The 57,671-nt window shown below is 42.4% G+C and carries 52 protein-coding genes, 1 tRNA gene and 1 other RNA gene (1 of these 54 cut by a window edge); 19 read left to right on the plus strand and 35 right to left on the minus strand.

Annotated features, from left to right (window positions below):
• Positions 1-46 precede the first annotated feature (46 nt).
• Positions 47-1,669, plus strand: a complete 1,623-nt coding sequence (locus ACEN8J_RS21180; protein ID WP_495593939.1) for a S8 family peptidase — start codon at positions 47-49, stop codon at positions 1,667-1,669.
• Between the two features lie 496 nt (positions 1,670-2,165).
• On the opposite strand, the gene ACEN8J_RS21185 is transcribed toward ACEN8J_RS21180, so the two are convergent.
• The 3 genes from ACEN8J_RS21185 to ACEN8J_RS21195 all read right to left on the minus strand — a co-directional run bounded on the left by ACEN8J_RS21185 (position 2,166) and on the right by ACEN8J_RS21195 (position 4,404).
• Positions 2,166-3,029 carry an SIR2 family protein gene (locus tag ACEN8J_RS21185; RefSeq protein WP_139625340.1) on the minus strand — a complete coding sequence of 288 codons (864 nt, stop codon included), beginning with the start codon at positions 3,027-3,029 and terminating at the stop codon, positions 2,166-2,168.
• The gene (locus tag ACEN8J_RS21190) at positions 3,022-4,068 is read right to left on the minus strand and encodes a ParA family protein (protein ID WP_495593940.1); all 1,047 of its coding nucleotides are present in this window, start codon (positions 4,066-4,068) and stop codon (positions 3,022-3,024) included. Before ACEN8J_RS21190 ends, ACEN8J_RS21185 begins: the two co-directional genes overlap by 8 nt.
• A gap of 153 nt (positions 4,069-4,221) precedes the next feature.
• Positions 4,222-4,404: a hypothetical protein gene (locus ACEN8J_RS21195; RefSeq protein WP_495594561.1), complete on the minus strand. Its 183-nt coding sequence runs from the start codon at positions 4,402-4,404 to the stop codon at positions 4,222-4,224.
• A 160-nt stretch (positions 4,405-4,564) separates the two neighbouring features.
• Between ACEN8J_RS21195 and ACEN8J_RS21200 the strand changes: the two genes are divergently transcribed.
• Positions 4,565-5,746 carry a DNA-methyltransferase gene (locus tag ACEN8J_RS21200; RefSeq protein WP_495593941.1) on the plus strand — a complete coding sequence of 394 codons (1,182 nt, stop codon included), beginning with the start codon at positions 4,565-4,567 and terminating at the stop codon, positions 5,744-5,746.
• A 337-nt stretch (positions 5,747-6,083) separates the two neighbouring features.
• On the opposite strand, the gene ACEN8J_RS21205 is transcribed toward ACEN8J_RS21200, so the two are convergent.
• The 4 genes from ACEN8J_RS21205 to ACEN8J_RS21220 all read right to left on the minus strand — a co-directional run bounded on the left by ACEN8J_RS21205 (position 6,084) and on the right by ACEN8J_RS21220 (position 14,785).
• Positions 6,084-6,806, minus strand: a complete 723-nt coding sequence (locus ACEN8J_RS21205) for a hypothetical protein (protein ID WP_495593942.1) — start codon at positions 6,804-6,806, stop codon at positions 6,084-6,086.
• 321 nt (positions 6,807-7,127) lie between these two features.
• Complete coding sequence (locus ACEN8J_RS21210; protein WP_495593943.1) at positions 7,128-10,418, minus strand: S-layer homology domain-containing protein; 3,291 nt, start codon at positions 10,416-10,418, stop codon at positions 7,128-7,130.
• A gap of 711 nt (positions 10,419-11,129) precedes the next feature.
• Complete coding sequence (locus tag ACEN8J_RS21215) at positions 11,130-11,804, minus strand: hypothetical protein (protein WP_495593944.1); 675 nt, start codon at positions 11,802-11,804, stop codon at positions 11,130-11,132.
• The gene (locus tag ACEN8J_RS21220) at positions 11,804-14,785 is read right to left on the minus strand and encodes an HNH endonuclease domain-containing protein (protein WP_495593945.1); all 2,982 of its coding nucleotides are present in this window, start codon (positions 14,783-14,785) and stop codon (positions 11,804-11,806) included. The genes ACEN8J_RS21215 and ACEN8J_RS21220 overlap by 1 nt, the downstream gene beginning before the upstream one ends.
• 524 nt (positions 14,786-15,309) lie before the next feature.
• On the opposite strand from ACEN8J_RS21220, the gene ACEN8J_RS21225 reads away from it, so the two are divergent.
• Complete coding sequence (locus ACEN8J_RS21225; protein ID WP_495593946.1) at positions 15,310-15,759, plus strand: hypothetical protein; 450 nt, start codon at positions 15,310-15,312, stop codon at positions 15,757-15,759.
• Between the two features lie 101 nt (positions 15,760-15,860).
• On the opposite strand, the gene ACEN8J_RS21230 is transcribed toward ACEN8J_RS21225, so the two are convergent.
• The gene (locus ACEN8J_RS21230; RefSeq protein ID WP_495593948.1) at positions 15,861-16,985 is read right to left on the minus strand and encodes a WG repeat-containing protein; all 1,125 of its coding nucleotides are present in this window, start codon (positions 16,983-16,985) and stop codon (positions 15,861-15,863) included.
• A 318-nt stretch (positions 16,986-17,303) separates the two neighbouring features.
• On the opposite strand from ACEN8J_RS21230, the gene ACEN8J_RS21235 reads away from it, so the two are divergent.
• On the plus strand, positions 17,304-17,963 hold the full coding sequence (locus ACEN8J_RS21235; protein WP_274483523.1) for a hypothetical protein: 660 nt from the start codon (positions 17,304-17,306) through the stop codon (positions 17,961-17,963).
• Positions 17,964-18,085: 122 nt separating this feature from the next.
• On the opposite strand, the gene ACEN8J_RS21240 is transcribed toward ACEN8J_RS21235, so the two are convergent.
• Positions 18,086-19,012, minus strand: coding sequence for a copper amine oxidase N-terminal domain-containing protein (locus ACEN8J_RS21240; RefSeq protein ID WP_495593950.1), 927 nt, complete (start codon positions 19,010-19,012; stop codon positions 18,086-18,088).
• 559 nt (positions 19,013-19,571) lie between these two features.
• On the opposite strand from ACEN8J_RS21240, the gene ACEN8J_RS21245 reads away from it, so the two are divergent.
• The gene (locus ACEN8J_RS21245) at positions 19,572-19,739 is read left to right on the plus strand and encodes a hypothetical protein (protein ID WP_274483521.1); all 168 of its coding nucleotides are present in this window, start codon (positions 19,572-19,574) and stop codon (positions 19,737-19,739) included.
• Positions 19,740-19,973: 234 nt separating this feature from the next.
• Positions 19,974-20,285, plus strand: coding sequence for a hypothetical protein (locus tag ACEN8J_RS21250; RefSeq protein ID WP_495593951.1), 312 nt, complete (start codon positions 19,974-19,976; stop codon positions 20,283-20,285).
• A gap of 10 nt (positions 20,286-20,295) precedes the next feature.
• Here ACEN8J_RS21250 and ACEN8J_RS21255 read toward each other — a convergent pair whose 3' ends face one another.
• Both ACEN8J_RS21255 and ACEN8J_RS21260 read right to left on the minus strand, forming a co-directional pair.
• A complete protein-coding gene (locus ACEN8J_RS21255; protein ID WP_274483519.1) occupies positions 20,296-20,463 on the minus strand; it encodes a hypothetical protein in 168 nt (55 codons plus the stop codon).
• A 13-nt stretch (positions 20,464-20,476) separates the two neighbouring features.
• Positions 20,477-20,860, minus strand: coding sequence for a hypothetical protein (locus ACEN8J_RS21260; RefSeq protein ID WP_274483518.1), 384 nt, complete (start codon positions 20,858-20,860; stop codon positions 20,477-20,479).
• A 281-nt stretch (positions 20,861-21,141) separates the two neighbouring features.
• On the opposite strand from ACEN8J_RS21260, the gene ACEN8J_RS21265 reads away from it, so the two are divergent.
• Positions 21,142-21,537 carry a hypothetical protein gene (locus ACEN8J_RS21265; RefSeq protein ID WP_274483516.1) on the plus strand — a complete coding sequence of 132 codons (396 nt, stop codon included), beginning with the start codon at positions 21,142-21,144 and terminating at the stop codon, positions 21,535-21,537.
• Entirely contained in the window at positions 21,510-22,025 is a 516-nt protein-coding gene (locus ACEN8J_RS21270) for a hypothetical protein (protein ID WP_495593952.1), read from the plus strand. Before ACEN8J_RS21265 ends, ACEN8J_RS21270 begins: the two co-directional genes overlap by 28 nt.
• Positions 22,026-22,350: 325 nt before the next feature.
• On the opposite strand, the gene ACEN8J_RS21275 is transcribed toward ACEN8J_RS21270, so the two are convergent.
• The gene (locus ACEN8J_RS21275) at positions 22,351-22,776 is read right to left on the minus strand and encodes a hypothetical protein (protein ID WP_495593953.1); all 426 of its coding nucleotides are present in this window, start codon (positions 22,774-22,776) and stop codon (positions 22,351-22,353) included.
• Between the two features lie 83 nt (positions 22,777-22,859).
• A complete protein-coding gene (locus ACEN8J_RS21280; RefSeq protein ID WP_342445327.1) occupies positions 22,860-23,105 on the minus strand; it encodes a hypothetical protein in 246 nt (81 codons plus the stop codon).
• A 232-nt stretch (positions 23,106-23,337) separates the two neighbouring features.
• On the opposite strand from ACEN8J_RS21280, the gene ACEN8J_RS21285 reads away from it, so the two are divergent.
• Positions 23,338-24,378: a hypothetical protein gene (locus ACEN8J_RS21285; RefSeq protein ID WP_495593954.1), complete on the plus strand. Its 1,041-nt coding sequence runs from the start codon at positions 23,338-23,340 to the stop codon at positions 24,376-24,378.
• A 33-nt stretch (positions 24,379-24,411) separates the two neighbouring features.
• On the opposite strand, the gene ACEN8J_RS21290 is transcribed toward ACEN8J_RS21285, so the two are convergent.
• Positions 24,412-24,774 (minus strand): helix-turn-helix domain-containing protein, encoded by a 363-nt coding sequence (locus ACEN8J_RS21290; protein ID WP_025675877.1) that lies wholly within the window; start codon positions 24,772-24,774, stop codon positions 24,412-24,414.
• Positions 24,775-24,996: 222 nt separating this feature from the next.
• On the opposite strand from ACEN8J_RS21290, the gene ACEN8J_RS21295 reads away from it, so the two are divergent.
• From ACEN8J_RS21295 to ACEN8J_RS21330, 8 genes are all read left to right on the plus strand, one after another.
• Entirely contained in the window at positions 24,997-25,143 is a 147-nt protein-coding gene (locus ACEN8J_RS21295) for a hypothetical protein (protein WP_165084506.1), read from the plus strand.
• 166 nt (positions 25,144-25,309) lie between these two features.
• The gene (locus ACEN8J_RS21300; RefSeq protein WP_495593955.1) at positions 25,310-26,932 is read left to right on the plus strand and encodes a hypothetical protein; all 1,623 of its coding nucleotides are present in this window, start codon (positions 25,310-25,312) and stop codon (positions 26,930-26,932) included.
• Between the two features lie 150 nt (positions 26,933-27,082).
• A complete protein-coding gene (locus ACEN8J_RS21305; protein WP_495593956.1) occupies positions 27,083-27,547 on the plus strand; it encodes a hypothetical protein in 465 nt (154 codons plus the stop codon).
• Positions 27,548-27,961: 414 nt separating this feature from the next.
• Positions 27,962-28,516, plus strand: coding sequence for a bifunctional DNA primase/polymerase (locus tag ACEN8J_RS21310; RefSeq protein WP_495593957.1), 555 nt, complete (start codon positions 27,962-27,964; stop codon positions 28,514-28,516).
• Entirely contained in the window at positions 28,498-30,405 is a 1,908-nt protein-coding gene (locus ACEN8J_RS21315; protein WP_495593958.1) for a DNA primase family protein, read from the plus strand. Before ACEN8J_RS21310 ends, ACEN8J_RS21315 begins: the two co-directional genes overlap by 19 nt.
• A gap of 435 nt (positions 30,406-30,840) precedes the next feature.
• Positions 30,841-31,290, plus strand: a complete 450-nt coding sequence (locus tag ACEN8J_RS21320) for a JAB domain-containing protein (RefSeq protein WP_459759745.1) — start codon at positions 30,841-30,843, stop codon at positions 31,288-31,290.
• Positions 31,291-31,389: 99 nt separating this feature from the next.
• The gene (locus tag ACEN8J_RS21325; protein WP_495593959.1) at positions 31,390-31,557 is read left to right on the plus strand and encodes a hypothetical protein; all 168 of its coding nucleotides are present in this window, start codon (positions 31,390-31,392) and stop codon (positions 31,555-31,557) included.
• A 185-nt stretch (positions 31,558-31,742) separates the two neighbouring features.
• Positions 31,743-33,302 (plus strand): recombinase family protein, encoded by a 1,560-nt coding sequence (locus ACEN8J_RS21330; RefSeq protein WP_495593961.1) that lies wholly within the window; start codon positions 31,743-31,745, stop codon positions 33,300-33,302.
• Here the strand turns inward: ACEN8J_RS21330 and ssrA are convergent.
• From ssrA to ACEN8J_RS21380, 10 genes are all read right to left on the minus strand, one after another.
• Positions 33,263-33,627: a transfer-messenger RNA gene (gene ssrA / locus ACEN8J_RS21335) on the minus strand. The two genes, ACEN8J_RS21330 and ssrA, sit on opposite strands and share 40 nt — an antisense overlap.
• 250 nt (positions 33,628-33,877) lie before the next feature.
• Complete coding sequence (gene smpB / locus ACEN8J_RS21340; RefSeq protein WP_013308270.1) at positions 33,878-34,357, minus strand: SsrA-binding protein SmpB; 480 nt, start codon at positions 34,355-34,357, stop codon at positions 33,878-33,880.
• Positions 34,358-34,640: 283 nt separating this feature from the next.
• Positions 34,641-37,256 (minus strand): ribonuclease R, encoded by a 2,616-nt coding sequence (gene rnr, locus ACEN8J_RS21345; RefSeq protein WP_318628136.1) that lies wholly within the window; start codon positions 37,254-37,256, stop codon positions 34,641-34,643.
• Between the two features lie 196 nt (positions 37,257-37,452).
• On the minus strand, positions 37,453-37,686 hold the full coding sequence (gene secG, locus ACEN8J_RS21350; protein ID WP_013308268.1) for a preprotein translocase subunit SecG: 234 nt from the start codon (positions 37,684-37,686) through the stop codon (positions 37,453-37,455).
• Positions 37,687-38,027: 341 nt separating this feature from the next.
• Complete coding sequence (gene eno / locus ACEN8J_RS21355; RefSeq protein ID WP_013308266.1) at positions 38,028-39,314, minus strand: phosphopyruvate hydratase; 1,287 nt, start codon at positions 39,312-39,314, stop codon at positions 38,028-38,030.
• 63 nt (positions 39,315-39,377) lie between these two features.
• Positions 39,378-40,922, minus strand: coding sequence for a 2,3-bisphosphoglycerate-independent phosphoglycerate mutase (gpmI, locus tag ACEN8J_RS21360; protein ID WP_013308265.1), 1,545 nt, complete (start codon positions 40,920-40,922; stop codon positions 39,378-39,380).
• Between the two features lies 1 nt (position 40,923).
• Positions 40,924-41,676, minus strand: coding sequence for a triose-phosphate isomerase (gene tpiA / locus ACEN8J_RS21365; protein WP_023986490.1), 753 nt, complete (start codon positions 41,674-41,676; stop codon positions 40,924-40,926).
• Positions 41,677-41,735: 59 nt separating this feature from the next.
• Entirely contained in the window at positions 41,736-42,917 is a 1,182-nt protein-coding gene (locus ACEN8J_RS21370; protein WP_029518988.1) for a phosphoglycerate kinase, read from the minus strand.
• Between the two features lie 123 nt (positions 42,918-43,040).
• Positions 43,041-44,051: a type I glyceraldehyde-3-phosphate dehydrogenase gene (gene gap / locus ACEN8J_RS21375; RefSeq protein WP_023986488.1), complete on the minus strand. Its 1,011-nt coding sequence runs from the start codon at positions 44,049-44,051 to the stop codon at positions 43,041-43,043.
• A gap of 94 nt (positions 44,052-44,145) precedes the next feature.
• Positions 44,146-45,183, minus strand: a complete 1,038-nt coding sequence (locus ACEN8J_RS21380) for a sugar-binding transcriptional regulator (RefSeq protein ID WP_029518990.1) — start codon at positions 45,181-45,183, stop codon at positions 44,146-44,148.
• A gap of 255 nt (positions 45,184-45,438) precedes the next feature.
• Between ACEN8J_RS21380 and ACEN8J_RS21385 the strand changes: the two genes are divergently transcribed.
• Both ACEN8J_RS21385 and clpP read left to right on the plus strand, forming a co-directional pair.
• Positions 45,439-45,513: transfer RNA gene (locus tag ACEN8J_RS21385), tRNA-Arg, on the plus strand.
• Positions 45,514-45,723: 210 nt separating this feature from the next.
• On the plus strand, positions 45,724-46,320 hold the full coding sequence (gene clpP, locus ACEN8J_RS21390) for an ATP-dependent Clp endopeptidase proteolytic subunit ClpP (RefSeq protein ID WP_013368815.1): 597 nt from the start codon (positions 45,724-45,726) through the stop codon (positions 46,318-46,320).
• Between the two features lie 127 nt (positions 46,321-46,447).
• On the opposite strand, the gene ACEN8J_RS21395 is transcribed toward clpP, so the two are convergent.
• The 11 genes from ACEN8J_RS21395 to hisIE form a co-directional block, all read right to left on the minus strand.
• On the minus strand, positions 46,448-47,554 hold the full coding sequence (locus ACEN8J_RS21395; protein WP_069012119.1) for a PdaC/SigV domain-containing protein: 1,107 nt from the start codon (positions 47,552-47,554) through the stop codon (positions 46,448-46,450).
• 242 nt (positions 47,555-47,796) lie between these two features.
• Entirely contained in the window at positions 47,797-48,558 is a 762-nt protein-coding gene (locus tag ACEN8J_RS21400; protein ID WP_069012121.1) for an SIMPL domain-containing protein, read from the minus strand.
• Between the two features lie 271 nt (positions 48,559-48,829).
• Complete coding sequence (locus ACEN8J_RS21405; protein ID WP_013308257.1) at positions 48,830-49,099, minus strand: HPr family phosphocarrier protein; 270 nt, start codon at positions 49,097-49,099, stop codon at positions 48,830-48,832.
• Between the two features lie 136 nt (positions 49,100-49,235).
• Positions 49,236-50,180, minus strand: a complete 945-nt coding sequence (whiA, locus tag ACEN8J_RS21410; protein ID WP_318628135.1) for a DNA-binding protein WhiA — start codon at positions 50,178-50,180, stop codon at positions 49,236-49,238.
• 5 nt (positions 50,181-50,185) lie between these two features.
• Entirely contained in the window at positions 50,186-51,172 is a 987-nt protein-coding gene (locus tag ACEN8J_RS21415) for a gluconeogenesis factor YvcK family protein (RefSeq protein ID WP_023986485.1), read from the minus strand.
• Positions 51,173-51,184: 12 nt separating this feature from the next.
• Positions 51,185-52,084 carry an RNase adapter RapZ gene (rapZ, locus tag ACEN8J_RS21420; RefSeq protein ID WP_013308254.1) on the minus strand — a complete coding sequence of 300 codons (900 nt, stop codon included), beginning with the start codon at positions 52,082-52,084 and terminating at the stop codon, positions 51,185-51,187.
• A 65-nt stretch (positions 52,085-52,149) separates the two neighbouring features.
• Positions 52,150-53,100, minus strand: coding sequence for an ROK family glucokinase (locus ACEN8J_RS21425; RefSeq protein ID WP_029518997.1), 951 nt, complete (start codon positions 53,098-53,100; stop codon positions 52,150-52,152).
• A 292-nt stretch (positions 53,101-53,392) separates the two neighbouring features.
• A complete protein-coding gene (trxB, locus tag ACEN8J_RS21430) occupies positions 53,393-54,346 on the minus strand; it encodes a thioredoxin-disulfide reductase (RefSeq protein WP_029518998.1) in 954 nt (317 codons plus the stop codon).
• A gap of 39 nt (positions 54,347-54,385) precedes the next feature.
• Entirely contained in the window at positions 54,386-56,155 is a 1,770-nt protein-coding gene (locus ACEN8J_RS21435; RefSeq protein ID WP_029518999.1) for a tetratricopeptide repeat protein, read from the minus strand.
• A gap of 235 nt (positions 56,156-56,390) precedes the next feature.
• The gene (gene hisJ / locus ACEN8J_RS21440; protein ID WP_069012124.1) at positions 56,391-57,215 is read right to left on the minus strand and encodes a histidinol-phosphatase HisJ; all 825 of its coding nucleotides are present in this window, start codon (positions 57,213-57,215) and stop codon (positions 56,391-56,393) included.
• Between the two features lie 36 nt (positions 57,216-57,251).
• Positions 57,252-57,671, minus strand: the 3' portion of a protein-coding gene (hisIE, locus tag ACEN8J_RS21445) for a bifunctional phosphoribosyl-AMP cyclohydrolase/phosphoribosyl-ATP diphosphatase HisIE (protein WP_029519003.1). The gene runs 321 nt beyond the window's last position; only the last 420 of its 741 coding nucleotides appear in the window; the start codon falls outside the window, past its right edge; the stop codon is at positions 57,252-57,254.

Here is a 57,671-nt window from a genome sequence, read left to right on the forward strand (position 1 = left end):
TGCGTGATTTTTTTACAAATCTATATCTACTAAGGAGAGAGTATCTGTGGAAAAAGTTATCGGAAACAATAACGATAAAAAAAGTTATATGATTGTTCCAAGAACGGGCATCTTCCTGCAAGACATGAACATTAGACCGATGTCTACACAAGAATTGGACACGCTGCTAACCAGTAGTAATATAGAGATTATCGATCGTATTGAACGCAGTAATAAAACTCTACAGTTGTTAGGGATGCCAAGTGGAGAAGGAATAGCAACAGATGTACTTGTTGTTCGTATGTCCCCACAGGAGGCCGAGCAGTTTCAGAAAAATCCTCAGGTGATTATCTCAGAAAATCAAACTTTAAGGCATTTGAGTTCTATGGACCTGGAATACCTCAAAATATTTTCGACAAGTACAAACTTTACAACGAAAATTTTCAAGTTATTAATCAATGGTAAAGACAGCAATGCACCATTGAAAGGCGTGAATGTTTATATCACAGGTGATGGTCTCAAACCCGCTGTTGGGGTAACAAATGAAGAAGGTATAGTGGAGTTACATGTTCAGATGGTTGCCCCTAATTCACCATTTCAACTGAAAATCATGCCCCCTCACAGCTACTGGAGCTTTATAAAAAATAACCCTGAGCTAGAAGAAGGAATCACCAATACCATTTACTTAACTTCGATTTTCGAAAATAACGGGAGCGACATCAAGCATTTCTCCTTAGGATGGGGGCAAAACCTCATGGGCCTTTCTAAGATGCCTCCCGATATCGACGGCAAACAGGTAAAGATAGCAATTATCGATAGCGGATGCGATAATTCCCATCCGTCGCTTCGTCATATTCTCAAAGGTGTCGATTTCTCAAGCAGAAACGCCGATAGCTCATCTTGGAGTAATGACCCTTATAACCATGGTACTCATTGTGCGGGAGTAATTGCTGCCAAAAGCAGTGAACATTCAATGTTTCGTGGATTCGCACCCGAAGCGGAGGTTCATATTCTTAAGATTTTCCCTGGAGATAAGGAAGTGGGTTTAAGCGCGTTACATCATGCACTCGAATATTGTATAGTCAATGACATTGACATCATTAACATGAGCATTGGTGTAGAGGGATACGATCCGATCATTGAGCAAACTATTATGGCAGCAGTTGATGATGGCATTACTTGTGTTGTTGCGGCAGGCAACTCATTTAAAGAAAACAAAACAGTACTGTATCCCGGTTCGTCTGCTCAAGTCTTAACCGTTTCAGCAATCGGTGATCTACAATCAGTTGAGTCGAATTCGCTGGATTCGTTGACTGTTACAGATAAACTCGATGGTAACTTATTCTCACCAATATTTACATGCCTTGGGCCAGAGGTTGACGTTTGTGCGCCCGGTGTAAGCATTATTTCAACTGCGCCAGGCAGTGTTTTTAAACTTGATTCAGGTACCTCTATGGCAGCTCCTCACGTTACAGGAATGGCAGCGCTCTTATTAGCGCATCACCCAATTTTCCAATCCGAATTTAAAACGCGAAACCGACAGAGGGTTGAAGCACTCATGGCGTTGCTTCGCCAGCAATGCAAGCCTCTAACTCTTGATTCAGATCGATGCGGTGCAGGTGTCCCAATTTTGGGTTCAGTTGTAACTATACCAGATCATTTGCCAATTCCAAATCCAGTGTCGGTTTAATTTTGAATGTAAATTACGTCACTGAGATAGAATTAGCAAAAAATGAGCCGATTAGTTTATTAATCGGCTTCTTCTGCTTTTTATTAATTGATCTAAACTCGATTTCAGCGATTAACAGTCGGTTCCTCTCGGGAACCACAATGCCTATTTTCCCGTGTTTCCCTTCACGTTTATCCATATCAGTGAATGGAGACCCGTCGAGGCATGTAGTGTCGAAAAGGTAACAACGAATGTTTAAAACAATTACATTACAACAGTGATTCGTAACCAAGGACGATTATATGGGCTTCTGTAAAAAAGTGATAGTACTATAAAAAGAGTCAACAAGAGCAACTGACCGTACTGTTGTAATGTTTGAACTAGAATCATATCCATTAAAATTGTGGTTTTGGATGGACATGGGTTCATAAATACGAACCGTGGCTGTTCAAAACCACAATTCACCGCCTATTGAGAGAAAATTAATTTATTCCGTCAGTTTATGATATCATAATATTTATTCGTAAATACCTCTCTCAATCCTTAACTGTGCAACTGCTTCCTGAAGTTCCTCAATATTTTCTTCAAAGTTATCATAACTCGGTCCATATTCTAGACACCGAACATTATATGTTTTTTCCCAATGCTTAATTATGTGTTCCGAAGTACCCTCTTTTAAAACTATATAATGAGGAGATGCGCTACTTGATGTGTTAGATAATGACTGTAATACTAGATTAATATCTGGATCGTTTAAACTATACCCCAGGAATAAAACTGTATTAGTAAGAAAAAGTGCTCTTAGAAGAGAGTAAAACTCAGGGTAGTTTTCTTGAGCTTCAAAGTACTGCTGCGATGTAAATATCATTTCATCCGTATCATCTATGCTTCCATGAGCTTTTATAATTACATTTTCTGGGGATTTAATATTTGAAATTATAGATTTCGCCTTCATATAATCATACTTTACGTACAAATCTTCATTGCACAAATTATCATAAATTTTATCGAAATTAGTTGTGACTACTATTTTCGAATTTATCTTTTTAATCGATTTGTGCACTGGAGAGGGATTAAACCTACCTCTTGAAAAGGTATCCTTCAAGTATTTACTATATGCCCCCGAATCACTTAAGTCATAAATCGCTTGTAATGCTAATAGATAATTCTCTTGAGTCAACATCTTATCAATAAATGCTATATCCTCTTTTTGTGGATTTCTCATTAGCGCTTTGATATTATTTAAGAATTCTCCCCAAGTCTCTGGTGATTTACCATCATCATTCTTGGCAGTTGCAGATACTCCGGAACCTAAAAATAATATGGCTCTTCTGTAAGCTAACTCTTCAATTAAGTTATTTGGCCAAATTATCTTACTCATTTGTATCACCAATATTTTTCAAAAAATTGGAGCAAATTCCATCGATATACTCTGTATATTCGGCTACACTACTTGTTTGATTCCCTCTCAATCCACTCTTATAATTCAAACTAAATATAGGTGTATTAGAGGTCTGAGATAAAGGAACTATACTATAAACATATGGTATATCACCTAACTTGATTTCGTCTTCCTCTATCCCCTCAGGTATGTACCCCCCCAAATATCTTAGTATTTTACCATGCATCTCTTTTATAACGTTTTCATAAGCTATAACTGGCCTCACACCTTCTTTAAACTTTCTTTTTGAATATTGTTGTATGGAGTAGCCTAAAAATCTACAACTTCTACTAATATCAATATTTACAGAATGCTTAGCACTAAATTTACCTAAATCAAACGCAGGATCACTCTTTTGAAAATTACTTAACGCATCCTTATATAATTCCATCCATTGCTTCATCCATGTAGAGATATTTTCTATTCCCATTAAGCTAAATATATCCGATCCCATTGGGGTAAAAAAGTAATCTGTATTAAGTAGGACACTTCTATTTAGTGCACCAAGCGAAGGCCCAACATCAATAAAAACATAGTCATAATCAAATTGTGCAACCCATTCTTTAAATTGGTTTAACCAATTCAACTTTCTTAATTCACCCTTGTCTTGCCCAATTGTTCCATTCCAGCTCTTACTCATTCGATCATCGATCATCGCGAGTCTAGGATGTCCCGGTATCATATCAAAACTATAATTGTTATCCTCAGCTTTTATGGGTATACTGTGGAACTCTAATTTAGCTTCACCTTCATCCATTTCCTCAAAAAAATTATATATTGTTTTTTGTACTGGTTGCTCGCCATAGAAATTATCCCATTGTTCTATAGGTACTACAAGCTGAGTCGAATTTGACTGAGGATCTAAATCTAACAAAAGAATCTTTTTATTCCGATTAGCACTTAGGTAACTAGCTAGATTTACAACAGTAGTTGTTTTCCCTACTCCACCTTTGTTATTAAAGAAAGTAACAACCTTCATATATTTTCCTCCTCCGCTCTTCCCCTTAATATTATCAGTCATACTAGTGCACGTCTATCAGCCCCTTTACTGATTCTTGGTTAGGGAACAAAGGTAACACGGTCATGCTCAATTTCAATAACGTAGACATACATCGACTCTGTGTTCAAACTTTCATATGTATTTCAATAGCTCAAAAAAGAAGGTATCTTTGATTGGCTTAACCTCATTACCTTTCCTCTCATTATATAGTTGAAACTTTCCATTTCCCTTTGGTTGCTCCATTTGTTCATTGTTTTCCTTTATCAATTTCATAATTCTCCGATTTGTACAATGCTTGGTCCATTTTTTTCCAATTAACTACACGACTTAATTGGTTCTTATGGTGCCACGTCTCTTTGTGATTGTGACCAATATGTTTATAATCACCATTTGGATCAGATGGTATCCTAGCATGAAGCACTTTTCAATGACTTCAAATATCAAAACTGGTATCATAGAAAGATGGAGGGTTATAATGAATAACAACTTATATTTTGCTTTAAATATTCAGAATGATAAAGACTTGAAAACCTTCGCCAAAGCAGCTGGAATTAAATTGGCGAGGCTGAAATACTATGCTGAGGAAATGATTTATCCACATAAAAGTGATTTAGATAAAATTCTCCATTTTACCGGTTTTTCCGAACTGGAATTTCAACTTAAAACAGGTTTTCTTAATACCAAGCTAAAACAACTCCTTGCTTCGAAATCAGCAGATATTGCTAAACTTCTAAATGTGGGTAATCAATGTAAATCAACAGAAGAACATTTCAAACCCGTTTTCACAACCCAATTGGGGGAGCTTTACCAAACTGACAGCATCAAATTAATGAAATCACTTCCCAAAGAATCGATGGATTTGATTTTTGCTGACCCACCTTTTAATTTGGATAAAAGCTACGAATCAGGGATTAACGATAAGCTTTCAAAACAAGAATACTTAGATTGGACTGAAGAATGGGTACTAGGATGTGTTGATCTGCTTAAGGAAGGGGGATCACTCTTCATATGGAATCTCCCAGTTTGGAATACGTACATTTCTGAAATTCTAAACAAGTATCTCACCCTCAGACATTGGATTGCTGTTGATATAAAGTATCGTTTGCCAATTAAAAATAAATTGTATCCATCACATTACTCTTTGCTCTACTATATCAAAGGAGATAAGCCAAGCACCTATAACGGAGAACGGCGCCCACTTGAAGTTTGCCGTCATTGCGGCGGAGAAATTCGTGATTATGGTGGTTACAAAGACAAGCTTAATCCACTTGGAATAAATCTAACCGATGTGTGGCATGATATCCCCCCAGTTCGACATAGCAAATACAAAACCCGCTCCAGTAATGAGTTACCTTTGAAATTACTTGAACGTATAATTTCCATGGCTTCAAATGAAGGGGACACAGTTTTCGATCCGTTTGGTGGAAGTGGTACGACCTATATAACAAGTGAAATCCTTCGCCGCAAATGGATAGGCTGCGAGATTGGTCCCACCGATACAATTCAAGAAAGGTTCAATGGCATTGACTTTCACCAAGAGGTCATTTCTCGCATTCAAAAAGAAAAGAATGTTCCCTTCTCTGAGGAAACAAGAAGAAAACGAATACAAAATAAGCACTGGTTACCAGACACTTTAGGAGAGAAACAAAAATCATAGATAACTTTCGCGGCAAGTTTGCGGTAGAAGATCCATCTCCCAGAATCCCAAAGAGGTCCGAGCCCGCAAAACGTTTGGCCATTAGGAACTGAATACCGCCGTCTCTGACCGTAAAAAAGCTATAAATAATGAAACCTTTAATAATGCAAGTAAAGTTGATTTTTTCAAAGATAAGTAAAGCTAAAATGGATGTAAAACAAAAGCGGTTGAAACAGAAGTAAATTCTGTTTCAACCACCGCTCTTATTTAGATTAGTTTAATTTGTCTCATTTATAATAAAAACTGATCTAGTCTCTTGGTTTATCACTCACGGAAAATTCAACTATTGATTCATTTTCTAGGTTAATGATTTGAAAAATTCTACTGCACCTGAATAGAGCGTCTGACTATTATGATAAAAGGAGAACAATGTATTTATCTTGCTCATAAGACCAATCGCAGCACTAATATACTCTCCCCCACCTTTAGTCTCACTCATTGTCTTGTGATTCAAAAGTATTTGTCCCATATTAGCTTCAATTGCTCTCCTAATATCCTTAGAACCATTAATCTTAAAATCAACAACCACCTTTTTTATATAGTGTATGTTATCTAGTATTTGAATTTTCAATTCACTTGGAAAATCTATCTTGTCAGCTTGTTGAAATAGTTCTTCAATTTCAATAATGAACTCGTCTAACTCTTCCTTATTAACATTTGGCTGAGGGGCGGATATTTGAAGAGCAAAAGCGCATGCCTCAATGCCTACCAAGGCATTACTAAATTCATCTTGCTTGATTTTATGAACACTGCTTTGTAAACTCAAATCCTGAAAAATTTTCATAATTATATCAAAGTGCTTTAGAAATGGATTTCTCTCTTTTCCACCAAATTCTTCAGCCTCAAGCCTTGCTTTATAAATTAACGACCTGAATTCTGCATCCTTTATATATACTTCAAAATCCGGCTTGTTTTGTAATTGAAAAATATTCTTCCATAGTCTCCCTATATTATCATTGTTGCCAGGATATTTTTCTATACTTCGCAAAATTTCAGTAAGCGCTGTACATAAGTTTGACATGAATAATCAGCTCCATAATCGTAATATTTAAAAACTAGTACTCTAACAACTTTAAGTAATTATTTTTTGTTTTCACTTTGCAGTTCTCTCTTAAATAAAGTCCACATTCTGTTTCTATAGAATCAGCAGAAAACCCAACAATGCTCCCTGTATAGTCAAGTTCACCGCACAGATAAAGCTGAACGGTTATTTTTGAATCCATACAATTTTGCAATTGTAGATCAGTAGATATCTCTATTTCCTTCATTTTAGGCCTCAACATATTCACTCCATTCAAGAAAAGAAAAGTAACCTTTTTGTCTTGTCATGTTTTATTTCAATTTAATTAAGTGGAAAGTGTTCATAAAATTTAGAGATCGAGTGTCTTTCCATAATACTCCCACTGCTTGGAAAGGGCTGATAAACCTTTCCTAGGCGTAGGCCCAGAGCGTACTGCTTAAGAATGCTTAAAAATTCGCCTTCCGTTGTAAAATTTTCAATTTGCTCATTATATTTATCACTCAGTAATTCGGAAAGTGTGACAGGGCCATCAGTATAAGGGGTGAAAATTTCTATTCCCCACTGCTTTACGAGATTTGTAGAGTAACCATTAATAAAGAATGGGGCAGCATTAAATGTTCTCCCCTTAATAAATTGATACTCACTATTTTTAAACACCTTATATGCATCTTTATTTCCCGTAATATTGGTTAGATTCAAGGAAGCTAATTCGTATGACATAACACTTGCTAAGAAACCGCCTAATGAATGCCCAGTAATATAGATATTAGCTTTTGGGTTCTCTTCAATAACACTCGCTACAAAATCCTCTGCATTATACGTCTGTATATTATCATTATTTTCAAATATAGCTAAATCGGCGGCAAAGTCTTTTATTTGCTCCCACGTTTCAGATTCAGTTCCCCTAAAAGCTATAATAATGTTGTTGCCTTTTTTCAATGCTACAGCTCCAAAACTAAAGTTGTACCACTTACTATCATAGGCTTTAACAATCTTCCATCCTTCCAACTCAGTATCAGGAGAAGCTCCACTACCCTTAAATCTATCTATTATAGATTCTTCTAGTGGCCCACCAAACTCCCTACCTTGTATGAATTCTAAATTCACATAGCTCAAATCGCTAACCATGACATTATGGCGTTCCGTAACATTATAAATTAGAGGCTGAGGATCAACTGTGTCACTCATACCATCTCCATCAGAGTCCTTTTTCGTTGGATCTGAGATCAATGTAAAATAAACAGGGTCTTGATCATAATTTTTAGAAGCTAAGACTAGCTCTTCTCCATCGGGAATTCCATCCCCATCTGTATCAGCATTATTAGGATCTAATCCGTACAAGTTACCATCATTATCTGGATATAATCTGTACAGTATTTTTCCATTACTTAGACGAACACCATTAATTTCAAAATAATCAGGGATTCCATCTTTATCACTGTCCAATACTAATGAGGCGTCAATTGTTTCGTCCGCTACATGGTCATACGCCAAGTCAATTGATTCTGCATTTGTAGCATGGAAATACGAACCTCCTGTCTCTGATGCAATTCGCTTAAGCATTCTCTCATCAATAGATTCGCCAAGACCAATTGTATAAACAGCGATTTTCTCACTCTTTGCCTTTTGTAACGCGTCATCAATAAGATCATTATCCTCGGTTCCTTGCCCATCGGTTAACAGAACAATAAACTTATCATGGTTGTCTTCTCCATTTTGCTCTAGCTCTATTAATGCAGAATCTAAAGCAGAGTAAATATTAGTCCCTCCATACCCACTTACCTTATACACAGCATCCTGTACTGACTGCTTATCAGAGGTCAAAGCAATTCTTTGAACAGAATCATCATCGAACTGATAAATCGCTGCTCTATCATCCTCTTCCAGCTTACTTACAAAATTACTAACTGCTTGCAATCTCATCTTCTTTGGATCATTCCAGGCCATACTTCCCGAAGTGTCAATACTAAACACGACATCAACTTTACGCTCACGCCCCGTTGAAGGGTCTTTTTTAGGTAATCTAATTTCCTTAGCCCAAGCTGCATCCCATGCCTTACCGTTTAACAAAATATAAGTGCTAAAATGAGGGACAATCGCTGTTACTGAATGGGTACTCGGATCATACGTTTGATTCTCTACTTTTTCCAAGAGCTGCTTCTCTTTATTGTAGTAAAATATTTCCGGACGGAAATCATCTGACTCCAAGCTCGGATTATACTCAAATGTTATTGCGGCAGTAGCAAATTTGACATCTGTCGTGAACTCAAAAGGCGCACCAATATACCCCGGAATATCCTTATCAATAAAGGCGTCCATTCCATACACATTTGTAATTACTGTAGAAGTTGCCTCTTTGGCATCAGAAGTAATTTTTACTGAAGGGGTAACATTTGAGTCACGCTCAAAGGAGGTTATCTCAGTTTTATATACAACGGATTCGTCTCCATCCTTAATACCATTACCATTTGTGTCGGGATTAAGAGGGTCCATTTTAAATTTTTCCTCAATAGAATCCTTTAATCCATCGTGATCTGAATCGGCCTCTAGTGGATTCGTACCTTTCTTTAACTCGTAGGCATCATCCCAACCGTCGAAATCAGTATCCTTGTTACCAGGATTAGTTCCAAGTTTTATCTCTTCCGCGTTCGTTAAGCCATCTCCGTCGCTATCCTCATCACCATCATTCACACCATTTCCATCGGTATCAATTTTTAATGGATTAGTGCCGATCAGGTTTACTTCTTGACCATCAGTTAAACCGTCCCCATCTGTATCTGGTTTGAGTTTATCTGTACCTATCATTTCTTCTTTATAGTCAGACAAACCATCCTTATCAGAATCCAGTTTCGTATCAATTTTATTTTTCTTTGATTTTTTATCTGTATCCGTATTACTTGTAGTATTGCCACCCGTTTGAGTATTTTCATTCTGTTTAATATCTGTACTACCTTCTGAATTAATAGGAGGAATCGTTACAGTTTTATTGGAAGCTTCAAATTTAATAGCCTTATCTAGTAAGGTTACCGCCTCTGCACGCGTTAGCTGATTCTTGGGCATCAGCGTCTTATCAGGGTAACCTTGCAGTATGGAGTGTTTTAAGACACCGGAAAAGCTAGTATTAGCCCATTCAGCTACAGTATTTGAATCCTTATATTCTTTCAAAAGATTTAAATCATCTACTTTCAGGTGCAACTTGTTCGCTAGTATAACCGCAGCTTCTTGACGTGTCAGAGTCTTATTCGGTTGAAACGTGTTGTTGGGATATCCTTTAATAAATCCCTCATCAACAGCCTTCAACACATCTTTGTAATACCAGTTGCTCTCCTTCACATCGCTAAACTTGCTTTTCTGTTCCGATACATCATAAGTATTTTGGCCATTAAACCCCTTATGTAGTATGGTTATAAACTCTGCCCTTGTAACTTGACGATCAGGATATACTTTGCCATTTTCGTATCCTTTTAAGATCCCTTTGGTTAGCCACTCGTTCATTAATGAACCTGCCCAGTGATTCTCTAATTCTTCTTTTCCACTGGTTGCAGCCTGTGCAAATCCTGGTTGTGCTAGAATTAGCAGCAAGGAAAAAATCAATATGCCTACTTTCTTCATATTCCACTCTCCCAATTGATCGATAATACCTATTTAAGTGCACCTCAATTCTATGAAATGAGACAAAAGTAATAATACCATTTGCCTAATGAAAAATTTGTCGTTTTATGTCGGTATATTTGTTTTTTTCAAAGGAAGATAATAAATTCAAAATTGAACAAATATAAAATAGCCTCAACTCTAAAATCACATAGACAAAACCCAAACTGGATCAGCTAAAAAAAGCAGCGGTCAAGACAGAATTACTTCTGTTTCAACCGCTGCTTTTATTTGAATCGGCGTACCAATCAGTTAAATTCGTTTTGTTTACAATGAAAATAGGCAAACTACTCTCTGTTCTCCACACATATTAAAATTACTGACCCTCTATTAAAAAGTTACTTTTCCTTCCTAACACCCTTAAAGGGAGTGTTATCAGATGTTTTAGCACCTAAAAATCTTCCGTTACTTGCATCCCTTTTAACCCACGTGTCATTTTTAGGATTGTAAGTTTGAGATCTATCTCTTACAGCTCCTTTCCTATAGTCGTTTCCGGTATTTTTCGCCATCTTATTCCAGTCCCTTCCTTTTTATATTGTAAATTATATGTACTAATTCAATATCTATCAATAACATTTAGCAACGATACCAACGAAAGCGTCACACTTCGCCAAAGTCAGTATCGTCGCTATCACTCAGATAAGGCAAGACAATAACATCTACTACCCAGCGCTAATTGCCCCAACGTATTCCAATTTCTCCAAAGGAAGTTTCGCTTTCATTCAATCCCTCAGGATCACTCGTTCCAATTGCTTCAATTTCTTTCTTGGTTAATATTATGTCATTACTTAAATCTTTAATCTTTCTCGTGTATATTGTTTTAAGAAGTTCAACTTGTTCGTCCGTCATCTCATAATAATCGCGCCAAGATTCAACCGCTGAATCATATTCCATTAACTGGATTTCTAAAAGATAGCCACCATTTAAAACGATTCTTACTACGTTATCTATAGAGATCATATTATCCTGATCCCCCCAGAAAGCTGTAGTAATGGAAGGAACGGGCACACCATCTTCCCCTTCTTCCAGCAGATACTCCAAAGTTTCGTTTTTGGCTAGTTCCAAAACCTCATTGGGTGCTCCTTCAAAAAAATCAATAGCAGCTTTAACATCTGAACGAGAAACATTGTCATTTCGGAATGCTGCAACACAATACTTTTCACTGAATGTAATTGTCGCTCTCCCACCTGCTCCGTCGATAACACTGTAGTTCATTCCATCCCAAGAATGTTCATAGGACAGTTCAGGGTAATGGGCCACCATAATTGCGTGCGCAATAGATGAAAGTATACATCCCTTCCAAAGATCGTGTTTATTCCATCCTTTAGTTATCATCATAGGCTTCATTATGGTCTCCCTTTTTTAGGTTTAGAAGGTGGATTCGCTTTATTGGCTTTCGATGAATCTGAAGGCAAAATATTTGATTTATCTCTGTTTTCTTTACGTGTTAGTACCTGGGCATTACTATAACTGTTACTTCCACCTTTATCTTTGGGGTAAATATGATCAATTTGCCATTCATTCTGATCGGGAGTAACACCTTTTTGGCTTTTTTGTGGCTTAGTAGCTATTTGACCAGATTGATCAGATTTTACCACGCCTCCGTTTTGTTTTCTATTTTCCTCTATAATTTTTTTCTTTTGGGCAGGTGTGAAGTTTTTACCTGGCCCCACATGTTTCGAATCTACAAGATTAGAATAAGGGCCTGGTTCTGCATCCTTGTTTCCTTTATTTTCAGGAACACTCTTTTTTGGTTTCTGTGGTGTTGGCGAGCCCTTACTCGACTTGGTATCAGTGGGCTTAGGAGGGGGCGAGCCCTGCTTGTTTTTTTCTTTAATCATTTTCCAGAGTTCAGCAGAATCTCCTCCTGCATTTGACGCCCCATGATAGGACATCACACCTCCATGATATATAAAACCAGCAGATGCAACGTTCACCAACACACCAGCCGGAGACAATACGACCGATCCATCAAGGAGAAAACCACCAACCTCTCCCCCCGTACCAATCATCATCTCTCCAACTCCAGCTACAGTGCTGAAAACATCTCCTATCACTTCACCTGTTTTACCTGCAATCGGATGTTTTGGGTTGTAGTCAATTTGATGTTTACCATGTGATACACTTCTTAAACCAGCTTGGTATGCTCCTTGAGTAGCATCCCATGCCATTTCACTGCTAATCCGGGCTCCTTCTAACTGTAGTTGTGCGTTCAGTAATTCAGCCTCACCTTGCTTCTCTAATGCTCGTTCCCACCACGATTGAGATTTCTCTTCTTGCGTTGACTTTTCTTGTTGTGCCATGTAACTATCGTAGTTCGCCCTCCAGCGTTGTCTCAACTCGGCGGGAATTTGCTGATAGGCATGAGCCATAGCATTCGATTCCTTCAGTAAGTTTTGAACGAGCTCTAGGGTACCACCGGAATAGGCCACATGACGTGCACTCGTATATACTTTGCCTAAAATCCACTTGCTATAATAGGCTTGTTTCGCTTTCTCATGCTCATACTGACTAATCAATCCTTGAAGCGCCAAACCTGCCAAATGCTTCAACGGATGTACACCCGCTTGTTTAGATGCTCCCAGGGTAGGCGTTCCTTTGCTCCGAACAGGGATTGCTGCGGATACTTGTATAACCGTTGCCGCCACTTTACCTGCTAGTCCACCCGATGTATTCAACATCACATTGGCTACTTTCCCGACTGCTGGAATGGAGCCTAAAAGCTTAGACACTGTACCCAGCAAAGCATTGGCCTGCTGAAGCGCCGCTGGACTTGTGACTTTCGCGGTAGGAGTATTGCTGGATGGAGCTTTGGCTGTTGCTGCAGTTTGAGCCGCTTCATAGGCTTTAATACTCATCAATGGAGGCTCAGGTACAGGAGGAAGATCAGCTACGAAAACTGGAGCTTTTACCGTACCTTCCTGATAAATCACTGGAGCTTTGGTGTCTGTCTCACCATCTAGCACCATACTGCTGGCTCCACCTTTTAAATATAGTGCAGTTCCAGCTTCCAGTGATAGTTCCTGACTTGCATCCAGCTTTACATGACCGCCCTGGATCTGCACATTCCCCGGACTGTTGACAGTGATGCCCGTATCCTCATGTAGTGTAATCGAAAACCCATCGGACGTGGACAGGATCAGCTCCTGCCCAGACATCTCTATGCCGCTACCTTGTACGTGTTTCCATGCCTTCACATCTGGCTGTTCATTGGCGTGGCGATGTTGTCGCAAGGAATCGGTCACATAGGCTTCCTGTTCACAGTGTGTAGGCAGATACAATTCCACCTGCTCCCCAACTTCAGGCATGTCGTACCAGCCGCTATGTTCTTCCGCGACATAACGGGTGGCTACGGGGAACCAACAGGCTTTAGCTGGGTCTTGTTTCGGATCAATTTCCAGTTGAAGTTGTACGAAATCCTGTCGTACCTTCAACACCGTCCCCGTGAGTGAAATCCCAATAACTTGATCATTATCATACCGAATATAGTGAATATCCTGTTCAGCTTGGAGATCATAACGAGTTTGGAGTAAACCATCCCTTAACTCTGTCACTGCCCTCACAACGACCAGCTCTTTGCCTTGTCCGATGGGTAACGTAATCAAGTCACCCAGCGCATAGTATTGCAGATTTTCAATCGTATAGGTGACATACGCGCCAGCACGTTCCCCTGGTTTTCCTGTATCTAACTCATGAAACGTTTTTCGTACCCTGTAAAACACATCTCGCTCAACCTTGTACTGCTTGCCTTCTGGCATTCCAAAGAAAACCTTAGGTGATGCAGCCGTGATCTCCGGTACAAGTACCGAACCAAAGCGAGAAACAAGGCGCTTTAAAAAGGCCCAGTCGGTTTCTTCATATTGTAAAACAAAAGCACCTAACTCGGCATAGTTGGTTACCGTATCAATCGCATCTCCATACATGTACTTCCGAATCATTGTAGTGACCAGATCATCATAGGTACGATGTATGTCCTGATAGGAGCGCCTTTTCGTTTTGATATCCATTTGATAGGAATGCGAGGCCGCCTCCATTTCAAAGGTGTATACTCCCCGTATACAGTGTACGGACATGCGTGTAAGCAAACCATGAAACAATCTTCTGATCGGCTGTCCTTGCTCATCCAACTGACGTATGACAATCGGTTCCTGCTCCATGTCCTGTCCAACACACGCGGCTCCCTGTTCTTCCGACAGCATGCCGCTCACATACAGGTATGCATGATCGTTAACGGCCCTGGTAATTCGCAATTGTTCCATATGCTGAGGTTGAAAGGGACCGTATAAGCGTAGACTTTCATATCCTATTCCGTTTTGCAGTACGTCCAAATGCTTTCATATCTCCTTTCCAGCGGCACAAGGCACGTTCGCCAACTACCTTGTGTTTACATGTGTTCGTAGCTATCACACCATTCAGATTCTGAGTTTAAGAGGTTATTTTTAACAGCAAACCATTCTTATGTATGTATCGGATAGAATAAAGCTTTTGTTTACAGAAAGCCCCATCCATTCTGTTATTTTGAATAATTCTAGCTAATGAATGAATATATGAAGTACCCCCGAACCATCGTTCCCTTTAAACCTCAAAAAGCGACGATACCGACGAAAGCGTCACTCTACGCCAACGTGGTATTGTCGCTATTCTTTTCTATAGGATTGGAGCTAATGCCTAGTCAATAGATGAAAGAAAATATAATTAAATAAAACCAAAATATATGTTGCGTTACGTTACGCTATATAATATAATAAAAACGTAGACAAGGAACACAATCAAAACAAATTAGGTGAGGGATACACCAAATGTTTTGTTATCCTATTGTGATCCTACCTCAAAATTCTAAGGAGGAATTACAATGGTAAGAAGTGCTAGTAATTATGCTGCTGCAATTGATGCTTTAAAAGTTGATGCGAAAGATTCACAATATCAACCAGTTGGAGGTACTACTTATTGTAATGTTTTTGCACAAGATGTAATGAAAAGTTCACCTATAGCTACCCCACTACCGAGAGGTACTGCAAATGATATGGCAGATGCGTTATACGGTAACGGTACTCCTGGTTGGTACTCTGTAAGTTTCATCGATGCTCAAAATAGAGCTAATAGCGGTTATCCAACTATAGGCATTTTAAAAGCGTCAGGACATGGCCATGTAGTAGTCGTAAGACCTAAAGGAACAGCGATAACCCAAATAAGAGATGTACAAATTGCTCAAGCGGGTAGTAAAAATTTTAACAGTACCACAATAAACTGGTCCTGGAAAGCAAGTGCTTTACCAGATGTGAAATTTTACACTCACAATTAGTTGGTACAAGAAAATCAAAAGGTGGACGCAGTTTCATATGCTCCACCTTTTAACTTATTATATTAAGTAGATCTACTCTGGTGATTTTATCCTAAACTAATTCATGTTTTTTTTAATATGAATGCATTTCTAGATGTCTTCACAGCCACAGCATAACCACTATTAAACGACGAAGATTCTTTGTTGTATTCAAGCTTAGTCAGTAAATTACCTTTATGATCTATATACCCAAACTTTCCGTTGGAACCGGATTCGATACCGACTAAGGCTATTCCCTCTTTGAACTTAAGGGCACTATTGTATTTTTGATAACCAATAACCAGCGTCCCTGTTTTGTTAATATATCCAACCTTCCCCCTTTCATTATTAACACTTGCTAGCCCCTCACTAAAACCGTCGGCACCCGTATATTTAAAAGGGATAATTGCCTTCCCCCTTTTATCAATAAACCCCCACTTTCCTTTGTCATTTTGAACTGCAGCTAAACCCTCTGAGAAGTCTAAGGCTCGTTTATACTGCGTAGGGATAACCTCTGTACCTTTTGTATCAACGTAGCCATAGAGACCTTTATCGTTTTGAATCACCGCTAGCCCTTCAGAAAACCCACGGCCAAAAGTATATTTAAAAGGAACTACGAGGTTACCAGATGTATTTATATACCCGATTTTATTTCCTTTTGGTGCATACGCTAAAGCCAAATGGTTTGTAAAAATATAATCAGAATCATATTTATCATTTAAGCTTGAAATGGTTTTACCTGCTCTGTCAATTAATTTTACATTACTAGAACCAGGAGCCTTAACATACGCTAGCCCTTCAGAAAACGTCCCAGCTTCTTCGTATTGAAAAGGGATAGTTAACTTTCCTTTCGTATCAATATATCCGTAAAGATTGTTTTTTTTGCTTTTGACAACTGCTCGTTGATCGTAGAAATCAGAAGATGGTGTAATATAATCAGGAAGGGAAAATGCCTTGTTGCCTTTAGGATCATAATACATGAGCGTACCATCTGCATTTTCAGAAAACAGCAACCCATCATGAAATTGTCCATCACTTTCAGGTGCTACAAGTTTAAAATTTATTGATGTTTGTGAAATGTGAGTAGGTGCAGCATTTTGTGATTTTTCTGCTGATTTGGTCGTACCGGCAATTGCAACGCCATTATTGTTTGCGCAGCCAATGACGAAAGCTAAAGCTAGGAATGTAGCAAATTTTCTTATTCTCATTTGTTTACTCCTCGTATCTTATTTGTATCATTTCGTTCTTTTGAAATGAAAAGAGTTAGAATAAAAACCTTTTATAAGAGGTTACCTCCTTTTTTTAACATTCACCAAATTAGACGTAAAACTTTTACAAAAGTTTCTATCTTGCCATACTAAAGATTAAGGCAAATAAAATAAAAATATATATTGCGTAACGTTACGCTATATATTATAATAAAAACAGAGGTTGAGCTTACCGCAGATAATAAATGAGGGATACATTTATTAAGCTGCTATCCTGGTGATCTTAAATTCTAATACAAATTAATGGAGGAATTTAATATGGCATCAGATACGGTTGAATATGCTAAAGTAGTTAGAATCCCTGTAAAATCATCGGTACAAGGTTTCAGTACAGATGTTACTCTTCCTAGTTCTTTTAGCATTAATGACGGAGGCTTCATTAACTTTTATGTTGGATTTGGAGACTATGAATGTGGAATTTCTACAGCTAGTGGGCAATCGGCTTGGAGATGGTTTGCGAATAGCGGAAAAGTTTCAGGTACCGATGCAGGTGGCTCCTTCGGAGAATTTTCAAACTCTCAAAAAGTTAATATTAGATTAGAACTTGTTCTTGAATCTGGGAAAACTTACAAAGTAAAGTTTTATGTGAATAACACCCATTGGCATACATTTAGTCCTGCTTATACAGCTACAAGTAGCTTTTCAGATGGACGAGTAGTTCTGGGGGCCGCTCAACAGACTTATCCTATTAATGGCGTTCCAGCGACACTACCAGCATGGAAAATCTTCCACACACAAGTTATGACATCAAATACCAAATACAAAACCACTAATGGCACCTGGGTAAATGTTAATTCTTCTAATTCAAGCCCAGCGACTGATCACACTCCAAAAAAACCCAACACACCTAATCCTGTGGATTATACTGTAGGTTCTAACTCTTTTGGTAGTGGTATTTATTACGCCTCTTTAAAGTAATCCTGCATTCCATATAAAGCTTAATTGTTGAAATTATCCTCATAGCAGGCAATGTAGAAAGTCATCTTACATTGTCTGCTACAGGATAATATTTATATAAATATTATAAGTAACAAAAATTTTTAGTCTTTACGTACTTCCCCAGGGATTCCCTTAATAATATCTTCTTTAGAATTGGATTTTGCAATATTACCCAACTCACTACTTTGTCCATTTTCATCAATCAAGCCATAACTAACTGCTTCTTCCATCCATTTATCCGTAAAATAGCTTATCTTCCCTTTAAATGTCGGTCTTTTGCCCCACTCTTTACTTACTGAATGAACAATATTAGGAATAATATCATTTTTATTATCTTGTTTTGAACTAACTACACCCTCCCAAATGGTAGTCGCAATATTATCTTTTACCTCAATATATTGCACAACACCTTGATCACTTATGAAGAACCGCTTAACTTCTCCGTAAGGAAAATAGTACGTTGTAGAGTGCCCCTCATCTGTTGTAGTTAAGTGTTTCTGTGAACTAATACGCGGTAAAGAAAGGACCGCATTACGTGCCACACTTAAATCCTTACTCTCTAGCTTTTTGGTAAGGCTGGCATCTACTGACGTATTATAGATAGATATCGTTCTCGTTTTTTGATCCCACAATACTTTAGCATCCAAGGCTTCTCCTACAAAACGAAAAGGTACATATGTCGTTCCTTTAATTAAACGAACAGGAGCACTTACTGTCAATTTCTTGTCACCCTTATAAGCAGTTTTTTGTCCAACTATAAGTTTGACGACTTCTTTAGTTACTGTATTTGTTACGACTACGGTTTTAGACTGACTTTCCCAAGACACTTTCGTATTAGGCAGAGATGCAACTGTTCGTATAGGGACAAAAGTAGTCTGACCAATAATTAAAGGTTCTTGATCACTTATTGTATCCCCGTTTATATTTAAAAAAAGTTGTTGTGAATCTTTTGCCCATATTGAGTTACTGAAAACAACTGAAGACAAGAGCATTGCCATACTAGTAAAAGCTATTATTCTTTTTCGCATCAATAGCACCTTCCTTATTAAGTAATAAACTTACATATTATAGACGTTCCTAAAACTGAAAAGTTGCTTCTTAATTAGTAAAGAGCATAATATTCATAATAATGTATCAACAACTCTTTGTATTATACATGATTTAAAGTGGAATATTTCAACATATCATCGCAAAAAAGTAGAAATTAAGTTGAAACGGTAATATATACTAAGAATAGTATCAACATAATATTGCGTATTGTTACGTTACGTTGTACAATGTATGTACTAATTCTTATGTTGCAGTATGGATAATACGTGCCGGGAAGCACTATATTCCGTTCTACTTCATACGCTTTAGCCAATACAGACTAAGGGGGGATCTCATGGTAAACATTTAAGAGAAACAAACTTTTCTAAAATTGATACGTATGTGTTTTATTAACAAAACAACAGAACTCGTAAATTTCACCTCCCTTGAGAAGCCTCCTACAATTCAATTATTCCTCAACTAGTATTTTTTTCGGAAAAGTAGCTTCCAATTAATAAGCGTTATATTCATCAATATTTTTTAAAGGTGGCAACTAACATGGAAGGATTAGACCTTTGGGTAAACTTAGTTAGTAATGTAGGGTTTCCAATCGTTATCGCTATTATTTTGTTGAGGAACCTAATGAGCAGTATTCAAGAACGTCTTGACGAACTGAATAAAACTATGAATGAATTACTAGAGACTATAAAAAAACAAAATAAGTAAAAAGTAGATTCTTAAGACTCCATAATATTATGGAGTTTTTTTCATAATAATTTATATCAAAGCTTGAAACTTTTAGAAGAATGAAACGTTTAATATAGTAAATATTTTCATTGATTACAAACGTACGTTCGTATATAATTAATAGGTGAAAAAGAATACTTATAGTATATTGCGTAATTGTACGTAACGTAATATAATGAAATAAAAGGAAATAAGAGGGGGAATTCACTTACAATGGACTATATTTCGCTCAAGGAAAGCTTTCTTCCATTTCAAAATTTGCCAGCTTCTCCACTTTCGTTACACGTCCATGAAATCCTTAGCACTGAGCATACAGATTCCAAAATTGCATTCGAAATTCTGGATGAGCCGGAGCTTTTTAGCTTACTTCTAGTAACAACCAATGCAAAAGAGGATTACTGGAATTTGCACCTTTTTTATATGGATCAAGTTGAAAGGAATACCAATCAATATCGCTATCATTCTTTCTCTATCAGCGAGAGCCTTCACCTACATAACTGCCTAACCAAACTGTTTAAAGCATAAAAAACAGGACTCATTTCGAGTCCTGCCCTGTCCCTTTCACTCTTTGGTACTCCTCTTCAATAATTCTAGTGAGTAGCTCAGTGGCGGTGACCCCCAGCTTTTTAGCCGCCTCTGCTAACTCCTTCTTTATATATGCAGGCACATCATAATGAAATTTCACTTTATTCCCATAAGCCATTTTAAATTCCTCCTCATTCCGCTTTGTTGTTGTGCATCACTTCATGATACTTCTGATCAATTAAGCGAATTAACAACTGAGTCGCTGAGGTTTCCTGTAGATCCGCACATTCAATGAGTTTCTCTTTCACCTCTGGTGCAAATTCATAAGGTAATTTAAGCTTTGGCTCAGACATTCGGCCACCCATATTTTTTTCGACCTGGATTGCTTTATTGACCATCAATTCTAAGGAATCTTTCTCTAATATGTTCACTTCCGTATATTTCTGGAGCACTCTGGATAAATACGATTTTAACGCCTTTTGGTTATCCTCATCCAAAGCAATAGATAAAGTGTTATCTTGTACATGCAATTCACAATCAAAGTTATTTCCAAATAAATTGATATTGTATTTCACGCTTACACTCCTTTGCCAAAGATTAAAGTTTTGTTACCTATAATATACTTTGTTTCGTTAGGTTACGCAATATTTTTAATGAAATTATAACACAATCATTGTAAATTATTTATTACTCCACCATACTTCGTATTATTACTGAAACTTCAACATGCATCTAATGTAGTCTATTGACAAAAAAGTTATCGTAAATCCGTCTTTATCAAGAATAAAAGTAAATATTATAACTCTGAAAGACCCTTCATTATGCCTGGTCTTATTTTCTTTTAGGAGGTTACGTTGTGCGCATCATACAGACCCAGCAAGACATCGACTCACTGCAACACTCTCCGCTTGCCCCCACTTTTTTAAAACACATCCAGGAATACTTCACCCAGCTTCGCAACTCATTCTATGACCAAGATGATCCGTATTTCTCCCTCCAACCTTACGGCCCCATCTTCATACTAGAGGCAGGGGATAACCTACACGATCTAAGCCTCGTAGGTTTTAGACGAGAAGACGACGGACTTTTCGGTATTTGCCCTGAATACGTCGAGTTGTACGACCTCAGCAACACCCAGATCTACAAAATCGCCGTCATGAACACCAATGACTACATCATCACTCTGTTTACACAAGTCGGAATTCATCACAAGGAGGCCGAGCAATGGCTAAAAGAACAAGCAGAAGTTTAAAGGCAAATGAGGAAAACATACTGAACAAGCTAAAAGAGGTCATTGAATACAACGGGGATATTATCAATAATCCAGAATCGTACGGAAATACCTGGATCATGGCAGTGTCACTTAGATCATTCATTCACAATCAAAAACAGTTCCTACCCGCCTGTTTGGAAGAGCATGAAGTGCTCCATCCCGAACAGGCCTTTTTTGTGCGTGTGATCATCAGGACAACCGATCAGAGTGGGACAAACAGATACGTGGACGGTACGAATTTGATTGTGACGATAGACCAGGATACTGGGATTGTAGATATTGTAAAAGAGGATGAAGCGCTGTCAGACAGCCCTATATTTCATGGCGGAGAAATTGCAGATGCCTTGCGTTGGGTGAATGAGCTAGCCGATCCTTATTACATCGCGCTAGAAGACCCGTTCCTTACACCGGAGCAACGTATTCTGTTCATGCAGAGTGCAAAAGAAGATGATCCTTTTACTCTGTAAATGAATCTTTCCAATCAAAAAAAGCGACAGTATCGACGAATGTGTCATTCTATGCCAGAGCCGGTACTGTCGCTTTTTCCCAATCCAAAAGAAATCCACATTATTGAAAGTAGGCGAGTATTTAATTTTTATAAATTAATCTTATCAACACACCCAGAATAGTCCAAACGATAGCAATAGTTGCTTTCATTCTAAAGGAGCTACTCATTTTCCCCGTCTTGTTCACTTTATTGGAAATCCAGATAAACACTGTCGCAAACAAATATCCTATAATTAAATCAATTATTATATAAATTACTGGCAATAAAATGGACACTAGTCCTCTTCACCCTTTCAGATTAATTCTAGGTACGTTGACAAAATTGTTACTTAGAGTACTAGGACTATAACCCATTTTTTTCAAGAAAAAATCAACCCGACGTTTACTATCTTCTACCTCAATAATAGTAAACCATTTTTGAAAAATGTTAAATTCTTTTAATTGTAGTAGTGCTCTTAAATCCAACGCCCCCACTGCATATCTAGTCTTTTTACTTTTTCTCTCTAAGGTGAATTTATAAGTAGCAAGAGGAACCTCTGGCTCATCAGAAATATACCAATGGAAATTTACATCTGTTGTCGTATGAATTTCGGATAGCTGAACTAATACCTGAACGGACCCGCTCTGCTCAGGATAAAAGGTATTCGTTATATTAATTGGTTTAAAATCTGAGGTCGTATCTTCACAGACTGTAATAGATTCTATATTCATATTCAGCCACCTGCCTTTCTATACTGTAAATCAAAAAACCAATACTCAAGTAAGCCAGTATTGGTTTTTTGATTCATCTTTAATTAGTTACCTTTACCCCAAATAGCCACACCGATACCATAACGTATACCGCCCGTTATTGCTCCACCAGCGGCACCAATTGTTCCTCCTAAAATAGCTCCAGGAACAGCTCCTACACCACCAGCGGCTGCGCCAGCAATACCTCCAGTTACAGCTCCTCTTGCTGCACCGGTTGCAGTGGATTTGCCCACAACATTTCCGTCATTTGGGAATGCCTTATGTAATACAGAATTAACAGTAGAATTCATACTCACACCTCCTTTCAATATACTTTATCGGTACAATAAGGAATAAATTTAATATTTAAATTAAAAATTTTAATAATAAATTTCATAATAAGCACTTTTGTACTATATTTTTAATAATTATCTTCCAGATTCCACGGTATAATCTCACCACAAAGCAATGGTACCCACGAATGCGTCATACTACGCCAAAGTCAGTACCATCGCTATTCCCATTTAGAAATGGAGCGATACCATGTCAATGTTAACCTTCACGGAAAAAGGAAAACGCGCCCTTGTTGCTCTCATTCAAGAGCAGATGGACACGCATCTATCTCGCTTTCCTTTTGCCAGATACCCTGTATATCCTTTGGAAGAATGGAGGCGTCTTCTGTGTGATCCTGATGTAATCACCCCACCTCTTTTAAAGCAAATACTCGGTTGGACATTCGGGGGCTGGCAACGGAAAGACCTTTACTCTGCACAAAGTAGTGTGGTTAGAAACATCATCAAGTTATGGCCAGAATTCATCAAAAAGATGCCCCCAACACCCGGAGACATCCTTCAATTTTGGGAAGAGCGGCTGACAGACTGGACAAATGGATTTCAGGCTGTTTCCTTCCTTTTACATCTCATGCGTCCCGATGAATACGAAATCACAGACTCTCATCGCCTTCAAGCCATGTATGAATTACTTCAAACGATCAATCACCAAGAAAACGGCCAGAGTTTGTCACGGTCGTTACTTGACCTCGAAAATTACACTAGCTTTTTCCGCGCCATCTTACCCAAGCTTTCCTTTGGTGATCACAACCGTATTCAGCTCGACCGTTTTCTAAAAGCCTACGGCAACCGTCATGCTTACAAAAATGTAGATAGTAGCTACATGACTAGTGAGCCTCACATCTGGCAATTCTCATGGAATGACGCTAAAACAGAACACTACGACTTGGAGAAAATCACTTTGCGCTCTAATGCAGATGTTCTATTTGCTTGCCTGCTCTCCTTACTGGATAAACAGCCTGATGTGGGGCAAAAACTTACCATAGGACAGGTCGTTGAGCTGCTCCCTTTGGGTACTGGAGGCATTTGTAATCCCGCAAGCTTTAAATATGCCCTCATTTCCTTGTTTGGTAAGCAGAAAGGACGGGATTACTTCATTACGGACGATTCTTCGCTCCAACAGGCTTTTACAGTACAAGCCAACCAATCGACTCGTGACATGAAGTTTTACACTCATTTTCAGGGAACAAAAATTACTGTTAATAAGAAATATATTAAGGAGCATGATCTTTGATCTAATCATCGTAAAATTACATTGAAAACTATATTATTTATTCTTTTCTTTATCAAATGTATGAAGCATGTCGCGCACAACTCTTTGAATCATTGCAACCTCCTCAAAACTTCTTTCCATGAGTAAAGAACGGTGCATTTCTATAACATGATGCTTCTCTGTATTTCCTTCAATTCCATCTAACGAGCCGAACCTAAAAATTTCGACAGGTTCAACTTCAAGTGCAGAAGTAATTTTATCAATTGATTTCAGCGATATGTTTCGCTCTCCTCGTTCAATGCCGCCAATATAGGAGTCCTGTAATTCGGACAGTTCTGCAAGCTTTGCTTGAGAAAGTCCTCGCTGCTTGCGTAAATTCCTGATCCTTGCTCCGACCAATTTTAACAAATCAGACATCCTATGCACCCCTTATAAGGTAAGGGTAGTTAAAATGAATAAGGTTAAGTAATACCACTAAACTATAAAAATATCTTGTTTAAGGTATTATAAGTACTCTATAATGGATTTATCTTACTTATAGCACTTGAGTAGTAGGCCAAATTGTATGTCATCAGTATCCTGCATAGATGGAAAGTCGCCAAAATCGTCTTCTATTTCATACTGAAAGGGTTGAATTGAATGTTAATGAAGTGGGCTATTGGGGGAGCAGTCCTTGGACTGATTGGATCTATTTCTACGGATACGAGCATCATTTCAGGCATCGTATTCGGTGCAATACTCGGTGTAATCATTAGAAAATGGATTTTTAGGAATATGTGGATGTAGCACTGGTAGATTTCTTTCAAAGATAGGGAACAAGGCCAGCCCGAAGCTGGCCTTTTGCACAAAACAACGAATAACTAAACTGGGCTAATTCATAATAATACAAATCTCATAACTTATATTTATTTTCATTAGCTACGTTAAATCAATATAGAAAGGTGCACCGCACATGCTAACCAAGGCAGAACAAACTCCATCCACCCCAAAGAATTTTACTTTTGAATGGAACGGGGGTTTCAGTTATCTTACGTACTTAAAAAAGAAAACAAGCGTTACGTTCGAGGACGAAAAGTTGTTGCTCACTAGACAAAACTTCATCTTAGGCGCTTTCCCCTTACAACCATCGACTCAGAACATTCCGCTCACCCACATCAACTCCATGGCTGTGGGTTCCAAAATCAATTGGTTTGACCTGGTGTTTGCTATTTTGTTTGTATTCGTCACTTTAATAACCATGAACTTTTTACCCTTACTCTTGAGCGCTCTTTTTCTGTGGCGCACCTTTAATACCAACATCCAAATCGGCCAACGTTCAGAAAACAACCTGAACATCCTGACTGGTTCTAAAAGTGATGCAAACTCATTCGTTCAATTTCTAGCCGATAAGATTAACCAAACCAGGCATTCCGACAACACAAAAACGAGACAAAATTCCATCGCCCCACAGGTGCTAAGTAACAAGCCTAAAAAGATATTCGGCATAGTAAGCGCTGGGATTATCGCAGTCCTCATTTTACTGCTTGTCATTGCATCACGCGCAGGCTTTGATAATCCATACGTCACCTGGGTTAAAGATGCTACGGTTCCAGGCGGCACCCATCATACGATGGACGAAGCTTTGAGCAATGAAAAGTATTTTAGCAATGTCGTCTGGAAACAGGTCAACAAGGGCGGCAACGAAGAAGATGTAAACAAATACGTTATGTACCAAGCCACCTACACCGATCAAGGTGTGAGCATCAACATCCAAACCGTATTTCAAGTGTTTTCCAAAAACCAATTCACTCCCGTTGCTTATGCCATTGATGGAGATGGGCAGGAACTGTCGGACTGGACTTACTTTTTAGTAGAGGTTACTTCCAAACTGGATGGAAGCAACCCATCCTCGGATAAAGAAACTTGGCAAGAAAGCGCCTCTACTTCCTCCACATCAATGTCCTCTCAGTCACCCCCCCCGACTCAAACTAATGCCGAAGCCAAATCACCTGCACAGGAATCCGCTCCTCCTGTGCAGATAGCTACAACACCTGTGAGGGAAGCACCGACTCCAGCGCCAGCATCCGATGCCACCCCAACAGTGAGCTTAAAAGACTTCAACCACTGGACTCCTCCTGCTGCTGATCTCACCTATCCTGTTCGTTTAGATGGGGATAACATGGACATTGTGCTGGGTTTGGATCATCCCAATGGCGTGAAAGCACAAGTTGTCGATCATGCTTTGGGGCAGGGCTGGAACATATCCTTGCCTTCCATAGAAGGCAGTAGTCCCTTTGATGAATTTGGGGACCTGTTGCCTGATTACTCGCTTGCTGTTAAAGAACATGATTTTACTCAAGATGGAACGCCTGAAATTGTTTTGGTTGCGAGTGATGGACAAGCCGACATGTACGTGTGGATACTCACCTATAATTTCATGGCTTCGGAGCAAGGAACTAACCCTTTAGAACTGCTGTGGAGTGGCATGGGACAATCGGATATCTTAATGTCTGGCAACCAGTTCCTACTTCCATACGGTTCGCAGGGACTGTACGAGGAATACAAGTACGCTAATGGAGTTTTTGTTAAAAACTAGCCACGGATCTAGCTACTAGTTTAATAGAAGCTAGATGTACAAAAAGACGAGCTGCGAAATCTCGTCTTTTTCTTTACAAGTCATCGTAAGCCCTTCTTAACCTTTAGCCTACTTCCATATATACTATTCAAGAGGGGAGAGACTACAACGATGAATCCAGCCATTAAAAGGAACAGAAAGAGTCAAGGAAATAATATAGTAAAGATAATCACTAAGGCAGATGTTCTGTACGATGATTTTAACGTTGATCTTTTGGATGACAATACACTTTTGGATGCATTGAACAAAGATCGTAAAGCAGCCGACATAGTCAAACACGTCCTTTCAACAAACGATGTACTGACCCATCTGTATCCTAACAGTCTTAAATATCAAGAAGTTTTAAAAATACTTAAAGAAGCCGCATATGATATTAGTTGCTTACTAAAAAAACTAAAAAGAGAACATACGAACAAAAACAAGGAAGTATCCGAGGAGTATCAAACCGAAATCCTCGAGAACCTCATGGTTCTATCTAAGAAGTATTTAATTCGGTACATTATAAAATATGCCTCACAAAAACAAATTAAGAAACTTGAACGAGTAGCTGAAAGAAAACGAGAACGGATTAAATAGAAGCTTCATTTAAAGCATTGAGGGATAACTACCTCAATGCTTTTTTTAATTCGTCCATTTTTTCGAAATAAGCCAATTTATTTTTCTAATCAGGAGCTATTCAACGTAAAACCTCAAAAAAACGAGAAATTTACATAAAAAGCAATGCCTTTGATGGATTTTTGGGAACTTGAATACTCTCAAAAACGCAACAGGGGAGCTTCAATATCCCTATTCATTTTTTTTCAAAAATTCAATCCTACTCAACTACAAAAACCATCCTTTTATCTTTGATATTCTTATCATGCAAGCAACACAAATAACTTGAACATGCAGCAACAAGTTCTTTGATAACCAAATACGCTTAGCCGCTTTATCTTCTCCAAGAGATACAGATGCGGTTAAGGTTTAGAAAACAGAGAGGGGAATCCCATCATGAGCAACTCAAATTGTCAGAATGCTTCAGATCGTACGGAGGAAATACGACATTACTTTTACAAATACGCTGACATGGGCTTACCTGTCATTCCTCTTTGCCCTCACGATCACGAAGGAATGTCTGAGAGGCATAAAGAAACGTGCAGTCATCCTGGAAAAGCCCCTTTTTTGAAGGGGTGGCAAGAGGCTGTGCCACCATCCCAAGCCAAGATTGACCATTGGCTCTCCAAATACCCGTCATGTAACATCGGGTTGGTACTAGGAGGGAATAGCGGCATCATCGGTATCGACGTGGATGGAGAGAAGGGATTTGACATCCTAGAGCGCCTTTCCCAAGGGAATGTACCCTCTACATGGCAATTCAGTACCCCAGGCGGAGGAATGAGGTACTTGTACAAAATCCCGGAAGGATCGTCGTTCACTAGTTGGGTAGAGCGACACCCGACGGAGTCACATTGCGAAGTAAACGTGTTGGGAAGTGGACGTCAGACCGTTCTTCCCCCATCCATTCATACAAACGGAGGTCAATACCAATGGATCATCGAACCCTAAAGGCCAGTACAGTGCTGGCCGAAGCACCCTCTTGGATTTTTCAGCGCCCTACTCGGGTGCCAAGCAACAAGAGCACGTTTGCATCTGCACAAACCAACGTACAAGGTAGCTTAAAAACCTTGCACGATCGTTGCCCTCGTTTTGCCCAGGACTACGCTACCCAGCAACAACAGGGTCTGGATGAAGAAACCTGGTTTAAGTGGGTACAGTTACTTCCAGAGGAATTAGCATTGGAGTTTTCGGCGCTTTCGGATAAACACGACACACACAGCCAGAATCGCATTCGTCAATTACAGCAGAACAAGAAGCCACCTACACGCTGCCGCACGCTTGGCTGTAATGAACAACAAATCGCCACTTGCTTTCATCACCGTGTACGTAAAAATGAGGAGGGAATCACCGTGAATAGTCCTGCTAAAATGTTAAGCCAACCTAAAACCAAAAAAAGTACTCGTGCTAATCCCTACATGTCCAAAACGACCAAACTGAAGTCTGTGCACAATAAAAGTCTGAAAGACGTTGGTTTCACCTTAGATAATAACAACAAGCCGACACGCTTAAACCCTAACCTGTTTTCAGAATTCATTCGTCGTCATTACCTCAAAACTATTTTTGTAGCTCCTGAGCAACGCTACTATGTTTACAAATCTGGGGTGTGGCAGGATCAACTCCCAGATGTACTCAAAAAGAATGTACGAAAAATTCTTCACACTTGGGCTCCTTATTTCTGGCGTTCTAAAATCGAAGCGGAGTACATGACTGCCTTGACACGTGATTGCACACTAGAACATCCAATGGACAGCGAGCGCGACTATATTAACCTAAAAGACGGGATGCTTGACTTACGTGACTTCCAGCGGCAGAAGCATGATCCTACGTTCTATTCCAGTGTACAGGTTCCCATCGAGTATGACTCTGCAGCTACATGTCCGAAATTTGAAGCCTTTTTGAATGATATTTTCGATCAGGATCAGGAACGTATTGACCTCATTGCTGAAATCTTTGGCTACTGTCTGACTACGTCCACCAAAGCCGAGCAAGTCTTTCTCTTTTACGGAAAAGGGTCTAACGGAAAGTCTGTACTCATTCATGTGCTAAAAAATTTGGTTGGAGAGCGGAATACCTCAGCCCTTTCGTTAAATGATCTGGAAAAGCCCTTTGCTCGCTCTGAGATGATTAACAAGCTGGTCAATATTACGACAGAAAATGAAGTTGGCAGTAAGGGGATTGAAACAAGCTACCTAAAAGCCATTGCTTCCGGCGATCCCGTTCGTATCGAGGAAAAATTCAAGCAAGGGTACATGCAGGAACTATTTTGTAAGCTTATTTTCGCAACGAACAACCTGCCCTACTCCAAGGACAAAAGCTACGGGCTCATTCGTAAAATGACCATTGTTCCCTTTGAAAAAACGTATACGGACGCTCAGAAAGATCCGAATTTGAAAGACAAACTGATGGAGGAAGGTGCTGGTATTTTGAACTTCGCGTTAAAAGGATTGGAACGTTTACGTAACAATTCCTACCGATTTACAACTTCCAAAAAAGTACAACAGGCAGCTAAACAGTATGCTCAGACCATCAACCCGATGGAAACATTTGTGGACGATATGCTGGAGCAACTCCCAGGCAACCGCATACCTAATAAAGAGTTACAAACCCAGTTTGCAAACTGGTGTCGTCAGGAGGGGCATCATGGATTGGCTTTAACTTCTAATGAACAACTTAGTTTAAGGTTAAAAGATGTGTTAGTGCAGCGCAGATGGGCCGTTGAAAACTTTAAGTCAGGGAGTAAAAGAGGATTGGAAGGAATCGGCTTTAAACAAAAGATACCGTCTTCTTTACAATTCAGTTCTGAATCACAGGAAGTCTCCATTGATGAATTAGATTAGGTTAAATGTTTCTCTTGGGGCGGTTCACGGGCAGCATGGGGGCGCGAGAAAGGAGGGTAGCGCCTCGCTCAGTTTCCTTACCAGGCAAGGAGTTTGGGGGAAATGAGGCGGATGCGGCACCTTATCTCCCCCCCTGACAAATTTTTTTCTTCTCTCGTCATTCATAAAAAAATGGGTTACTTCAAATGCCGCCATAACCGCCTCAAATGGCCTTAACTCCATGTCTGGCAAGGGGTTGAGCGAAATGACATGCTCCCAAATCCCGCCCCAAACAGATTTCAGCCGCCACAGACGCCTCACAAGTAGGCTTCCTTCCAACGATTAGTAGGAACAGCCCTTGTGTAAAACCGAATCAACTCCTCTTTCAAACAGACATTATATTTTTGTAGTCCTGACCACAAGACTACATCACATCCTGTTTGAAGGAGGAACACCATGAAACAAACCGCTAAACGTGTACAGGTGCTACACCTGCACACCATTCGAGAGAAATCCCTGCTCTTTGCAGATCGGGTGGTTCACAGGCCTGAGGACACCGTTTGCCTTTTCCGAGAGTTCATCGGGGACTGTGACCGGGAGGCCTTTTGTGTCCTAACCCTGAACACCAAGAACCAGCCCATGGCCTTACAGTTGGTTTCGCTGGGTACACTCAGCTCGTCCTTGTTACACCCGAGGGAGACGTTTAAACTAGCGGTGCTGTCCAACGCCGCGTCCATCATTGCTTGTCATAATCATCCTTCTGGCAAGCCAGATCCTTCTACGGAAGATCTGGACATGACCAAGCGGCTTCAACAAAGCGGTGCTATTTTAGGCATTGAACTGCTGGATCACATCATTTTGGGCGATGACTCGTTTGTCAGCCTTAAGCAAAGGGGGCTCATGTAATGAATCAAGCCATACTCACGTTGATTGTCGCTGCAGCTCAATTGGCATTCGAAATTATCGCCCAATCAAAAAAAAGATAAGTAAGGGGTTTTTGCTCTCATGCCAATTCATTACTCGACTCGTATTTCCAGACGCAAGCTCAAACAATTTTGCACTGATCCCGATACCTCTTCCTGGATTACTGCCGATCAGGTACAGGAAACGACTACTTCATACTACCAACCTGCCGTTGAAATGCTGGATACCATTTTGAAACGAAAACGATAGGCTCACAGTTACGTTCCTGATGATACCTAAGCGGTAGACTTTTCAGAACGCGAACACATCCACACATTTTAATACTTTAACGCTTTTGTTCGCTATATCAATCTGTGGCCTCTCCTTTTACAGAGGGGCTATATCAGATTCATCACCATCATCATTCGCCTACATTGAAAGGGGTAATCATACCAATGACTATTCAACGCGCCGCAGCTTACGCTCGCTTTTCCAGTGACAACCAACGGGATGAATCCATCGACGCTCAGGTTCGAGCCATTGAAGCCTACTGCAAACAAAAAGGCTTTGAACTCGTTAAAATCTATATCGACCGCGCCAAAAGCGCCACCACAGACAAACGCCCACAGTTCCAGCAAATGATTGTCGATAGTGAAAAAGGCCTTTTTGATGTGCTCATCGTTCATAAGCTGGATCGTTTTAGCCGGGATAAATACGACAGTGCTAAATACAAACGCAAACTGAAATTGAACGGTATTAAACTGTACAGCGTCACCGAAAACCTAGATGGCTCTCCCGAAAGTATCATTATGGAAACTTTGCTGGAAGGTATGGCTGAGTACTATTCCAAAAACTTGGCCCGTGAGGTCATGAAGGGAATGAAAGAAACAGCATACCAATGTAAACATACAGGCGGCTTACCTCCCATCGGCTATGCTGTAGATCCTGTAACAAAAAAGTACATCATTAATGAAGAGGAACGCGGCATCGTCGAAACTGTTTTTTCTATGTTCCTCGCTGGTCACGGGTACAATCAGATCATTCGGGAACTGACGGAGCAAAGTTACAAATCCCGTTACGGTAAACCCATCAGCAAAGGTACCTTGGGTACGATTCTTCGTAACGAAAAGTACACAGGCACCTACATTTTCAACCTCACCGACAGCAAGGATGCGGCTGGTAAGCGTAATGGTAATCGACATAAAAATAGTGAAGATGTGATTCGTGTCGAAGGTGGTATGCCACAACTTGTAACCAAGGAAGATTTTCAGAAGGCACAGGATAAGATGAATCAAAACAAGCGCCAACCTGGTGCTTACAAGGCAAAAGAAATGTACCTGCTTAGCGGACTCATTGTTTGTGGGGAATGTTTAAAAAACGTAGGTATTCAGTATGCCATGATGGGCAATACCAAATACAGTGGTAGAAGCAAACTGAAATATGTCACCTACCGTTGCGGCAACCGTGACCGAACAAAGGCATGCAAGAATCCCGAATTACGCCGGGAGTACATTGAAGCCTATGTACTAGCCCAACTCCAAGAGAAGATTTTTAACGATGAAGCTATCCCTCTTCTGGCTAAACAGCTTAATGAGTACCAAAAGTCCAAAGAAACTCATGTGAAAGCCGATCAACAACGCCTGAACAAGAGTCTGGAAGGTGTAGAGCGTCAGATTGATAACATTGTAAATGCGGTGGCTGGCGGTCTGAACAATCCTACCATCTTAGAAAAGCTATCTTCACTGGAGCAGCAAAAGATTGAGCTAGAAACGAAACTGCTTGAGGCTCAGCAGGTAAAAGAAAAAGCAGCCATCACAGAGGATGCTCTGCGACAACTGCTTTCTGGCTTTCAGGACCACATCACCAGCCGGAACCTTCCTGAGATCAAGAAGTTCATCGGCAGCTACGTAGAAAAGGTGATCGTCTACAAAGAACACGTAGAAGTCATCTTTAAGCTACAAGTTGTGGATTTGATCGATGGAGGCGAGGGGAGTCGAACCCCTGTCCGAAGATAACGACACATAAGCTTCTACGGGTGTAGTCACAGTTTTGATGTCACCCGAGTATCGCCCCGTAACCGGCTATACGTTGGGTCAGCCTGATTATCTTCTTCAGCTCACCGCAGGCGGAGATGAGACAGCGTATCCCACTATTTGTTAGCCCCTATCCCTGTCACATGGGCGATGCAGAGTAGAAGCACGCACACAGTTTCTTAGGCTGCGAAAGCGTAGTTGTTTTGTTGTTTGCCGTTTAATAGGCTTTAGCGTTGATGAAGCGGACGCGTCCCCACTACCCGCTACCCATGCTCGAACTATCCCCGTCGAATCCATAAACGCCCCCTTATTATAAAAGGGCTCCACGGATAAATCCGGAAATACCGGAGCATAAGCATGCATAATATCAAAAGCTGAATCCTAAGATTCAACACTCGAACAAAGTTAAAAGCTTTAAAACTGACTACTTCGTTAGTATACCATATTACAGGTCATTACGAAACGAAATGAAGCCATTTAAGCCTTATAAAATAGCACCATTAGAGGAACAAGTAACTTTTCCACGTAATTTGTACCATAACTAATAATACAATAACTTATCTCGCAATTTTCTGCTTCTCGCGCAAAGCGCGTTGGATATCACGTTGTGCATCGCGTTTAGCGGCAGCATCACGTTTATCATACTGCTTTTTACCTCTACCCAGTCCGAGCAAAAGCTTGGCATAACCATTGCGAACATAAATCTTTAACGGAACAATCGTGTAACCTTCCTGTTTGGACAGACCGATAAGCTTGCGAATCTGCTCTTTATGCAACAGCAGCTTACGCGTACGCGTCGGATCGGTAGGATTATTACGATTACCTTGCTCAAAAGGACTGATATGCATATTGTGAATATGAATTTCGCCATTACGGATCGTAGCAAATGCATCACTTATATTGGAACGACCATTTCGCAGAGACTTAATTTCCGTTCCCGTTAATACCATGCCCGCCTCGTAGGTGTCCTCAATAAAATAGTCATGGGAAGCTTTTTTGTTCTGGGCGAGCACTTTCCCGTCTGCCTTCTTACCCATGAATACCACTCCTTATGAATAACGTAATTCACTCTTGAAATCCAGGCATCAAAATCTGGCTACAAAGAGCCACCTAGAAATATATTGTAACAAATTTCAGATGGTAAAAGCAAGAAGGGTCAAGCCTTCTACATTTCTAACTAACACTAACATCACACTTAAAACAAGGCGGCTTCTATCCGTTACTGCAGACAGAAACCGCCTTTATACCTAAGTCGCATGATTAGTTTCATACCCTGCCACGAAAGAAGACTCCTGCCTTCTAGCAAGCAAGTATAGCCACCTACTTCTTCTTTTTCCGCACAAAGCCAGCGGTGCTATTGCCGCCACTTCCGCCCTTATTCTTCCGTTTGCGTCGTGCTGCGCCTTCACCGTTTGGTCTGGCATCACTTCCTGGTGTAGCTGCTCCGCCGATGAAAATACCGCTGGCAGACGTCTTCTTCCGTCGCTTGCTTGCCCCGGATGCTGGCGAGTTATACCCGCCCTTGCCACTGCCAAAGCCGAAGCTGCTAGCTGAACCAGCTCCTGCCCCGTTCCCACCGCCGCGCCCTGAACGGCCTGCGGTGCTAATGCCTCCGTTACCTGCGCCAGCCTCTTTTGGCTTCCCGGTAACATCACGACTGCCTTTACCCTCTTTGCCAGTCTTATCCTTGCCGCCCTTGCGGTCACGCCCTTCTCGGCCTTTGCCTTTACCACGGCTCTCGCCACGCGCAAAGCCTCCGCCCTGTCCTGTACCGCCAGTCCGTTCACGGCGTTGCCGTTGCTTCATATCGACAAGTTCAAAGTCAATTGTGTAATCTTCCATATTTACACGCGCGACCCGAACCTTAACCTCATCTCCAATGCGGAACACCTTGGAGGTGCGTTCGCCGATCAACGCCATATGCTGCTCGTCAAAATGATAATAGTCGTCCGTAAGCGCACTCAGACGCGTCAGACCCTCCACTGTATTGTCGAGCTCAATGAACATTCCGAAGCTGGTTACACTGCTGATGATTCCCTCGAATTCCTCGCCGACCTTATCCAGCATGTACTCAGCCTTTTTCATCTGCTCTGTATCACGCTCTGCATCCACAGCTACACGCTCACGCTCGGAAGATTGCTGCGCAATATCAGGCATACGTGCAGTCAAATATTCCTGACGTTCGGCTGTTAAAGCCCCGCCATTCTCCAATACCTCACGAATGACACGGTGAATCACCAAGTCAGGGTAACGACGAATCGGCGATGTAAAATGAGAGTAATATTCCGCTGCTAGTCCAAAATGACCTGTCGACTCCGCATCATACTTTGCCTGCTTCATCGAACGCAGCATCATCGTGCTAAGCACGGTTTGCTCCTTCGTACCCTGAATGTCTTCCAGCAACGTTTGCAGTGCACGCGGATGAATGGAATTCCCTCTACCTTTGATCTGATGCCCAAAATTAGCTGCGAAAGCCATAAAGTTTTGCAGCTTCTCTGGATCTGGGTCCTCATGAATCCGGTACAAGAAAGGTACTTTGAGCCAATGGAAATGTTCAGCTACCGTTTCATTGGCCGCCAACATAAACTCTTCAATAATTTGTTCAGCTATCGTACGATCCCTCTTCACAATATCGACAGCTTTACCTTCATCATCAACAATCACTTTGGCTTCATCAAAATCAAAATCAACTGCACCTCGGCGCATTCGATTAGCACGCAGCTTCAATGCCAATTCCTTCATCGTGCCGAATACATCAACCAGATCCTTGTACCGTTCCATCAGTTCAGCATCTTCCTCTTCGAGGATTTTGCGAACGTTAGTATACGTCATCCGTTCCTTCGTTTTAATCACACTGGTGAAAATATCATGCTTTACAACCTTCATATGCTCATTGAATTCCATCTCACAGGATAAAGTCAGTCGATCCACCTGTGGATTCAAAGAACATATTCCATTCGAAAGTCGATGTGGAAGCATAGGAATGACACGGTCAACCAAATACACGCTACAACCGCGGTTATATGCCTCCTGATCCAGCTTGGAGTTCTCACGCACATAATACCCTACGTCGGCAATATGAACGCCCAGACGGTAGTTTCCGTTCGGCAAGCGCTCTACATTGACAGCATCATCCAGGTCTTTGGCATCCTCACCATCAATGGTAACAATGATCTTATCACGCAGATCGCGCCGTCCCTGACGTACAATCTCTTCTTCCGTAATCGCGTCGGGAGCATTCTCGGCTTCCTCTGTCACTTCATCTGGAAAAGCTTCCGGAAGCTGATGCTTGCGAATAACGGACAAAATGTCAACGCCTGGATCATCCTTATGACCCAAAACCTCCAACACTTCGCCTTCCGCCGCAGCTCGTCCTTCTGGATAGCTCACAATGCGCACAACGACCTTTTGCCCGTTCACAGCTCCGTTGAAGCTATCCTTTGGAATGAAAATATCCCGGTTAATGCGCTTATCATCCGGCAAAACAAAACCGTATGCTTCGTGGCTCTGAAACACGCCTACTACTTGAAGCACTGCGCGCTTCACGATCCGCACAACTTCGCCTTCTAATCGGCCACCCGCAGGTCCCTTCGACGTCACTCTTACCAGTACCGTATCTCCATTCATCGCACTCTTCAAGTCGTTAGCATGAATATATACATCCGGGTGCTCCCGGTCCTCTGGAATCAAAAAGGCAAATCCCTTGGCATGAGCCTGCAAACGCCCACGCTGCAAATCCATCCGTTCCGGCACGCCATAACGGTTTGTGCGGGTCAGCAGAATTTTCCCCTCTTCCTCCAAGGCATTCAAAAGCTTAAGAAATTCACGGAAATCTTCGGCATCCTTAATATCAAAATGCTGCTCCAGCTCCTGGTAAGTCATGGGTTTGTATGCGGTCTCGCGCATAAAATCGAGTAGTTGTTGCTCTGTTATCATAATATTGTCCACCTCGGGTGACCTTTAATTTTCAGTAATAAAATCCGCATGTCCTTGTTCCTTGCTCCTGATACAAGGCTCTTAATATACTCATACCCTAGTATACACGAATTTAATCGACGGCATCCCTGCCTGTCCAAAATCTAAAAAAAGCCCCCGTTTCCCGCGAAACGAAGGCTTAAGGTACATATTTATCTTATTTTGCAAAAAATGCAACTAAAACAGAAACGATCATGAAACCCGCACCCAAAACAGCAGTTGCGCGTTGTAAAATCAAATCCATACCGCGAGCTTTTGTCTTGCCGAACAGATGCTCAGCACCGCCAGAGATGGCACCGGACAAACCTGCACTTTTCCCCTTTTGCAGTAAAACAACCGCAATAACAGCAATCGAGAACACAACGAGCAGCACTTTCAAAAAGATTTCCATGAAAAATCCCACCTCCTGAGCTTATACATCTGTTTTGCAAAACAACACAGCCTCTTTTATGAAAACATGTACATATCATGTTATAAATAGCCGGAAATTAACGCAAAACACTATTTTTATTCTACCACAGCTTCCAGTAGATAACAACAGCTATAGCAAGTCACTCAGCCATTAAGCCTTTGCAAAGTTATAAATTCTCATACACATCCATAATAACAAAAAACAGACCTGCTCGCGGTGGCGAGTAGGCCTGTTTTATTCATGCGTAAAAGCTTTGAGCGTTCAGACTTCGTGATCATAAACCATGAGTCAAGAGACGCCATCAGCATTTTTGCGCAATATTATTTTTTCAGGTTGTAGAAAGATTTCAGGCCGTGGTATTGAGCCAGTTCACCCAGTTGATCCTCAATGCGGAGCAATTGGTTGTACTTCGCAATACGGTCAGTACGGGAAGGAGCACCTGTTTTAATTTGGCCTGCATTTGTTGCAACAGCGATATCAGCGATTGTGCTGTCTTCGGATTCACCGGAACGGTGAGAGATAACAGCTGTGTATCCTGCACGTTTAGCCAATTCGATAGCATCGAATGTTTCAGTCAGCGTACCGATTTGGTTTACTTTGATCAGGATGGAGTTACCGATGTTTTCATCGATACCTTTAGCCAGACGCTCTGTGTTTGTTACGAACAGGTCGTCACCAACCAATTGGATTTTGTTGCCCAATTTTTCAGTGAGCAATTTCCAACCTTCCCAGTCATCTTCGGAGCAACCATCTTCAATAGTGATGATTGGGTATTTATCAACCCAAGAAGCAAGCAGGTCAACGAACTCAGCAGAAGTGAAGGATTTGCCTTCGCCTTCCAAAGTATATTTTCCATCTTTGAAGAACTCAGTGGAAGCAACGTCCATACCGAGGAATACGTCAACACCTGGTTTGTAACCAGCTTTTTCGATCGCTTCGATAATAGTGGACAGAGCTTCTTCGTTAGATTTGAAGTTAGGAGCAAAACCACCTTCATCACCAACAGCTGTGTTCAAACCTTTGGAGTTCAGTACGGATTTCAGGTTGTGGAAGATTTCTGCGCCTACACGCAGAGCTTCTTTAAATGTAGGAGCGCCTACAGGCAGAACCATGAACTCTTGTACGTCAACGTTATTGTCGGCATGAGCGCCACCGTTAACGATGTTCATCATTGGTACTGGCAATTGTTTAGCATTGAATCCGCCTAGGTAAGTGTACAGTGGCAAGCCCAGAGCTTCAGCAGCAGCGCGAGCTACAGCCATGGATACTGCCAGAATTGCGTTTGCACCCAATTTACCTTTGTTATGTGTACCATCCAATTTGATCATCAGCGTGTCGATTTCTACTTGGTTCACAGCATCCAAGCCGATTACTTCAGGAGCAATAATTTCGTTCACGTTTTTAACAGCTTGCAGAACGCCTTTACCCAGGTAACGGGATTTGTCGTTATCACGAAGTTCTACAGCTTCGTGAGCGCCTGTGGAGGCACCGGAAGGAACGATAGCACTACCGATAGCACCGGATTCCAGATATACTTCAACTTCAACCGTAGGGTTACCACGGGAGTCGAGGACTTCGCGAGCGTACACGTCAGAAATAATAGTCATTTGTACTTAATCTCCTTTGTGAATCATGATTTATTGGTCAAGCCTATACTTATTAAATCAAGCTTACTTGCGGGATGCAATCATAGATTTTCCTGTCATTTCCGCAGGTTGCGGAAGTTGCATCAAATCCAGAAGCGTTGGAGCTACGTCAGCCAATATTCCATGCTCACGCAAAACGATATTTTCGTCAGTCAAAATGAACGGAACCGGATTCGTTGTGTGAGCTGTGAACGGACGTCCCTGCTCATCAATTTCCATATCCGCGTTACCATGGTCGGCAATGATAATAACCACGCCACCTTTGGCTTTAACCGCATCTACAACACGTCCAACACATTCATCCGTCGTCTCTACCGCCTTAATCGTTGGCTCCAGCATACCGGAGTGTCCAACCATATCCGGATTGGCAAAGTTCAGGATAATCGCATCATGCTTGTCGGCTTCGATTTCCTTAACAGCAGCATCCGCTACTTCATACGCACTCATTTCCGGCTGCAAGTCATATGTAGCCACTTTAGGCGAGTTGATCAAAATACGAGTTTCGCCAGGAAGCTCCACATCACGTCCGCCACTGAAAAAGAAAGTAACGTGCGGATATTTTTCAGTCTCGGCAATACGCAATTGCTTCTTGTTGTTTTGAACCAACACTTCACCAAACGTGTTATCCAGATTTTTCGGTTCGTAAGCTACAAAGCCCTCAACCGTTTCGCTGAACAACGTCAGGCAAACAAAGTGCAAATCTTTAGGCCATTTCGGGCCACGGTCAAAACCACGGAAGTCCGCGTTTGTAAATACCTGAGACAGTTGAATCGCACGGTCAGGACGGAAGTTGAGGAAGATAACAGAGTCATTGCTTTCGACCAGCCCTACAGGACTTCCGTCAGCCTTCACAATAACAGTTGGCTCCACAAATTCGTCGAACACTGATTTTTCATACGATTCTTTCAATGCTTCCATTGGATCTGTGTATTGAGGTCCTTCTCCGTATACGATTGCACGGTAAGATTTCTCTACACGTTCCCAACGTTTGTCGCGGTCCATAGCATAATAGCGTCCTTGTACAGTCGCAATTTTACCTACGCCCACTTCTTGAATTTTAGCGATCAGCTGCTGCATGAAGCCTACGCCGCTGTCTGGCATAACGTCGCGTCCATCCATGAAAGCATGAATGTACACTTCTGTTAGGCCTTCTTTTTTCGCCAAGTCCAGCATAGCGAACAGATGGCTGATATGGCTATGCACGCCGCCGTCGGACAGAAGTCCGTACAGGTGAAGTTTCGTGTTGTTCTTCTTGGCATGTTGCACTGCTTTAACCAGTGTTTCATTGTCGTAGAATTCACCTTCACGGATGGACTTCGAAATACGAGTCAAGTCTTGATATACGATACGGCCTGCGCCGATGTTCAAGTGACCCACTTCAGAGTTACCCATTTGTCCTTCCGGCAAACCTACTGCTTCGCCAGAAGCCGTCAGCGTCGTATGAGGATACTGTTGTAAATACCGGTCGTAATTCGGTTTGTTGGCCTGTGCAACCGCATTGCCTTCCACGGTGTCACGCAGTCCGAACCCGTCCATAATAATTAAAGCTACCGGTTTTGGTGCTGTCATCTTACTTCGCCCCCTCAACAAGCGCGATGTACGACGCCGGTTGAAGACTGGCACCGCCCACGAGCGCGCCGTCGATATCGCTTTGACCCAGGTACTCAGTAACATTTTCAGGTTTTACACTACCACCATACTGAATACGTACAGCATTTGCTGTATTTTCATCATACAGCTCTTTAATCAGACTGCGGATATAGGAAATCACTTCATTCGCATCCTGCGAAGTGGAGGATTTGCCTGTTCCGATGGCCCAGATTGGCTCATAAGCAACAACTACTTGTGCAGCCTGATCCTTAGCCAAACCAGCAAAAGCTGCTACAGTTTGCACTTTTACAACTTCTTTGGTTTGTCCAGCTTCACGATCTTCCAGCTTTTCGCCTACACATACGATTGGAGTCAGGTCATGACGGAATGCCGCATGAACCTTTTTGTTCACCGTTTCGTCTGTTTCATTAAAATATTCACGACGTTCGGAGTGTCCGATCACAACGTAGTCTACGCCCAGATCTTTCAGCATTCCGCCGCTAATTTCACCTGTAAATGCACCATCTTCTGCAAAGTGCAGGTTTTGTGCGCCAATTTTAATAGACGTGCCTTTTACTGCTTCAACCAGAGCAGGAAGATTCGTAAATGGTGCGCAAATCACGCTTTCCACTCCTGCAACCTCTGCTTTGCCTTTGATCTCTTCGATGAAAGTTTTAGCTTCTGGTACGGTTTTAAACATCTTCCAGTTACCCGCGATAATCGGTGTTCTCAATGGTTTCAACTCCTAACTATTAGGTGCCCTAAAGCTTTATTCACGCATAGTGCGTTTGATTATTTATCGTTCAGTGCAACAACACCCGGAAGTGCTTTGCCTTCCATAAATTCCAGAGATGCGCCGCCGCCAGTGGAAATATGATCCATCTTGTCAGCCAAGTGGAATTTTTCAGCCGCAGCCGCAGAATCACCGCCACCAATGATGGTGTATGCTTCAGTTGTTGCGCAAGCTTCCGCTACTTCACGAGTACCACCAGCGAAAGGCTCGATTTCAAATACGCCCATTGGTCCGTTCCATACAACCAGTTTGGAGTTTTTGATTACATCTGCATAGATTTTACGTGTTTTCGGTCCAATGTCCACGCCTTCCCAAGCTGCAGGAATGCCGTCGATATCCACAATGTCTGTGTTCGCCGTAGCGCTGAAATCGTCAGACACAACAATATCTACCGGAAGATAGAAGTTTTTGCCGAGTTTCTTCGCTTTTTCGATAAATCCAAGAGCTACGTCCAGTTTGGATTCATCCAGCAAAGATTGACCCACTTCATAACCTTGAGCTTTGAAGAATGTATAAGTCAAACCGCCACCAATGATTACGTTATCTGCAATGTTCAGCAGGTTGTCGATCACGTCGATTTTGTCTTTTACTTTGGAACCGCCGATAATGGCTGTAAAAGGACGATCTGGATTCGACAGAGCTTTACCAATAACAGACAATTCTTTTTCCATCAGCAGGCCGGAAACAGCCGGAAGAATATGAGCGATACCTTCAGTGGAAGCATGAGCACGGTGTGCTGCGCCGAATGCGTCATTCACGAAAACGTCAGCCAATTCAGCAAATTGCTTCGCCAACTCAGGATCATTCTTTTCTTCTCCTGCATAGAAACGTACATTTTCAAGCAACAGCACGTCGCCGTTTTGCAGTTCAGCCACTTTCGCTTTAACAGCTTCGCCTACCGCTTCGTCCACTTTAACTACTGGCTTTTTCAGCAGTTCAGACAAACGTACGCCAACAGGAGTCAGACGCATGGATTCAACAACCTGACCTTTTGGACGTCCAAAGTGACTCGCCAAAATAACTTTTGCACCTTTTTCAATCAGGTAGTTAATGGTTGGCAAGGTTTCACGAATACGCTTGTCATCTGTAATTTTACCGTCTTCAACCGGAACGTTAAAATCTACACGAACAAACACCCGTTTTCCATTCAGTTCTATATCACGTACGCTCTTTTTGTTCATCTCCATATTCCTCCGCACCCTTATAATTTTACGAAACAGGAATTCAAGGCACATTTTGATATATAAAGAGCGGAAACAATAACCTGTTTCCGCTCTATGATGTTGCTAATAAGAAAGTTCTTATTATTTAGCCAGTTTAGCGAAGTATTCCAACGTGCGGATCAATTGTGCAGTGTAGGACATTTCGTTGTCATACCAAGCTACAGTTTTCACCAGTTGTTTGTCGCCGACAGTCAGAACTTTAGTTTGAGTTGCATCGAACAAAGAACCGAAAGTGAGGCCTTTGATGTCGGAAGAAACGATTTGATCTTCAGTGTATCCATAAGTTTCAGGATCGGAAGCTTCTTTCATCGCTGCGTTGATTTCTTCAGCAGTTACGTTTTTCTCCAGAACTGTTACCAACTCAGTCAGGGAACCTGTAGGTACTGGAACACGTTGAGCCGCGCCATCCAATTTACCTTTCAACTCAGGGATAACCAAACCGATTGCTTTAGCAGCACCAGTTGTGTTAGGAATGATGTTTTCAGCTGCTGCACGAGCACGACGGAAGTCACCTTTAGCATGTGGAGCATCCAAAGTGTTTTGGTCGCCAGTGTAAGCATGAATTGTAGTCATCAAACCTTCAACGATACCAAATTTATCTTGCAGTGTTTTAGCCATAGGAGCCAGGCAGTTCGTTGTGCAAGAAGCACCAGAGATTACAGTTTCAGTTCCATCCAGAATTTCATGGTTTACGTTGTAAACGACAGTTTTCATGTCGCCAGTAGCTGGAGCGGAAATAACAACTTTTTTAGCGCCGCCTTTCAAATGTTTCTCAGCAGCTTCTTTAGTTGTGAAGAAACCTGTGCATTCCAGAACGATGTCTACACCCAGGTCTCCCCAAGGCAGTTCTTCAGGGTTGCGGTTAGCCAAAACTTTAACTTCTTTACCGTTTACTTTGAAGAAGCCATCATGTACTTCTACTTGTCCTTGGAAATTACCTTGTGTTGTATCATATTTCAACAAATGTGCCAACATTTTGGAATCTGTCAAGTCATTGATTGCTACTACTTCAATACCTTCCACGTTTTGAATCCGACGGAAAGCAAGGCGTCCAATACGTCCGAAACCATTAATACCAACTTTAACTGTCATGAGTGAGTTCCTCCCAAAGTTCGTTTAGTTTAGTTTTATATATTCAAGACAGACCCGAAAGCCTGTCAAGACAACACGATTCATAAATCCTATATTAATCATTTAAATAACGACTTACAATCTCAACAGCAGCGCCTTCGTCGGTGACCAGAATGTCTTCTTGCCCGAAACGCAGTACCGCATGAATAGCGGCCGCCTTGTTCTTGCCTCCAGCTACACCTAGAACCGTATCGGTACGCCTAATGTCCTCCAATCGGAGTCCAAGCGTCAGCATTCTGTGAACAACGACGCCATCTTCGTTAAAATAATAACCAAACGATTCGGCTACCGCCCCTTCACTGCTGATCTGGGCAAAGGTTTCGGGATCAAGTTTACGTCTATGTGCCATCGCTATGGCGTTGCCTATCCCGTGAATGATGATACGACTCTCGCGAATCAGGCTCAATATATCCTGAATGTTCGTATCTTCAAGCAAGGAGTTGTAAGCATGATTGCTGAGCAAATCCGGTACATGGAGCAGACGGTATTGAGCGCCGACCTTGCGAGCCATTGTGGAAGCAATTGTGTTGGCCTGCATTTCCATGCTTTCTCCCAAACCCCCGCGTGCCGGTACAAACCACCCACCCTTAAGGGGGCCATTAGAAGGCAATGCCAGTTGTTCCGCCACGTCTGCAATCGTCGTGCCACCTGTTACAGCGACCACATCCTCGTCGTCCATAACACTTAGCAACGCTTTTGCTCCAGCGCGCCCCAGCTCCTGCTTTGTTAACGGAGAAACATCCGAATCCCCTGGAACGACAACCACCTTCCTCAAACCATAGGCTTGACGAATCTGGTCCTCCAATTGGGACAGGCCGAACAAGTTATTCGCAATCGGCTCCAGCTGTTCCAGCAGATCCAGTCCTGCTTTGCTCACCTTCATGCCTACACTCTCAATCTCAATTAGCCCCTGAGCTTTAAGAAGATCGGTTTCGGCGCGCAACACGCGCTCGGTCATGTTCAGTGAAGCTGCCAGTGTTCTGCGTCCAACAACATCGGACAGCATAATCTGATGCAGGATCGTGTACCTTTTTTTCAAAACATCCATGAGGTCGGGCAGAAGCTGCTTCTGTATTTCTAATATCTTTCGCATGCTTTCCACTCCCGCACACTTCTAAGTTCTGTCTCTAACTGGTCTTAAAACGTCCCGGGATAACTTTTTAAGTCCCACGTATATCTTAACCAATATTTGCTCCATATGCAAGTCTATCTGAACCTATATTTCTCAACCATTTGTCTGAATATGCGCATTTAATAAAAGCTTGCAATTCACTGCTGTATATCATATAATCATCTTTGTTTCCAATTAGCTGTTTAATTAGTTAGTTGTTTGCATTGAATCAACTATGCGCCCGTGGTCCAACGGATATGACGTAGGCCTCCGGAGCCTGAGATCGAGGTTCGATTCCTCGCGGGCGCGCCATTTTAAATGAACGCTTAAATGCTTCTATATAATGTTTTAACCAATAAGAGCGCTGAGGGCTCTTTTTTTTAATCATTAGTTTGACTTTCTTTGACTTTTTGTTTGAAATTGTTTATCATGTGGTTAATACGGTAACAGTTTATAAATAAGGGACGTGTACTCGGCATGTCCACCAAATCCACTAACGATATTTAAGGGAGGTTTTTTGACGTGAGCTATGTTCCTATGGTAGTAGAACAAAGTAACCGCGGCGAACGCGCCTATGACATTTATTCCAGACTGTTAAAGGATCGCATTATTTTGTTAGGCTCGGACGTCAATGACGTTGTAGCCAACTCTATAATTGCGCAAATGCTGTTTTTGGCTGCCGAAGATCCTGAAAAAGATATTCACTTGTATATTAACAGTCCTGGCGGTTCCATTACAGCTGGTATGGCCATTTTCGATACGATGCAATACATTAAACCTGATGTATCTACGATTTGTGTAGGTATGGCGGCTTCCATGGGCGCGTTCTTGCTGAATGCAGGCGCCAAAGGTAAACGTTTCGCTTTGCCAAACAGTGAAATTATGATTCACCAACCTCTGGGTGGTGCACAAGGCCAGGCAACGGATATCGAAATCCGCGCACGCCGCATTCTGAAAATGCGTGATAAACTGAACCGCATTCTCGCAGATCGCACAGGCCAACCACTGGAACGTATTGAAAAAGATACAGACCGTGACTACTTCATGTCTGCTGATGATGCCAAAGAATACGGTATTATTGATAAAGTGCTAACTAGCTCCTCTCCAGAAGGTGTATAAGAGAAAAAATTTGCCTCTCGATAGCTGGTAAATGAAAAAGCTGCTCCGGATGTTATTATCCGGTAGGCAGCTTTTTTGCTTTATTGTTTTTTAGAGTATAGACAGTCCAACTTACTCATTTCTACTATTAAATCTGTCCCGCAAAAGGCTTTCCGCCTTGAGGCAGCAGTTGACCGAACGAGTAGGTAAACTCCGGAATTCCATACGCGTATGGCGCATAATCATACAAATCAAACACGATTGTTACTCCACTGTTCGTCACATAAAAATTCTGATCTGCCGCCAACTCTTTAAATTTACCGAATCCTTCACCAGCCTGAAGCGCATCGATTTTTTTCTTCAAATCAGCATTGAGGAACTTTTTGTAATTTGGATTCGCCTTCAATACGTCAGACAACTGCAGCAGTTTACCATCAGCGAGCGAGAACGTATATCCTTTACGTACCGTCATTCCATGTGCGCCACCCATATACGAGTAATCCTGCATAATCACACTTAGAATACCGTCCTTGTTATAGGCAATTGCAAAATCATTTTCGAAATCATACGGTCTTTCTGTTGTAGCCTCTCCCTCAGCCACCATCTTTTTGCCTGCTGCCAATATACCCTCTGCATGCTTTTTAAGCACATGGTTAATGGCCTGCTCTGCCTCAGGATTCAGCTGGCTGCCGCTGATTTGCGGATACTTAACTTTGTAAGATACCTTCGCATTACTCGAAGCTGGAAGTGTTTGAGACGCAATTGTGATCGGGTTTAGCTGACTTTTACTTAGCGTTACTGTCTTCTGAGCTGCGTTCCATTGAGCATCTATGCCTAGATAGTCTTTCAACAGACTCATAGGAATGTATAGCTTCCCAGCGATCTGTTTGGCATCCATACTACGTGTATTGATTCCATTGACGTTGACGTAGGCATCCGAGGAAGAAGCCATAATGTAAAGTTTATTGTACCCGCTACCTACGGTATATGTCGTTGCTTTCGCATCATAGCTTACTGGAATCCCCAAGCTGTCACGCAGTGCGGCCACCGGAATCATTGTACTCCCGTTCACTTGAACACCTTTAGCGGGCAACGTTTTACCATTCCATTGGATAGTGATTCCTGGTTGCTGTGTTGCCGCTTGCTGCTGTTTAATCGATGCTGCCTGGATATATGAAACGGGAACAGCTGCGACTCCTGCTAAAATCCCTGCTGCCAGCAGTGCTGAACCCCATTTTTTCGTATGCTTATTCATATTAAGTATTCCTCCTGTTATTATTTCTGTATTGTCTATGTGTAAATAATCACTTTACTTATTATATCTATACCCCATTGTATGTAGTTTACAATCTGTACACTCCCCGATTTCAATCTGTACACCTAGTAACCCTTAGCTATGACAGACTCATTACAAAAAGGTTTCGGTATACAAAAAAAGCCAGCAAGCCAGCCTGCGCATGATGCAGGCCGCTTGTGGCTTCGTTTGATGATCTAATATTAGTTCATTTCGTATTGAGCCGACACCTGAACTTTCACTGTTACTTGCCCCGATTGTATGTCTGTCCCGCTACCTGCTAAATCCATGAGCGATTTTGACATGGCATTTTCACGTTGTGTAAAGACTTGTGCTTCTCCGCCATCTACCGTCACATTCACAAGAGCACCTAATCCGCGTTTGGCCGCTTTAGCTACAGCACTGGCTTTAGATTGTGCGCTTCCCAATGCTTTAGTAATGGCTTCTTCCTCATAAGTCGAAGGATCTTCCACCGAAAAACGAACATTATCTACGTTATTGGCTCCGGACTTGGTCGCCTCATCCAACAACTGACCTATTTTATCCAAATCGCGGTATTTAACGGAAAGTGTATGGTTGGCAGTGTAGCCTTTGAGCTTCTGCCCTTCTTTTTCGTTATAGGTGTAGTTAGGCTGTACATAAAACTGGCTGGTCTGAATGTCATCTCCGCTGATGCTCCACTTTTCTTTCAGCAGTTGTGTAACCTTGTTCAATTTTGTAGCATTAGCTTTTTGAGCAGCGGCTGCCGTATTCCCTTCCGATTGTACACCGATAGAGAGATAAGCAATATTGGGCTTTGCCAATACTTCCCCGCTTCCAATCACATTAATTACACCGTTTACCGTCGAAGCTGTTGACGCAGCATAAGCACGCTCTGCCCCTGTCCATAATCCTCCTGCTACTCCCCCTGCTATTAATGCACCTGTGAGAACTGCTGTGGCTACTGTTTTTGTCCAAAGTCTCATTGAATTCAACCTCTTTCTAGTAAATGTTTGTACCTTCCAGACGGAAAAGACGGAAAAAGGTTGCAGCCAAGCGTACAAATTTCCGAAACAGAGCATGACCACGAGGATTTTCATTATTTATAGTTTGAACTTAATACGGCCTCTATATCCAATAAATCCACAATAAAACAGTTAGCTGAGGAGTGTTCGAAGGATTTTTTTCTGGATATAAAAAAAGCCCCAAAGGGGCTTTTCACTAAGATCATACACTATATTACAAGCAATTCTTTGTTTATTGATTTTCCAGCTCTACCTTACTAACCAGACTTACTAAAGCGTTTACAGCCTGTTCGGCATCCGCACCTTCAGCACTAATATTGATTTCAGTACCTGTGCTGATGGCAAGACTCATAATACCCATGATGCTCTTGGCATTAACCTTTTTGTCATCTTTTTCCACAAAAATCTCAGATGAATATTTATTCGCTTCCTGTACGAACAACGCAGCAGGTCTGGCGTGCAGTCCTGTTTTCAAACGTACGACTACCGGATGTTTTGACATGTCAGCTTACCCCCTCATCAAATAAATCTGGACACTACTTACTCCATTTTATTTATCACATTATAACATTAACCCGGGACAGACACTAGAAAAAAAACTAAAAAAACTGGGGCTAAAAGCCCCACCAACATTCTTTTTACGGAATCAGGCCATTTTCGCCCCTGATTTTGTCAGCCATCTCATCAATTTTGCGAAGCCGATGATTTACACCCGATTTACTCACGACCCCTTTGAGCATTTCCCCGACTTCTTTCAAATTCAAATCGGGATGAGCGAGCCGAACTTCTGCCACTTCACGCAGTTTATCCGGCAAGGTCTCCAAGCCAACTTCTCTCTCCAGCAACTTAATATTCTCAATTTGCCGGACAGCAGCTCCAATTGTCTTGTTCAAATTAGCCGTTTCACAATTGACAATACGATTCACGGAATTGCGCATATCGCGCATAATGCGTACATCTTCAAATTTGAACAAGGCTTGATGCGCCCCAATGATGCTAAGCAGCTCAATGATCTTCTCGCCTTCCTTGATGTAGAGAATAAAACCCTTTTTTCGCTCAATACAGCGAGCATTTAGATGAAACTCATTCGCAAGATCAACGAGTGCCTGACAATGCTCCTCATACATCGAAGAAATTTCAAGGTGGTAAGATGATCCTTCAGGATTGTTGACAGAGCCACCTGCCATAAAGGCGCCCCGTAAATAAGCTCTCTTACAACAGTTTTTCCGAACAATATCCCGATTAATCCCGTCAGTGAACAAGAAACCTTCTGAGACGATATAAAGATCCTTTAGCAGTTGTTGCACATCATTAGGAATACGGACAATGTACACATTATTTTTTTTCAAGCGCATTTTTTTCCGTACAAGCAGTTCGATATGAAGTTGAAAATGCTTCTTGATCAAGGAGTAAATCCGCCTTGCAATCGCGGCATTTTCTGTGGACACGTCCAATATCACCCTTTTATTCGACAGTTGTACGGTTCCGAGCATACGTATGAGCGCAGATAGTTCCGCTTTCTCACAGCAGGACTGGCTTTCAATCATCGTAAGCTCTTTTTTCGTTTGTGCCGCAAAGGACAAGGGACTCACCTCCTTCTTAATATCCAGTTTTGTACCAATTGGTAAATATGCTGGCTCAATTTGTCTGCATCATGCCGTAAATACGTGCGGAACAGAACTAATGTATCTGCCACCACTTTATATCCCCGGTCGGTCAGCTCGCCCATGTCTACTTGAACTGGCTTGGCTCCCTGCTCGGCATACATTTCCTGTACTTGGGGTGGAATTTCTCCGTTATTTACAATGACATAGTCGAAGAGATGATGCCCTACATGCTCAAAAATAGCTTGCAGATGGTCTCCTACTGTATAGCCATCGGTTTCACCAGGCTGGGTCATAACGTTACAGACAAATATTTTGATAGCGTCTGATTTCACTACAGCTTCAGCGAGTTTAGGTACAAGCAAATTCGGTAATATGCTGGTATATAGACTGCCGGGGCCAATCAAAATCGCATCAGCTTCATTAATGGCCTCTACAGCCTCAGGCAACGGCTCCACGTGAGTCGGTTCAAGAAAGACGCGTTTGATTCGTCCGCCCGCTTCTGGGATCTTGGACTCTCCGGTAATCACCGTGCCATCCTCCATTTCGGCGCTTAGCACAACGCCTTCCTCGGCTGCTGGCAGCACACGTCCCCGGACAGCAAATACACGGCTAAGCTCACGCACCGCCGTTACAAAATCTCCCGATATATCGGTCATCGCTGCTAAAATCAGATTGCCCAGACTATGGCCTGACAATCCTGATCCCGCACCGAAACGGTATTTCAGCATATCTGACATCACTGGTTCCACGTCAGCCAAGGCAGTCAGCACATTGCGAATATCCCCTGGGGGGGGCATCTGCAGCTCACTGCGCAAAATCCCGGAACTTCCGCCATCGTCAGCGACTGTAACAATAGCCGTAATATCTAGCGGCTTTTGCTTTAAGCCCCGCAGCATGACGGACAAGCCGGTTCCGCCGCCCATAACAACTATACGTGGGCGCTCCCGTTGTGATCCGGTCTCTTTCATGATTTCACCTCATTAATGCCGGTCCCGATCAGCATCCCGATGCGAAACAGAAACAGATTCTGTCTCGCTGGCACCCAGCATTTTTCCTAAATACTCCGATATTGCAACAGAACGATGCTTACCGCCAGTACAGCCAATGCCGATAATGACCTGGCTTTTGCCTTCTTTGCGATATTGCGGAATCAAAAAGTGTAACATATCCAGCAACTTGGTCAAGAATGCCTGAGTCTCGGGCCATTTCATGACATAATCATATACATCGCTATCCTGTCCAGTGTGGGGACGTAGTTGATCCACATAGTGGGGATTAGGCAGGAAGCGCACATCGAATATAAGATCGGCATCAATGGGAATACCATACTTGAAGCCAAAAGAAGTAATGTTCACGGAAAGCATACTGCTCTCCAGATGAGAAAATCGTGAAATAATCCTTGCCTTTAAAGTTGCAGGCTTCATCACACTTGTGTCAATAACCTGTGTAGCCGAGCTTTTTAGTTCTTCCAACATCTTGCGCTCCAACCGAATCCCATCCAAAGGCATACCGTCTGGAGCCAGCGGATGACGTCTACGACTTTCCTTATACCGCTGTACGAGAACGCCATCATTCGCATTTAAGAATAAAATTTCACAATGAATCGTAAAATGATCTTTAATATAATTCAACGATTCCGACAAGGCAGTGAAAAATTCTCGTCCGCGTAAATCAATGACGAGTGCAACCTTGCCTATTTTACCATTAGACTGCTCAATCAACTCTGCAAATTTGGGAATCAGTACAGGGGGCAAATTATCAACACAGAAGAAGCCCAAGTCTTCCAGGCTCTGAACCGCAATGGTCTTCCCTGCGCCTGACATCCCCGTAATAATAATGAGCGTTGCCCACGGCGCAGCATTTTTTAGGTTATCTGTCATATGGACTTCCCTCTCCTTTTGCTTCTTCGCTCTATGCCAGTACCCGTATTATCAGTAACCTGTGGTCAGGAGCGTAGCAGCAACCCTGCAGCCCCTACAACACCCGCGTCATTGCCTAACACCGCTGGTACGATATATACACCTTTTTGAAGCGGTTCAGGTGCCAGCTTGGCGTATACGCGACGCATCTCTTCAAACAAAAAGTCGCCTGCTTTAGAAACACCGCCGCCTATAATAAACAACTCTGGATTAAGCACAGCGGCAACCGCTGCCATGGATTTCCCCAAATAAAAGGCAGCCCGGTTCACGATACGCAGTGCGACTTCATCCCCGGCTTTAGCAGCATCAAATACTTCCTTGGCGGCAATTTGATCCTCCAGCGCCAGAGAGGTCCGGTCGCCACGTTCCACAGCATCCTTGGCCATACGAATGATGCCTGTTGCAGAAGATACAGTTTCCAAGCAACCCATTTTGCCGCATCCACACTGAATTGCCTCCAGATCAGGTACGACGCTGATATGACCAATTTCCCCGGCCATGCCTGAAGAACCTTGGTATATTCTACCGTTTATAATAATACCGCCACCTACTCCTGTTCCCAGGGTATAGCATACGCAGTTTTCGATGCCTTTGCCTGCACCAGCCCAAGCCTCACCTAGCGCAGCAACATTCGCATCATTGTCTATTTTCACAGGCTTGCCAATCCGGTTCTCTAGGAGCGCACGGATCGGTACGTCACGAAAGCCAATATTAGGAGCGAGGACAATAATACCATCACGAACATTCGTAAAACCTGCAACGCCTGCACCGACACCCTTGAGTTGATCCCACTCATAAGGAGATTCCTCAACAATGTGCCGCACATATTTTTCGATATTACCAATGACAACATCTACACCTTTATCGGTTTCGGTTGGTCCCTCGTATGTGTGCAAAAGCTGTCCGTTCTCATTACAAATGCCTACTTTAATCGCTGTACCGCCCAAATCGACACCCACATAGATACTTTCAGACATGTTCCAAGCCACCTTTATGTTTACTTAAAAACCTGGTATGAAATATATGCTTATAATTCCTACTTCATAATAGTAATCCTACGTTCCAACTATAATTGAAGCCCTCGTTACGGTCAAGGACACTTCCTTGTTGAAAAGTGTACGATTAGAGGAACTTTTAACCTTATGCACCCATAAAAAGGAGAAAGCCCGTGCAAACGCAGCAGGCTTTCTCTTCCTGAACAAAAGATGTGGCATAACAGAGGTTTCCTTCGCTCTCCCGTTAGCCTTTTTGTGTACTATAGACACGCTTTTATTGATCCAGTGTTTCGCTCCAGTCGTGAACAGCACTGCCTTCGAGATATTTCTCGCAGTCCATAGCCGCCATACAGCCCGTTCCCGCAGCCGTAATCGCTTGACGGTAACGATTATCCTGTACGTCCCCACAGGCAAAAACTCCGGGGATGTTCGTTTCCGTTGTGCCTGGCTTCACTACAATATAGCCGTGTTCATCCGTATGGATTTGTCCGTTCAGGAAACCTGTATTCGGTGTATGCCCGATGGCTACGAACACGCCATCTACCTCAATCAGCTCATCCTGATTGGTCTCATTATTGTGTACCTTCAAACCCTTTAAACCAGATTCTCCCGTCACAACTTCCAGAGGAGTCCGGTTTAATGCCCAATGTACTTTTTCGTTCTCACGCGCGCGATCTTGCATAATTTTGGATGCCCGCAACTCATCGCGACGATGGACCAAGGTTACACTGGAAGCAAAACGGGTCAAGAAGCTCGCTTCCTCCATGGCTGAATCGCCACCGCCAACCACGACAATCTTTTTCCCGCGGAAAAAGAAGCCATCGCAAGTTGCGCAAGTGCTGACTCCGCGACCTACATTGTCCTGCTCACCCGGAATACCAAGATATTTGGCGGACGCACCTGTAGCAATAATGACCGACTCCGCCTCAATGATGCCTTTACCCTCTACCTTCACTTTAAAAGGACGTTTGCTAAAATCCACTTCCTCTACCCAACCGGAAGTAAATTCAGCGCCAAAACGTTCAGCCTGCTTGCGCATATTATCCATCAGTTCAGGCCCGAGGATACCTTGCTCAAAACCCGGAAAATTTTCAATTTCGGTCGTTGTAGTAAGCTGCCCACCGGGCTGCATCCCTTCAATGATCAGCGGATTCATGTTAGCACGTGCCAAATAAATAGCCGCTGTGTAGCCTGCAGGACCTGTACCAATAATTATGGATTTATACATACGTTTGTTGCCTCCTTTAAGTGATGTTTGGAGCAGGTCTCAGACCTGCTTTTTAAACGTGGAGAGCGGCTGCTTCAGCTTCTGTTTGATACCACACACGCTGTCAATCTGGCGTGCATAGCGGCTTACGGTCGATACGGAAATACCATAGCGATCGGCTACTTCCTGATAGGTGACTGAATGATGATGCATTTTGGCAGTCAAATATTCCAGCGCCGCTGCCCATCCCTCAGTATGCTGAACCATCGGAACTTCCGGGGCAAGCCGATCCAAATACTCCAGCCACAGCGATCTCAAGTCGTGCTGCATGACCGGATCGGATGGCTTGCTCATAACGGTCAGTACCTTATCCAGCACTGCCTGCCATTGTGGATCAACCGGGGAGGCAGATACATCACCTTCAATTGTATGAGGATCGTTCTCAACCTCCAACTGATCAGAACGTTCCGTTTCCGGGTACATTTTCTGCTCACCCTGCTCCGTCAGCTCTTGCAATACTTGCAAGGCACGGCGTTTCAGCTCATCCTCCTGGTCCGGGTCTTCTACGAAGGACTCCAGTGCCTGACGCACCTCATCATCACCGATCAAGCTTAACGCCTGAATGACCTGAAGCTGAGTCGCCCGGTCCCCGTGGCGCAAGGCCCAGAAGAAGGATGACCGGATTAGCGGGTCCTTCTTCATGCTGTCAGGCACCTGGTCAGCACCAAACTTCTCCCACATGCGGAATTGCTCCTCAAACGGGAGATGATAATGATAGCTGAGCACTTGCAGCGGTGTACCCTCCTGCTGGAGTTCCTCCAGTCGGGACAGGAAAAACCGCGGAACTTCCGAGGAAGCATCCTGCTTTTGCAAATGACTCCACAACCGCCGTGCTTCCGCATATCTTCCCGTATTGCTGGCAGCTACCGCCGTGTAATGGTACAAAGAAGCGTCCGCATTGTTCTCTCCATCGCCATGAAGCAACCTGCGGAAATGTCTGTAGGCCTCCTCATGGCGTCCGAGAATGCCCATAGTGGTCGCCAGCTTGAATACCTGCTCCTCCTGAAACGGTATAGTGACCGCCAAAGTCTGCACCAGACGATCCAATTCCGGGCCGCCGCCCTCGTGCTGATAAAAGATCGCCAAGTTGCACAATGCGTGTAAATTCCCCGGCTCATCCTCCAACACTTGAATAATGGTAGCCTTAGCATTTTGGAACAATCCCATGTAGTAATACGCTAACGCCAGATTATTTCGCGCAGCGAACATATCCGGTTGTTCCTCTGAAATTTGCTTGAGCAACTGGGCTGCCTGAGCAAATTTCCCCTCCTCCAGCAGGACACGAGCCTGATCATGCTCTACTACTCCCTGCCGGGCCTTAATGCGGTTCAGCTTCGTTGGACGGTCCAGCTCATAATAGAGCAGCTCCATCATTTCCTCCGCTTCATCAAGAAACTGGCCTTCTTCGTCCTCCTCCAGGTACGTGACCAATGCTTTCTCCGCTTCTTCAAACTGCTCCATATTAGCGTAATTATTCGCCATATAGAAATAACACTCTGTCATCGACGAGTCTACGTCACTCAGAACAGAGGACAGGATCTCATTCGAACCTGCATAATCCCCCATCTCTGATAATATACCCGCCATATTGCAATGATTCACCGGATTATCCGGTTCATATTCAACGGCTTTGCGAAAATATTTCAATGCCTTGTCATAATGATTGCGATCAAGCGAGCGCACAGCTTTCTCAAAAAAGAAAGATGCGTCGAAACGCAAAGCAATAATCTTAGGGCTAGGTTCCGATACTCGCAGATGTTTCCCTTTCATAAATAACCAAGGCACCTCCTTTAAAAGTAACTGACATGTTCATACCCTTCAGTATACCACAACTTCAAAACGACTTGACAGTCGATCCTACCTCATTCCAAAAAACGGATATATGCTCGTATACAATAGATATATATACAAGAATACGCTAAATAGCCGAGCGCTTTTCCCTGTATACATAGGGAGCGTTCGGCTAGCCACTGGATATGATACTTAGACCCAATAAACGTAATAATTAAAGCGTCAGCGGCACCGGCGAGCGCTCGCGATGCTGAAATACGGCAAGCTCGCGATAGCCGACTTCATATAGAAGCGCGCGTGCCTTCTCCAAGTGCTCGGACAGCTTCGCCGGATCATGGGCATCCGATCCTACGGTCAGCGGGATGCCTAGCGAAAAAGCTTCGTCCAGCATGCGGCGGCTCGGGAACATCTCAGCACAGGGCTTCGAAAGCCCTGATGCATTCAGTTCCATCGCCCGACCGCTGCGGGCAACGGCTGAGAGTGCGGAGCGCTCCAGTTCACGCAGCTCCTCCATTTCCTCCGGCTTCGGATGATAGCCGAAGCGCTTAATGACATCCAAATGCCCCATGATGTCATACAAACCGGTAGCTGCCGCCTTAGAAACTGCATTATAATACGTGCGGTACACCTCAAGCACATTTTTGCCTTCCCAATGGTGTACCTGACGGAAGTCCGTGATATCCCATTCACCTAGAAAATGGACGGAACCAATCACATAATCCCAGGGATACGCGGTGATGATATCTTCGATTTCTCGTTCCCAGCCCTCAATGTAGTCGCCTTCCAAGCCAACACGAATATCAATTTGCTCTTTAAAACGTTCCTTCAGTTCCAAACATTCTTCCACGTATCGGGGCAGCTCCTCCATAGGCATCGCCATTTCCGGGTAATAGTCAGCCGGTTTTACATGCAGTAGTGGCATGTGATCGGACAAGCCGAGCTGATCCAGCCCCAGCCGAATTCCCTGCTGTACATACTCTTCCAGACTCCCTATGGCATGCCCACAGCGGGCGTGATGCGTATGATAGTCAATTTTCATGCGATCCTCCCTCTTTCAACACTACAACAAATCGTACTAATCACGACGAGGTCGTTCATGACGGCGATTCAGCTCAGCCAGCACGTGATCTAGCGGTAGCTTGCGCTCCTGCAACAGCACCAGCAGGTGATAAATCAGGTCGCTAACCTCCAGGCGCAGTTCATCATTATCTTTATTTTTGGCGGCAATGATCGTCTCGGATGCTTCCTCGCCAACCTTTTTCAAGATTTTGTCTACACCTTTATCAAAAAGATAGGTCGTATAGGCTCCTTCAGGTCGTGTCTCCTCGCGCTCCTTAATAATCGCCTCCAGCTGGGCAAGTACCTCAAAGCGGTCTGCTGAAGCACTGGAAATATCATCGGTTTGATTTACCAACGTGTGGTCTCCTGCATTTCCTGCAACAGGTGCTACAGCCGTCCCTGGCGCGGAAATATCACGGAAAAAGCAGCTCGTTGC

Source organism: Paenibacillus sp. Paensp38, assembly GCF_059491915.1.

Bases quoted from the DNA above. Each gene is read 5' to 3' on its own strand.
- ACEN8J_RS21185 (WP_139625340.1), bottom strand. From the start codon at position 3,029: ATGAGTAAGATAATTTGGCCAAATAACTTAATTGAAGAGTTAGCTTAC.
- ACEN8J_RS21190 (WP_495593940.1), bottom strand. From the start codon at position 4,068: ATGAAGGTTGTTACTTTCTTTAATAACAAAGGTGGAGTAGGGAAAACA.
- ACEN8J_RS21200 (WP_495593941.1), top strand. From the start codon at position 4,565: ATGAATAACAACTTATATTTTGCTTTAAATATTCAGAATGATAAAGAC.
- ACEN8J_RS21205 (WP_495593942.1), bottom strand. From the start codon at position 6,806: ATGTCAAACTTATGTACAGCGCTTACTGAAATTTTGCGAAGTATAGAA.
- ACEN8J_RS21210 (WP_495593943.1), bottom strand. From the start codon at position 10,418: ATGAAGAAAGTAGGCATATTGATTTTTTCCTTGCTGCTAATTCTAGCA.
- ACEN8J_RS21215 (WP_495593944.1), bottom strand. From the start codon at position 11,804: ATGAAGCCTATGATGATAACTAAAGGATGGAATAAACACGATCTTTGG.
- ACEN8J_RS21225 (WP_495593946.1), top strand. From the start codon at position 15,310: ATGGTAAGAAGTGCTAGTAATTATGCTGCTGCAATTGATGCTTTAAAA.
- ACEN8J_RS21230 (WP_495593948.1), bottom strand. From the start codon at position 16,985: ATGAGAATAAGAAAATTTGCTACATTCCTAGCTTTAGCTTTCGTCATT.
- ACEN8J_RS21235 (WP_274483523.1), top strand. From the start codon at position 17,304: ATGGCATCAGATACGGTTGAATATGCTAAAGTAGTTAGAATCCCTGTA.
- ACEN8J_RS21240 (WP_495593950.1), bottom strand. From the start codon at position 19,012: ATGCGAAAAAGAATAATAGCTTTTACTAGTATGGCAATGCTCTTGTCT.
- ACEN8J_RS21245 (WP_274483521.1), top strand. From the start codon at position 19,572: ATGGAAGGATTAGACCTTTGGGTAAACTTAGTTAGTAATGTAGGGTTT.
- ACEN8J_RS21250 (WP_495593951.1), top strand. From the start codon at position 19,974: ATGGACTATATTTCGCTCAAGGAAAGCTTTCTTCCATTTCAAAATTTG.
- ACEN8J_RS21255 (WP_274483519.1), bottom strand. From the start codon at position 20,463: ATGGCTTATGGGAATAAAGTGAAATTTCATTATGATGTGCCTGCATAT.
- ACEN8J_RS21270 (WP_495593952.1), top strand. From the start codon at position 21,510: ATGGCTAAAAGAACAAGCAGAAGTTTAAAGGCAAATGAGGAAAACATA.
- ACEN8J_RS21275 (WP_495593953.1), bottom strand. From the start codon at position 22,776: ATGAATATAGAATCTATTACAGTCTGTGAAGATACGACCTCAGATTTT.
- ACEN8J_RS21280 (WP_342445327.1), bottom strand. From the start codon at position 23,105: ATGAATTCTACTGTTAATTCTGTATTACATAAGGCATTCCCAAATGAC.
- ACEN8J_RS21285 (WP_495593954.1), top strand. From the start codon at position 23,338: ATGTCAATGTTAACCTTCACGGAAAAAGGAAAACGCGCCCTTGTTGCT.
- ACEN8J_RS21290 (WP_025675877.1), bottom strand. From the start codon at position 24,774: ATGTCTGATTTGTTAAAATTGGTCGGAGCAAGGATCAGGAATTTACGC.
- ACEN8J_RS21295 (WP_165084506.1), top strand. From the start codon at position 24,997: ATGTTAATGAAGTGGGCTATTGGGGGAGCAGTCCTTGGACTGATTGGA.
- ACEN8J_RS21300 (WP_495593955.1), top strand. From the start codon at position 25,310: ATGCTAACCAAGGCAGAACAAACTCCATCCACCCCAAAGAATTTTACT.
- ACEN8J_RS21305 (WP_495593956.1), top strand. From the start codon at position 27,083: ATGAATCCAGCCATTAAAAGGAACAGAAAGAGTCAAGGAAATAATATA.
- ACEN8J_RS21310 (WP_495593957.1), top strand. From the start codon at position 27,962: ATGAGCAACTCAAATTGTCAGAATGCTTCAGATCGTACGGAGGAAATA.
- ACEN8J_RS21315 (WP_495593958.1), top strand. From the start codon at position 28,498: ATGGATCATCGAACCCTAAAGGCCAGTACAGTGCTGGCCGAAGCACCC.
- ACEN8J_RS21320 (WP_459759745.1), top strand. From the start codon at position 30,841: ATGAAACAAACCGCTAAACGTGTACAGGTGCTACACCTGCACACCATT.
- ACEN8J_RS21325 (WP_495593959.1), top strand. From the start codon at position 31,390: ATGCCAATTCATTACTCGACTCGTATTTCCAGACGCAAGCTCAAACAA.
- ACEN8J_RS21330 (WP_495593961.1), top strand. From the start codon at position 31,743: ATGACTATTCAACGCGCCGCAGCTTACGCTCGCTTTTCCAGTGACAAC.
- smpB (WP_013308270.1), bottom strand. From the start codon at position 34,357: ATGGGTAAGAAGGCAGACGGGAAAGTGCTCGCCCAGAACAAAAAAGCT.
- rnr (WP_318628136.1), bottom strand. From the start codon at position 37,256: ATGATAACAGAGCAACAACTACTCGATTTTATGCGCGAGACCGCATAC.
- secG (WP_013308268.1), bottom strand. From the start codon at position 37,686: ATGGAAATCTTTTTGAAAGTGCTGCTCGTTGTGTTCTCGATTGCTGTT.
- eno (WP_013308266.1), bottom strand. From the start codon at position 39,314: ATGACTATTATTTCTGACGTGTACGCTCGCGAAGTCCTCGACTCCCGT.
- gpmI (WP_013308265.1), bottom strand. From the start codon at position 40,922: ATGACAGCACCAAAACCGGTAGCTTTAATTATTATGGACGGGTTCGGA.
- ACEN8J_RS21370 (WP_029518988.1), bottom strand. From the start codon at position 42,917: ATGAACAAAAAGAGCGTACGTGATATAGAACTGAATGGAAAACGGGTG.
- gap (WP_023986488.1), bottom strand. From the start codon at position 44,051: ATGACAGTTAAAGTTGGTATTAATGGTTTCGGACGTATTGGACGCCTT.
- ACEN8J_RS21380 (WP_029518990.1), bottom strand. From the start codon at position 45,183: ATGCGAAAGATATTAGAAATACAGAAGCAGCTTCTGCCCGACCTCATG.
- ACEN8J_RS21395 (WP_069012119.1), bottom strand. From the start codon at position 47,554: ATGAATAAGCATACGAAAAAATGGGGTTCAGCACTGCTGGCAGCAGGG.
- ACEN8J_RS21400 (WP_069012121.1), bottom strand. From the start codon at position 48,558: ATGAGACTTTGGACAAAAACAGTAGCCACAGCAGTTCTCACAGGTGCA.
- ACEN8J_RS21405 (WP_013308257.1), bottom strand. From the start codon at position 49,099: ATGTCAAAACATCCGGTAGTCGTACGTTTGAAAACAGGACTGCACGCC.
- ACEN8J_RS21415 (WP_023986485.1), bottom strand. From the start codon at position 51,172: ATGAAAGAGACCGGATCACAACGGGAGCGCCCACGTATAGTTGTTATG.
- rapZ (WP_013308254.1), bottom strand. From the start codon at position 52,084: ATGACAGATAACCTAAAAAATGCTGCGCCGTGGGCAACGCTCATTATT.
- ACEN8J_RS21425 (WP_029518997.1), bottom strand. From the start codon at position 53,100: ATGTCTGAAAGTATCTATGTGGGTGTCGATTTGGGCGGTACAGCGATT.
- trxB (WP_029518998.1), bottom strand. From the start codon at position 54,346: ATGTATAAATCCATAATTATTGGTACAGGTCCTGCAGGCTACACAGCG.
- ACEN8J_RS21435 (WP_029518999.1), bottom strand. From the start codon at position 56,155: ATGAAAGGGAAACATCTGCGAGTATCGGAACCTAGCCCTAAGATTATT.
- hisJ (WP_069012124.1), bottom strand. From the start codon at position 57,215: ATGAAAATTGACTATCATACGCATCACGCCCGCTGTGGGCATGCCATA.